Origin of the sequence: Micromonospora thermarum (genome assembly GCF_012034245.1) — a bacterium.
Lineage (GTDB): Bacteria > Actinomycetota > Actinomycetes > Mycobacteriales > Micromonosporaceae > Micromonospora > Micromonospora thermarum.
This window is the reverse complement of record NZ_JAATEO010000017.1, coordinates 1-55,969: the sequence shown is the minus strand read 5'-3', so window position 1 is coordinate 55,969 and position 55,969 is coordinate 1. Positions and strand designations below refer to the sequence as shown.

At 73.9% G+C, this 55,969-nt stretch carries 52 protein-coding genes and 5 pseudogenes (1 of these 57 cut by a window edge); 25 read left to right on the top strand and 32 right to left on the bottom strand.

What is annotated here, in order from left to right; all coding sequences use genetic code 11:
- Nucleotides 1-643 carry the 5' portion of a helix-turn-helix domain-containing protein gene (locus tag HCJ94_RS16775; protein ID WP_168001958.1) on the bottom strand. It extends 569 nt beyond the left edge of the window, so only the first 643 of its 1,212 coding nucleotides appear in the window; its start codon is at nucleotides 641-643; the stop codon falls past the left edge of the window.
- 192 nt (nucleotides 644-835) lie between these two features.
- Between HCJ94_RS16775 and HCJ94_RS16770 the strand changes: the two are divergent.
- Nucleotides 836-1,418: pseudogene (locus tag HCJ94_RS16770) on the top strand (HD domain-containing protein).
- Nucleotides 1,419-1,438: 20 nt separating this feature from the next.
- Here the strand turns inward: HCJ94_RS16770 and HCJ94_RS16765 are convergent.
- The 3 genes and pseudogenes from HCJ94_RS16765 to HCJ94_RS16755 form a co-directional block, all read right to left on the bottom strand.
- Nucleotides 1,439-2,200: a DUF6928 family protein gene (locus HCJ94_RS16765; RefSeq protein ID WP_168001957.1), complete on the bottom strand. Its 762-nt coding sequence runs from the start codon at nucleotides 2,198-2,200 to the stop codon at nucleotides 1,439-1,441.
- Nucleotides 2,201-2,302: 102 nt separating this feature from the next.
- Nucleotides 2,303-2,419 (bottom strand): annotated as a pseudogene (locus tag HCJ94_RS31485) (helix-turn-helix domain-containing protein); the annotation flags it as partial.
- A gap of 69 nt (nucleotides 2,420-2,488) precedes the next feature.
- Nucleotides 2,489-3,490 carry a metallophosphoesterase gene (locus HCJ94_RS16755; protein WP_168001956.1) on the bottom strand — a complete coding sequence of 334 codons (1,002 nt, stop codon included), beginning with the start codon at nucleotides 3,488-3,490 and terminating at the stop codon, nucleotides 2,489-2,491.
- A 317-nt stretch (nucleotides 3,491-3,807) separates the two neighbouring features.
- Between HCJ94_RS16755 and HCJ94_RS31480 the strand changes: the two are divergent.
- Nucleotides 3,808-3,948 (top strand): annotated as a pseudogene (locus HCJ94_RS31480) (MarR family transcriptional regulator); the annotation flags it as partial.
- 275 nt (nucleotides 3,949-4,223) lie between these two features.
- On the opposite strand, the gene HCJ94_RS16745 reads toward HCJ94_RS31480, so the two are convergent.
- The 12 genes from HCJ94_RS16745 to HCJ94_RS16690 all read right to left on the bottom strand — a co-directional run bounded on the left by HCJ94_RS16745 (nucleotide 4,224) and on the right by HCJ94_RS16690 (nucleotide 17,318).
- Nucleotides 4,224-6,056: an AMP-dependent synthetase/ligase gene (locus HCJ94_RS16745; protein WP_168001955.1), complete on the bottom strand. Its 1,833-nt coding sequence runs from the start codon at nucleotides 6,054-6,056 to the stop codon at nucleotides 4,224-4,226.
- 152 nt (nucleotides 6,057-6,208) lie between these two features.
- Nucleotides 6,209-6,718 carry a hypothetical protein gene (locus HCJ94_RS30270; protein WP_168001954.1) on the bottom strand — a complete coding sequence of 170 codons (510 nt, stop codon included), beginning with the start codon at nucleotides 6,716-6,718 and terminating at the stop codon, nucleotides 6,209-6,211.
- Between the two features lie 26 nt (nucleotides 6,719-6,744).
- Entirely contained in the window at nucleotides 6,745-7,557 is an 813-nt protein-coding gene (locus HCJ94_RS16735) for an Rv1363c family protein (protein WP_168001953.1), read from the bottom strand.
- 23 nt (nucleotides 7,558-7,580) lie between these two features.
- Complete coding sequence (locus HCJ94_RS16730; RefSeq protein WP_168001952.1) at nucleotides 7,581-8,828, bottom strand: MlaD family protein; 1,248 nt, start codon at nucleotides 8,826-8,828, stop codon at nucleotides 7,581-7,583.
- The gene (locus tag HCJ94_RS16725) at nucleotides 8,825-10,219 is read right to left on the bottom strand and encodes an MCE family protein (RefSeq protein WP_168001951.1); all 1,395 of its coding nucleotides are present in this window, start codon (nucleotides 10,217-10,219) and stop codon (nucleotides 8,825-8,827) included. Before HCJ94_RS16725 ends, HCJ94_RS16730 begins: the two co-directional genes overlap by 4 nt.
- Entirely contained in the window at nucleotides 10,216-11,454 is a 1,239-nt protein-coding gene (locus HCJ94_RS16720; protein ID WP_168001950.1) for an MCE family protein, read from the bottom strand. The genes HCJ94_RS16725 and HCJ94_RS16720 overlap by 4 nt, the downstream gene beginning before the upstream one ends.
- Nucleotides 11,454-12,437 (bottom strand): MCE family protein, encoded by a 984-nt coding sequence (locus tag HCJ94_RS16715; RefSeq protein ID WP_168001949.1) that lies wholly within the window; start codon nucleotides 12,435-12,437, stop codon nucleotides 11,454-11,456. The genes HCJ94_RS16720 and HCJ94_RS16715 overlap by 1 nt, the downstream gene beginning before the upstream one ends.
- Entirely contained in the window at nucleotides 12,434-13,465 is a 1,032-nt protein-coding gene (locus tag HCJ94_RS16710) for an MCE family protein (RefSeq protein ID WP_168001948.1), read from the bottom strand. Before HCJ94_RS16710 ends, HCJ94_RS16715 begins: the two co-directional genes overlap by 4 nt.
- Nucleotides 13,462-14,751 carry an MCE family protein gene (locus HCJ94_RS16705; protein ID WP_168002029.1) on the bottom strand — a complete coding sequence of 430 codons (1,290 nt, stop codon included), beginning with the start codon at nucleotides 14,749-14,751 and terminating at the stop codon, nucleotides 13,462-13,464. The genes HCJ94_RS16710 and HCJ94_RS16705 overlap by 4 nt, the downstream gene beginning before the upstream one ends.
- Before the next feature lie 2 nt (nucleotides 14,752-14,753).
- Complete coding sequence (locus HCJ94_RS16700) at nucleotides 14,754-15,557, bottom strand: MlaE family ABC transporter permease (protein WP_168001947.1); 804 nt, start codon at nucleotides 15,555-15,557, stop codon at nucleotides 14,754-14,756.
- Nucleotide 15,558: 1 nt separating this feature from the next.
- A complete protein-coding gene (locus tag HCJ94_RS16695; protein ID WP_168001946.1) occupies nucleotides 15,559-16,326 on the bottom strand; it encodes an MlaE family ABC transporter permease in 768 nt (255 codons plus the stop codon).
- A complete protein-coding gene (locus HCJ94_RS16690) occupies nucleotides 16,323-17,318 on the bottom strand; it encodes an ABC transporter ATP-binding protein (RefSeq protein WP_168001945.1) in 996 nt (331 codons plus the stop codon). The genes HCJ94_RS16695 and HCJ94_RS16690 overlap by 4 nt, the downstream gene beginning before the upstream one ends.
- A 161-nt stretch (nucleotides 17,319-17,479) precedes the next feature.
- Between HCJ94_RS16690 and shbA the strand changes: the two genes are divergently transcribed.
- From shbA to HCJ94_RS16670, 4 genes are all read left to right on the top strand, one after another.
- Complete coding sequence (gene shbA / locus HCJ94_RS16685) at nucleotides 17,480-18,064, top strand: RNA polymerase sigma factor ShbA (RefSeq protein WP_168001944.1); 585 nt, start codon at nucleotides 17,480-17,482, stop codon at nucleotides 18,062-18,064.
- Nucleotides 18,061-18,858, top strand: a complete 798-nt coding sequence (locus HCJ94_RS16680) for an anti-sigma-D factor RsdA (RefSeq protein WP_168001943.1) — start codon at nucleotides 18,061-18,063, stop codon at nucleotides 18,856-18,858. The genes shbA and HCJ94_RS16680 overlap by 4 nt, the downstream gene beginning before the upstream one ends.
- Before the next feature lie 272 nt (nucleotides 18,859-19,130).
- Nucleotides 19,131-19,577 carry a hypothetical protein gene (locus HCJ94_RS16675; RefSeq protein WP_168001942.1) on the top strand — a complete coding sequence of 149 codons (447 nt, stop codon included), beginning with the start codon at nucleotides 19,131-19,133 and terminating at the stop codon, nucleotides 19,575-19,577.
- Between the two features lie 44 nt (nucleotides 19,578-19,621).
- Nucleotides 19,622-19,969, top strand: a complete 348-nt coding sequence (locus HCJ94_RS16670; RefSeq protein ID WP_168002028.1) for a hypothetical protein — start codon at nucleotides 19,622-19,624, stop codon at nucleotides 19,967-19,969.
- Between the two features lie 48 nt (nucleotides 19,970-20,017).
- On the opposite strand, the gene rpmJ is transcribed toward HCJ94_RS16670, so the two are convergent.
- Nucleotides 20,018-20,140 carry a 50S ribosomal protein L36 gene (gene rpmJ / locus HCJ94_RS16665; protein WP_168001941.1) on the bottom strand — a complete coding sequence of 41 codons (123 nt, stop codon included), beginning with the start codon at nucleotides 20,138-20,140 and terminating at the stop codon, nucleotides 20,018-20,020.
- 269 nt (nucleotides 20,141-20,409) lie between these two features.
- Between rpmJ and HCJ94_RS16660 the strand changes: the two genes are divergently transcribed.
- The 3 genes from HCJ94_RS16660 (at nucleotide 20,410) to HCJ94_RS16650 (ending at nucleotide 22,598) form a co-directional block, all read left to right on the top strand.
- Nucleotides 20,410-21,657, top strand: coding sequence for a glycoside hydrolase family 16 protein (locus HCJ94_RS16660; protein ID WP_168001940.1), 1,248 nt, complete (start codon nucleotides 20,410-20,412; stop codon nucleotides 21,655-21,657).
- Nucleotides 21,658-21,837: 180 nt separating this feature from the next.
- Entirely contained in the window at nucleotides 21,838-22,173 is a 336-nt protein-coding gene (locus HCJ94_RS16655) for an STAS domain-containing protein (RefSeq protein WP_168001939.1), read from the top strand.
- On the top strand, nucleotides 22,170-22,598 hold the full coding sequence (locus tag HCJ94_RS16650) for an ATP-binding protein (protein WP_309227318.1): 429 nt from the start codon (nucleotides 22,170-22,172) through the stop codon (nucleotides 22,596-22,598). Before HCJ94_RS16655 ends, HCJ94_RS16650 begins: the two co-directional genes overlap by 4 nt.
- A 6-nt stretch (nucleotides 22,599-22,604) precedes the next feature.
- Here the strand turns inward: HCJ94_RS16650 and HCJ94_RS16645 are convergent, their stop codons facing one another.
- The 3 genes from HCJ94_RS16645 to HCJ94_RS16635 form a co-directional block, all read right to left on the bottom strand.
- A complete protein-coding gene (locus tag HCJ94_RS16645) occupies nucleotides 22,605-24,164 on the bottom strand; it encodes a PP2C family protein-serine/threonine phosphatase (RefSeq protein ID WP_168001938.1) in 1,560 nt (519 codons plus the stop codon).
- 66 nt (nucleotides 24,165-24,230) lie between these two features.
- Nucleotides 24,231-25,379, bottom strand: coding sequence for a PQQ-dependent sugar dehydrogenase (locus HCJ94_RS16640; RefSeq protein WP_168001937.1), 1,149 nt, complete (start codon nucleotides 25,377-25,379; stop codon nucleotides 24,231-24,233).
- Nucleotides 25,380-25,551: 172 nt separating this feature from the next.
- Nucleotides 25,552-26,430, bottom strand: a complete 879-nt coding sequence (locus HCJ94_RS16635; RefSeq protein WP_168001936.1) for an alpha/beta fold hydrolase — start codon at nucleotides 26,428-26,430, stop codon at nucleotides 25,552-25,554.
- 160 nt (nucleotides 26,431-26,590) lie between these two features.
- Between HCJ94_RS16635 and HCJ94_RS16630 the strand changes: the two genes are divergently transcribed.
- The gene (locus tag HCJ94_RS16630; protein ID WP_168001935.1) at nucleotides 26,591-29,932 is read left to right on the top strand and encodes an ATP-binding protein; all 3,342 of its coding nucleotides are present in this window, start codon (nucleotides 26,591-26,593) and stop codon (nucleotides 29,930-29,932) included.
- Nucleotides 29,933-30,094: 162 nt separating this feature from the next.
- On the top strand, nucleotides 30,095-30,817 hold the full coding sequence (locus tag HCJ94_RS16625) for a DUF2306 domain-containing protein (protein WP_309227317.1): 723 nt from the start codon (nucleotides 30,095-30,097) through the stop codon (nucleotides 30,815-30,817).
- A 3-nt stretch (nucleotides 30,818-30,820) separates the two neighbouring features.
- On the opposite strand, the gene HCJ94_RS16620 is transcribed toward HCJ94_RS16625, so the two are convergent.
- The 3 genes from HCJ94_RS16620 to HCJ94_RS16610 all read right to left on the bottom strand — a co-directional run bounded on the left by HCJ94_RS16620 (nucleotide 30,821) and on the right by HCJ94_RS16610 (nucleotide 34,137).
- Nucleotides 30,821-31,318, bottom strand: a complete 498-nt coding sequence (locus HCJ94_RS16620) for a pyridoxamine 5'-phosphate oxidase family protein (protein WP_168001934.1) — start codon at nucleotides 31,316-31,318, stop codon at nucleotides 30,821-30,823.
- A 148-nt stretch (nucleotides 31,319-31,466) separates the two neighbouring features.
- Nucleotides 31,467-31,883, bottom strand: coding sequence for a hypothetical protein (locus tag HCJ94_RS16615; RefSeq protein WP_168001933.1), 417 nt, complete (start codon nucleotides 31,881-31,883; stop codon nucleotides 31,467-31,469).
- Nucleotides 31,884-31,953: 70 nt separating this feature from the next.
- On the bottom strand, nucleotides 31,954-34,137 hold the full coding sequence (locus HCJ94_RS16610) for a peptidase S8 (RefSeq protein ID WP_168001932.1): 2,184 nt from the start codon (nucleotides 34,135-34,137) through the stop codon (nucleotides 31,954-31,956).
- A gap of 374 nt (nucleotides 34,138-34,511) precedes the next feature.
- Between HCJ94_RS16610 and HCJ94_RS16605 the strand changes: the two genes are divergently transcribed.
- Together HCJ94_RS16605 and HCJ94_RS16600 are read left to right on the top strand one after the other, a co-directional pair.
- Nucleotides 34,512-35,996, top strand: coding sequence for a S1 family peptidase (locus tag HCJ94_RS16605; protein WP_168001931.1), 1,485 nt, complete (start codon nucleotides 34,512-34,514; stop codon nucleotides 35,994-35,996).
- A 166-nt stretch (nucleotides 35,997-36,162) separates the two neighbouring features.
- The gene (locus HCJ94_RS16600) at nucleotides 36,163-36,561 is read left to right on the top strand and encodes a DUF2267 domain-containing protein (RefSeq protein ID WP_168001930.1); all 399 of its coding nucleotides are present in this window, start codon (nucleotides 36,163-36,165) and stop codon (nucleotides 36,559-36,561) included.
- 209 nt (nucleotides 36,562-36,770) lie between these two features.
- Here HCJ94_RS16600 and HCJ94_RS16595 read toward each other — a convergent pair whose 3' ends face one another.
- Nucleotides 36,771-37,844 carry an SRPBCC domain-containing protein gene (locus HCJ94_RS16595; protein ID WP_168001929.1) on the bottom strand — a complete coding sequence of 358 codons (1,074 nt, stop codon included), beginning with the start codon at nucleotides 37,842-37,844 and terminating at the stop codon, nucleotides 36,771-36,773.
- Between the two features lie 170 nt (nucleotides 37,845-38,014).
- Here HCJ94_RS16595 and HCJ94_RS16590 point away from each other — a divergent pair, with 170 nt between their 5' ends.
- The 5 genes and pseudogenes from HCJ94_RS16590 (at nucleotide 38,015) to HCJ94_RS16575 (ending at nucleotide 42,611) form a co-directional block, all read left to right on the top strand.
- Nucleotides 38,015-39,229: a hypothetical protein gene (locus HCJ94_RS16590; RefSeq protein ID WP_168001928.1), complete on the top strand. Its 1,215-nt coding sequence runs from the start codon at nucleotides 38,015-38,017 to the stop codon at nucleotides 39,227-39,229.
- 216 nt (nucleotides 39,230-39,445) lie between these two features.
- Nucleotides 39,446-39,844: a hypothetical protein gene (locus HCJ94_RS16585; protein WP_168001914.1), complete on the top strand. Its 399-nt coding sequence runs from the start codon at nucleotides 39,446-39,448 to the stop codon at nucleotides 39,842-39,844.
- A gap of 94 nt (nucleotides 39,845-39,938) precedes the next feature.
- Entirely contained in the window at nucleotides 39,939-40,250 is a 312-nt protein-coding gene (locus tag HCJ94_RS31200) for a DUF3626 domain-containing protein (protein ID WP_309227316.1), read from the top strand.
- Between the two features lie 22 nt (nucleotides 40,251-40,272).
- A pseudogene (locus HCJ94_RS30255) lies at nucleotides 40,273-40,895 on the top strand (DUF3626 domain-containing protein).
- 120 nt (nucleotides 40,896-41,015) lie between these two features.
- Complete coding sequence (locus tag HCJ94_RS16575) at nucleotides 41,016-42,611, top strand: beta-1,3-glucanase family protein (RefSeq protein ID WP_168001927.1); 1,596 nt, start codon at nucleotides 41,016-41,018, stop codon at nucleotides 42,609-42,611.
- A gap of 81 nt (nucleotides 42,612-42,692) precedes the next feature.
- On the opposite strand, the gene HCJ94_RS16570 is transcribed toward HCJ94_RS16575, so the two are convergent.
- On the bottom strand, nucleotides 42,693-43,148 hold the full coding sequence (locus tag HCJ94_RS16570; RefSeq protein WP_168001926.1) for a MarR family winged helix-turn-helix transcriptional regulator: 456 nt from the start codon (nucleotides 43,146-43,148) through the stop codon (nucleotides 42,693-42,695).
- 143 nt (nucleotides 43,149-43,291) lie between these two features.
- On the opposite strand from HCJ94_RS16570, the gene HCJ94_RS16565 reads away from it, so the two are divergent.
- Complete coding sequence (locus HCJ94_RS16565; RefSeq protein WP_168001925.1) at nucleotides 43,292-43,930, top strand: TetR family transcriptional regulator; 639 nt, start codon at nucleotides 43,292-43,294, stop codon at nucleotides 43,928-43,930.
- 19 nt (nucleotides 43,931-43,949) lie between these two features.
- Here the strand turns inward: HCJ94_RS16565 and HCJ94_RS16560 are convergent.
- Nucleotides 43,950-44,144: pseudogene (locus tag HCJ94_RS16560) on the bottom strand (NAD-dependent deacylase); the annotation flags it as partial.
- Nucleotides 44,145-44,161: 17 nt separating this feature from the next.
- On the opposite strand from HCJ94_RS16560, the gene HCJ94_RS16555 reads away from it, so the two are divergent.
- The 3 genes from HCJ94_RS16555 (at nucleotide 44,162) to HCJ94_RS16545 (ending at nucleotide 46,383) form a co-directional block, all read left to right on the top strand.
- Entirely contained in the window at nucleotides 44,162-44,824 is a 663-nt protein-coding gene (locus tag HCJ94_RS16555; protein WP_309227314.1) for a ricin-type beta-trefoil lectin domain protein, read from the top strand.
- Between the two features lie 185 nt (nucleotides 44,825-45,009).
- Nucleotides 45,010-45,396 carry a DUF2267 domain-containing protein gene (locus HCJ94_RS16550; protein ID WP_168001924.1) on the top strand — a complete coding sequence of 129 codons (387 nt, stop codon included), beginning with the start codon at nucleotides 45,010-45,012 and terminating at the stop codon, nucleotides 45,394-45,396.
- Nucleotides 45,397-45,570: 174 nt separating this feature from the next.
- Entirely contained in the window at nucleotides 45,571-46,383 is an 813-nt protein-coding gene (locus tag HCJ94_RS16545) for an endonuclease/exonuclease/phosphatase family protein (protein WP_240944276.1), read from the top strand.
- Nucleotides 46,384-46,386: 3 nt separating this feature from the next.
- Here the strand turns inward: HCJ94_RS16545 and HCJ94_RS16540 are convergent, their stop codons facing one another.
- Nucleotides 46,387-46,911, bottom strand: coding sequence for a peptidoglycan DD-metalloendopeptidase family protein (locus HCJ94_RS16540; RefSeq protein WP_444939641.1), 525 nt, complete (start codon nucleotides 46,909-46,911; stop codon nucleotides 46,387-46,389).
- A 28-nt stretch (nucleotides 46,912-46,939) separates the two neighbouring features.
- Nucleotides 46,940-48,466, bottom strand: coding sequence for a glycerol-3-phosphate dehydrogenase/oxidase (locus HCJ94_RS16535; protein ID WP_168001921.1), 1,527 nt, complete (start codon nucleotides 48,464-48,466; stop codon nucleotides 46,940-46,942).
- Between the two features lie 46 nt (nucleotides 48,467-48,512).
- Between HCJ94_RS16535 and HCJ94_RS16530 the strand changes: the two genes are divergently transcribed.
- Nucleotides 48,513-50,078, top strand: coding sequence for an FAD-binding oxidoreductase (locus HCJ94_RS16530; RefSeq protein WP_168001920.1), 1,566 nt, complete (start codon nucleotides 48,513-48,515; stop codon nucleotides 50,076-50,078).
- Between the two features lies 1 nt (nucleotide 50,079).
- The gene (locus HCJ94_RS16525; protein ID WP_168001919.1) at nucleotides 50,080-50,940 is read left to right on the top strand and encodes a diacylglycerol/lipid kinase family protein; all 861 of its coding nucleotides are present in this window, start codon (nucleotides 50,080-50,082) and stop codon (nucleotides 50,938-50,940) included.
- On the opposite strand, the gene HCJ94_RS16520 is transcribed toward HCJ94_RS16525, so the two are convergent.
- A complete protein-coding gene (locus HCJ94_RS16520) occupies nucleotides 50,937-51,530 on the bottom strand; it encodes a TetR/AcrR family transcriptional regulator (protein ID WP_168001918.1) in 594 nt (197 codons plus the stop codon). The genes HCJ94_RS16525 and HCJ94_RS16520 overlap by 4 nt on opposite strands.
- Nucleotides 51,531-51,711: 181 nt before the next feature.
- Between HCJ94_RS16520 and HCJ94_RS16515 the strand changes: the two genes are divergently transcribed.
- Complete coding sequence (locus HCJ94_RS16515; RefSeq protein ID WP_168001917.1) at nucleotides 51,712-53,022, top strand: aminotransferase class V-fold PLP-dependent enzyme; 1,311 nt, start codon at nucleotides 51,712-51,714, stop codon at nucleotides 53,020-53,022.
- 52 nt (nucleotides 53,023-53,074) lie between these two features.
- Here HCJ94_RS16515 and HCJ94_RS16510 read toward each other — a convergent pair whose 3' ends face one another.
- From HCJ94_RS16510 to HCJ94_RS16500, 3 genes are all read right to left on the bottom strand, one after another.
- Nucleotides 53,075-53,287: a hypothetical protein gene (locus HCJ94_RS16510; RefSeq protein ID WP_373684321.1), complete on the bottom strand. Its 213-nt coding sequence runs from the start codon at nucleotides 53,285-53,287 to the stop codon at nucleotides 53,075-53,077.
- A 131-nt stretch (nucleotides 53,288-53,418) separates the two neighbouring features.
- A complete protein-coding gene (locus tag HCJ94_RS16505) occupies nucleotides 53,419-55,401 on the bottom strand; it encodes a M48 family metalloprotease (RefSeq protein ID WP_168001916.1) in 1,983 nt (660 codons plus the stop codon).
- The gene (locus tag HCJ94_RS16500; RefSeq protein ID WP_168001915.1) at nucleotides 55,398-55,853 is read right to left on the bottom strand and encodes a hypothetical protein; all 456 of its coding nucleotides are present in this window, start codon (nucleotides 55,851-55,853) and stop codon (nucleotides 55,398-55,400) included. The genes HCJ94_RS16505 and HCJ94_RS16500 overlap by 4 nt, the downstream gene beginning before the upstream one ends.
- Nucleotides 55,854-55,969 lie beyond the last annotated feature (116 nt).

The following is a 55,969-nucleotide window of genomic DNA, read 5'->3' as shown; positions in this document are numbered from 1 at the left end:
CCCGGTGCACCTGACACAGGAACCAGCCCGCGCAGGCCAGCGCCTCGGGATCTCCGGACTCCTGGGCGGCCACCATCGCCCGGTCGGCGACCCGCCACAGCAACTCGGCGGCGGGCTGGTAGGCGAGGAACATCTGGGTGAGCCCCAGCACCTCGGCCAGCAGCGCCTGTGCCTGCCGACGCTCATCGCCCTCGTAGGCCAAGGCGGCACGCTGCGCGTCCCGTACCAGATCCGGAAGCAGCGCACCGAGCACCGTGCGGTGGTCTGACGCCTGATGACGTGCCCGCCAGGCGGCGGTGAGACGTTCCCTGATCTGCGTCAAGGGCTGGGGAGCGACGTCCTCGGACAGCGGGACGCGGTTCACGGCGTCGCGGACCGAGGCCAGCGCCGGATGTTCCGGCCCGTTGACGACCGCGGACCGGTCGCTCAACTCCCCGACCAGGGCTGACACGTCGACCTTGAGGGCGCGTGCGATCCGATCCAGCATGTGGATACGCGGTGGCAGGATCCGATCGGTCTCCACGGCCTTCACCCACTCGGCGCTACGACCCACGAGTCCGCCGAGCACAGCGCGAGTCTTTCCCGAGCGCTCGCGGTAGACCTTCAACCGCTGTCCGAAGGTCAGCTCTGGCATCGGTTCCATCCCGGACCTCCCTGAACCACGGGATGCGCCGTCGGCCTGCGGGCCGCCGTCGTGACCACGGTACTCACGGCCGCTCCGCCCGGTAACCCTCCGCGCCAAGTCAGCGACCGGATCTCCGCATGGTCCCAGCGGAACTACGTCTATCGTCTAAAACCTAGGCGCGGACAGACCCACCGGCACAGGGACGGGCAGATGACCGACGACCACGACGCCGCCGGAGCCATGAGCTTCATCTTCGAAGCTGGCGTCCTCAAAACGCGCCGCCCGCACCGGCTGGTGGTTCGCCGGCGTCAAGCACCCCGAGTCCATCGCCGAGCATTCCTTCCGCACGGCGCTCATCGGAGCGATGCTCGCCGCCATGGAGGGTGCCGACCCAGCCCGGGTGTCGATGCTCTGCGTCCTGCACGACACCCAGGAAACCCGGATCACCGACATCCCGCACATCGCCAAGCGCTACCTCACCGCCATACCCAACACCGCCGTCACCGCCGACCAGGTCGCCGCCTGCCCACCGGCCGTCGCCGACGTCATCACCGCCGCCGTCGCGGAGTACGAAGCCGGCGAGACGCTGGAAGCGGTCGTCGCCCGTGACGCCGACAAACTGGAATGCCTCGTCCAGGCCGTCGAGTACCGCCACCAGGGCATCGACAACGTCCAGCGCTGGATCGACAGCTCACGCGCGGCGCTGAAGACCCCGTCCGCCCACCGCCTCGCCGACGCCGCCCTCAACGGGCAACCCCTCGCCTGGCTCAACCCTCCCCAGGCACCCAGATAGGCCCCACCGTCCGGTGGCGGTCAGTTGTCGTTGGCGCCGATCTCGTGCAACGTCCCGTCCGGCCCCATTCGGAACCTCCGCGGTGCACCCATCGCCTGTAGCACCTGGGCGTACAGGGCTTCACGGGCGGCCTGTTCCTCGCCGGTCGGGTCCGTCACGCGGAAGCCGTACACATGGACGGCGTCCGCATCGACGTCGCCCGGCTCGGGACGCCCCTCCACGACGAAGCCGAACAGGGCCCGCAACGCTTCCTCACCCAGGTCGAGGGGATGGAACGGCAACGGATACGGATGCTGGTTGGGCCAGCCCGGTACGGGTTCCACGGGGTGCTCACCGGCCCAGTACGGAAGCTCAAATTCGTGCGGCTCGCCGATGTCCTCCATGATGCCGCCGTTGGGTGACAGGCTCAGCGACCTGATCAACTCGCCGTCCTCCCAGACCGCGAAGGCGAGCGCGTCCACCACTGAGTGCATACCGTGCATGACGATTCGGCGGCCCGCTCCGACTCGGCGCAGGTGCTCTGGCAGCTCAGACGGGCGGTCGAGCGCGAGCCGCCGATCACAGTACAGCTCGGCACCGGCCAGCGTGGTGGCGTACGTGAGGTCATCTGGCGGATAGACGACCTCGAACAACGTGCTGCTGTCGGCCGGCTCGACAAGGTAACCGGGGTGAACCCGGGACACCAGCGCCTCGGTCTCGGCTCGCTCGGATCGCGTGGCGCCAAGCAACGCCGGACGGATGTCTCCATCGGCGAACGCCAGCAGGGCTGTCTTCGCGCCCACGTCGCTCCTCCGGCTTCGGCAGCGGGTAAACATCCGCACGCTACCTGGCAGCGAGCCGCCGGATCGACCGCACAAGGCGTGGTCGGCCACCCGAAGCTGCCGCTAGCCGAGTACGCGGGCCAGTTCGGTGCGGGAACGGACACCGAGCCGGTGGAAGATGTTGCGCAGGTGATGGTCGACGGTGCGGGTGGACAGGAACAGCTGGGTGGCGATCTCCCGGTGTGCCGGGCCGGCCGGGACGCTCGGGGTGGCGGCGGCCGACGCCCCGAAGTGCTGGCCCGGATAACCTCAGTGGATCAGGCGGAGGCCGGTGAGCGTCCGGTCGTGGGCCGGGAACGCCTCCGCCGTGCGCGGTGCGTAGATCCACGTGCGCAGCGAGTCGGCGGCGGTGTCCACCTCTACCAGCCGGACCGGGTTGGTGCGTCGGGAGTGGAACGCCTGGAGGAACGAGTGGATCGGGTTGCCGTGCACGCCGGTGTCGACCCGGTGGGCGGCGGTGCCGGTGTGGCCGGAGAAGACGAGGCGGATGTTCGGGTAGCGCGAGATCAGGTTGTCAAACAGGTACCGCGGGCTGGTGGACCCGTGGTTGGCGCTGCTCCCGATCGTCCCGTCGGCCTCCAGGTAGTGGTGCGTCACGACGACGACGTTGTGCCGCGGGTGGGCGGCGACGACGTTCCGGGCCCAGGCGACCGCCGCCCGGCGGGGCCACGGCTCCAGGGTCAGCACCAGCCACTGCACGCCGGCGGCCTGGTAGGTCGCGTACACGTTGTCGACCTTGCCGGCCTCGAACCGGCCGCGGACGGCGCCGAAACCGTCCGCGGTGAAGTACCGGTTGAACACGGTGGTGTCGCGCAGCAACGGCCCGGCGGGGCTGCGCCGCTTGCCGTCCGGGCCGTAGACCTGGCCGTCGTGGTTGCCGACGGCCAGCGAGTACGGGAGCCGGGCCCGCTCCAGCGGTCGCAGCGCGTCCTGCGCGCGGGTGTACTGCACGTGGTCGGGGGTGTCGAAGTTGACCACGTCGCCGATGTGGGTGACGAACCGCAGGTCCAGCGAGGAACGGTTGGCGACCAGCCAGTCGGAGCGCTGCCGGAACCGGCGGTCGCCCGCTCTCAGGACCTCCTCCTGCGTGTCCGGCACGACCGCGAAGCTGAACCGGGCGTCGGCGGTGGCGGCCCGGAGGGTGCCGTCCGCCAGAGTGGACGGGGACGAGCCGACCGCGTTGGCGACGCCCGCGAGGCCGCCGGCCGACAGCACCACCACGACCGCCACGATGGTCCGCCTGATCCGCATCGGACACCTCCCGCCCAGGTCACCGGCGGTCGCCGGCTCCCGGGGATGCTACGGCAGGCCGCCCGACGCGCCGGGGAACCCCGCCATGACCATCCGTGGCGGGCGTGTCCACGAAGGGTGGTCAGCTTCGCGTCGGCCTCGGTAGTGCGTCCCGACCCAGGTGACGTACGTGGCGTCCTCGGTGAAGAGCCGCCCGTACGCCTCGGCGTCCTACCGGTTCCACGCGTCCACCAGCGCGCCGATGACGGAGGTGACGGCGGTACGGTCGTCAGGCATGACCCCTCCAAGGTGTCTGCACAGAAACAGTGTCTGCACGCATGGCCGGGGCCGAGGCAGCCGGGCTGCACCCCTCGGAGTGGCACGCGCTCAGTCTCATCACGCTGGAGGGACCGCTCACGTCCGGCGACCTGTCCGCCCGGATCGGGCTGACCACCGGTGCCACCACCCGCCTGATCGACCGGCTGGAGCGCGCCGGCTACGTCCGCCGCACGGCGGACCCCAGCTACCGGCGCAAGGTGGTGGTCGAGCCCGTCCCCGAAGCCCTCGGACGCATCGACGAGGTCGTGACCCCGACGCGAGCGGATCGCCGACGTGCTCGCCGCGTACACACCGGAGCAGCTCGACGTCCTGTTCGACTACTTCGAGCGGGCCGCACCCGCGTTCCGCGCGGCCACGCGGCAGATCCGTACCCGGCCCCGCCGCTGACCCCGGGCGGTCCCGTCCGGAGACCGGATCAGTGGCCGCCGTAGAGCGCGTCGACGTCCGCCCGGAAGCGCTCCGCGACGACGCCGCGCTTGATCTTCAGGGTGGGGGTCAGCTCGCCGTCGGCCTCGGTGAAGTCCCGGGGCAGGATGGTGAACGTCTTGACCTGCTCCGCCCTGGACACGGTCTGGTTGGCGTGGTCGACCGCGGTCTGGATCTCGCCGCGCAGCTCGGGGTCGTCCCGCAGGTCAGCGACGGAGGCGTCCGGCCGGCCGTGGGCGGAGCGCCAGCGCGGCCAGGCCTGCGGGTCGATGGTGACCAGCGCGGCCACGTACGGTCGGCCGTCGCCGACGAGCATGCACTGGCTGACCAGCGGGTGGGCGCGGACCGCCTCCTCGATCGGCGCGGGTGCGACGTTCTTGCCGGCCGCCGTCACGATGATCTCCTTCTTGCGGCCGGTGAGCCGGAGGAACCCGTCCGGGTCGAGGCTGCCGAGGTCACCGGTGCGCAGCCACCCGTCCGGCGTGAAGGTCTCCCGGGTGGCGTCCGGGTTGTGCCAGTACCCCGGGAACACCGCATCGCCGTGCGCCAGCACCTCGCCGTCGTCGGCGATGCGGATCTCCACGCCGGGCAGCGGTCGACCGACGGTGCCGATCCGCTGCGCCGACGGCAGGTTCGCCGTCAGGGCCGGTGACGTCTCGGTGAGGCCGTACCCCTCCAGGAGCACGATGCCCGCGCCTCGGAAGAAGTGCCCCACCCCCTCGCCGAGCGGTGCCCCGCCGACGATCGCGGTCCGGCACCGCCCGCCCAGCGCCGCCCGCAGCTTCCGGTACATCAGCAGGTCGAACACGGCGCGGGCCAACCGGAGCAGCGGGTTCGGCCCGCGCGGCCGGTCGAGGGCCCGGCTGTACCGCACCGCCACCCGCTCCGCGAAGCGGAACAGTCGGCCGCGCCGCGCGTCCTCGGCCTTCTGCCGGGCGCGGTTGTACATCTTCTCGAAGACACGCGGCACCGCCAGGATGAACGTCGGCCGGTGCCGGCGCAACTGCTCCAGCACCCCGGCGACGTCGGCGCTGTGGACCATCGTCGCCCGGGACTGCACCACCCCCACCTGGATCAGCCGGGCGAACATGTGCGCCAGCGGCAGGAACAGCACCGTCGACGCCCCGGGACGCAGCAGCTGCGACAGCGCCGCGACCGCGGCGGTCACGTCGCAGTGGATGTTGCGGTGCGTCAGCACGCAGCCCTTCGGGCGCCCCGTCGTGCCGCTGGTGTAGACGATCGTGGCCACGTCGCCGCCGGTCACCCGCTTGCGGCGGTCGTCGATCCGCGTGTCGTCGACGGCGCGGCCCCGGCCGGCGAGGGCGATCAGGTCACCGGCGTCGATCTGCCACACGTCGCGCAGCGCGGGAAGGTCATGCCGCAGACCGGCGACCAGTTCCGCATGGCTCGCCGACTCCACCACGGCGCCCACCGCGCCCGAGTCCGACAGGATCCACCCGACCTGGTCCGAGCTGGCCGTCTCGTAGACCGGCACCGGCACCGCCCCGATCGCCCAGAGGGCGTAGTCGACCAGGGTCCACTCGTACCGGGTGCGGCTCATCAGCACGATCCGGTCACCGTGGCCCACGCCGGCGGCGACGAAGCCGCGGGTCAGGGCGAGGACGTCGTCCCGGAACTGCTCGCACGTCACCGCCAGGTCGCCACCCTGCACCGACCGTGGCGCGGGCCACGCGCGCGACACCGGCGCGGGGCGTACGAACTGCACCGCCTGCGGATCCTCGCTGGCGTTGACCCAGACACGCTCCGCCAGCCCCGGCACCACCGCCCCGACGTCCAGCGGCGCGACAGCGACGTCCTGCACGTCGACACCCCCACCACCTGCGCTCCCGGCACACCGGACGCGGCAGCCGGCCGTACGGTCATGCTGACGCCACCACCGGCCCGGGCGGCGGCTATCGGCGAAACCCGCCCCCGGGCTCGGGGCCGCGTGGTAGGAGAGCGACCGGCCGGGCGTCAGATCGCGACCGCCGCCGTCACCTTCCACTCGCCGTCGACGGGGACCAGGGTGAGCACCACCCGGTTCTGGTCGACCTTCTCCCCCGCGGTGGTGACGTTGCGGCGGTACTGGTTCAGGTACACCAGCAGCTCGACCCGGTCCGCGTCGGCGGTGACCACACCGGCCGAGGACACCTCCGCCAGCACCACCGCCTGCTGCTTCACCGCCGTCTGCTTCAACGCGGCGGTGGTCCGCCCGTACTCGTCGGCGAACGGTCCGGTGACGAAGCTGCGGCCGTTCGCCACGCTCTCGTCGAACGTGCGGTGGTCGTACGAGAAGATCGCCTTCGCCGCGGCCGGGGCGACGGCCAGAGCCTGCCTCGCGGCGGTGTCGGTGCGCGCGGCGGCGCGGTCCTGCTGCCACCCCACGGCGGCGACGCCGGCGGCCAGCACGATCGCCACCGCCAGCGCCGGCACCAGGCGGAAGCGGCGCCCGCGGCGCCAGCGGCGGAGATCCCGGGTACGCATACATCCTCCTTCGGTCGGCACCGATGTCACCCGACGAACTGCAGACGGGACACGAGCCACTGACCCGAGTCCCGGTCGTGGACCAGGTCCAGCTGGATCCGGTAGTGCGCCGCCCGTCCGTCGGGCGCCTTCGCGTTCTTCACGGTGGCGTCCACGGCGACCAGGACGACCGCCCGGCTACGGTCACCGGAGACCAGTCCCGCCCGCAGCACCGAGCCCTGCGATTCGACCTTGTTCTCCACCACCGCCGCGCGGACCTGCGACTGGCCCCGGGTGAACTCCTCCTTGAAGTCACCGGTCGCCCCGTCGGAGATCCGCTTGAGGTCCCGGTCGACGCTGGCGGCGCTGACCGAGACGAAGTTGACGCTGGCCTGCTTGGCGGCGGCGAGCGCCCCCTGGCGGGCCTCGTCCAGCGCCCGTTCGGTGTACCAGCGATGGCCGTACACCCCGGCGGCAGCCAGGGTGGCGACGAGGAGGACCACGAGCAGGCCCACCAGTGCCCGTCGGCGGGCCCGCGGCCCGGCCGCCGCCGAGCGGTCGGTGGAACCCTCGTCGCCGGCCTCGTCGACCGGGTCGCTCGCGGTGTCCACCGCCGTCCCGCGGTCGTCGTCGACGGGCTGCAGGTCCTCGGCCTCGGCCGGGTCACCGATCACCGTCAGGTCCTCGGTCTGGGTCGGGTTCTCGACCGGTTCCTGGTCGAGCCGCTCCAGCACGTCCTCGATCGGTGCCGCCTGCGCCGGTACGGGACGGGTGACGAGCCGGCGCCGGGCGGGTCGCCCGGGCACCCCGGCCTTCGCGCCCTTGATCACTTTCAGCGTCTGGTCCCTGCGGGTCTGCACGGGCACCTCCTTCGGTTCGCCGCTCACGGGATCACCCCGGCGAGCAGCAACTGCTTCCACGACTGGTCCCCGGCGGTCCGGTACTGCCCGCCGGTGCCGCCGAACTGGAGCGGCCGACCGTCGGCGCCGAGCACCAGCCCGGTCACCGGGTCGTAGCCGGCTGCGTGGGCGGGGCCGGGTCGCGTGGCGCCGGGCGCCGGGGCCGGCTCGGCGCCGGAGGGCCGGGGGGCGTTCGCTTCTCCGCGTACGCTGGCGCCGGCCGCCCGGTCCTTGGCGCTGCACCGCCGGCCGCCGCCGTGGTAGACGCAGGACGGCGGGTCGTTGGCGTTGAGGACCAGGCCGAAGTGGGCGGTGCCGTCGCCCGGGGTGACCGTGAAGGCGCCCGAGACGGTTATCGGGTAGGCCACCAGGAGCTGCTCGATGCCGGGCAGCCGCCGGGCGGCGATGCCGTTGACGGTGATCAGGTTGCCGAGCAGGGTGCCGACGGTCGGTTCCAGCCCGCGCAGCAGCGCGACCAGTTCCTCGCCGGCGGGCGGGCCGGCGGCGAGCAGCTTCCGCAGGTCCGGGTCGGCGGCCCGGACGCTGGCGGCGAGCTTGGCCAGCCCTGCCGCCCAACGCCGGAGCGCCTCGGCCGACTCGGCCTGCGTCGTAAGGACGGTGCGGCCGTCGCGGATCAGGGTGAGCGTCTCGGGCAGGGCGGCGGTGGCGTCGGCGAGCAGCGCGTCGCCGGCGTCGAGAATCTGGCCCAGCGCCTGCTCGTTGCCCTCGAACGCGGTGCCGAGTTCGGTGATCAGCACGGCCAGGTCGTCGGGGCCGACCGACCGGACCAGCGCGTCCAGGTTGGTCAGCAGCACCTCCGGGGCGAGCGGGACGCCGCTGCGGTCGGCGGGGATGACCGAGCCGGCGCGCAGATACGGACCGTCGTCCCGCTCCGGGCGCAGGTCGACGTACTGCTCACCGACGGCGGAGCGGTGGGCGACCACGGCGCGCAGGTCCTGGGGTACCCGCACGTCCCGCTGGATGCGCAGGTCGGCGCGGACGCCGTCGCCGCGCAGGGTGACCGCGGTGACCCGGCCGACGGGCACGCCGCGGTAGGTGACCGGGGCGTTGGGGAAGATGCCGCCGGCGCGGGCGAGGTCGAGGTGAACGACGTAGCCGCCGCCGAGCAGCCGGTCGCCGAGGCCGACGTAGCGTACGCCGACGTAGGCGACGCCGAGCAGACTCACCACCACGAAGGCGACGACCTTGAGTTTCGTGCTACGTCCAATCACGGAAGCAGTCCCCCTCCCAGGAGGTCCGGCAGGTCGCCGATCTGGCCGGTGGTCTCCCCCGTCACCGGAAGTACGCACTCCGGCGACAGGATGGTGCCGGCGGGCAGTTCGGTGCCGGCGGGGAACGCGGTGCCGGGCGGGACGATCCCCTTGGGCGGGACCAGCCCGCCGGGCGGCACGGGCGAGCCGGGCTTGAGCAGGACACAGCCCTCCGGGAGCAGGCAGTCCTTCGGGGGCGTCCAGGTCGCCGGGAAGTTCTCCGGGTCGGGCAGGCACTCCGTCAGCGGCAGGTCGGGCACGGGGAGCGAACCGACATCGGGACGGGACCCGCCCGACGGTCGGGACGGCGTGCCGGGCGCGGCCGGCCGGGTGGCGCGGACGGGCGCGGGTGCCGCGGCGACGAGGTTGGCCAGGATGTTGGCCGCGTCCAGGTCGGCAGTGACGTGCAGGTTGACGAAGTCCCCGACGATCGCGCCGGTGACGTTGGGCGGGAACGGGTACGACAGCATGAAGTCCATGGACTTCGGTAGGTCGTCGCCGGCGCGGACGAGTTGCTCCAGGATCGGTTGCAGCGCCCGTACGCTGGCCACCGTGTCGTCGCGGCTGCGGTTGACGACGCGGGTGCCGACCCGCCCGAGCTCGCCGAGGGCGGTCAGCGCGCTGGTGAGCTGGGCGCGCTGCTCGGCCAGCACGGTCAGGCCGGGCGCGAGAGAGTCCACGGCGTCCCCGACCACCTGCCGCTGCCGGGACAGTCGCTCGGTCAGCCGGTCCAGCGCCTCGACGGCCCGGACGATGTCGGTCTTCTGCCGCTCCAGGCCGCCGATGAAGGCGTCGAGCTGGTGCAGCGCGTCGCGGACCTCGGTCTCCCGGCCGTCGAGCGCCTTGGCCAGTTCCTGGTTGATGGTGCGCAGCTGGGCCAGGCCGCCGCCGTTGAGCAGCAGCCCGAGGGCGGCGAGCACCTCCTCCACCTCGGCGCCACGGCTGGTGCGGGACAGTGGGATGAGGTCACCGTCGGCGAGCCGGCCGCGGGCCGGTTCGGTGGGTGGCGCGGTGACGGTGACGTATTTCTCGCCCAGCAGGCTGCTCTGCCGGACGGCGGCGGTGGCGTTGGCGGGCAACTCGACCTTCCGGTCGATGCGGAGGGTCACCCGGGCGGTCCAGCCGGCGAGGGAGATCTTCTCGACGCTGCCCACCGTCACGTCGTCGACCTTGACGGCGGCCTGCGGCACCAGGTCCAGCACGTCGGTGAACTCGGCGGTCACCCGGTATCCGGCGCCGCTCGGGGCACCGCCGGGCAGCGGCAGGTCGGTCACCTCGGGTAGGCCGCACCCGGCCGGCAGCAGCGCCGCCACGAGGGCCGCCGCCAGCGCGGGCCGTACCCGGGCGCTCATGCCGTCCCCCGCAGGATGCCGCCGAGGGTGAGGTCGTGGGTGATGTCGGGGCCGCCCGGTGCCGGGACGGGCACTCCGGGCACCCCCGGGGGCGGGGTGGACGGAGGGACCATGCCGGTCGCACCGGGCGGCAGCTTGAGCAGCTTGCGTAGCTGGTCGGTCATGGGCAGCTTTCGGGCGTGCAGGGTCTGCGCGAGCGCGAAGCACTTGGCGGGCACCTGCTTCGCGGGCAGTTGATCGGCCATCAGCGAGCAGACGAAGCTGGCGGGGTCGTACGGGCCGGTCGCGTTGTTGCGGGTGTCCAGCGTGCCGGAGCGGGGGTTGTAGGCCAGCACGAGGTTGTTCAGGGCCAGCGGCGCGACGTCGAGGATGTCGATGACCGCCTGCTGTTGGCGGACCAGCACCCCGGTGATGTCGGCCAGCGCGGCCACGTCGGCGGTGAGCACCTGGCGGTTCTGCTTCACGAACTCGGTGACGTCGGCCAGCGCGATGGCGAGGTTGCGCAGCGCGGCGGTGAGTTCCTCGCGCTCACCGGCTAGTTGCTCGGCCACGTCGGCCAGCTGCTGGTTGAAGGCCCGCACCTGCTGGTCGCTGCGGGCCAGGGTGGTGGTGAACTGTTGCAGGTTGCCCACGGTGCCGAACAGGTCCTGCCGCCCGTCGGCGAGCGTCGACAGCGCCTGGGACAGCCCGTGGAGGGTGTCGTGCAGGTTGTCGCCGTTGCCCTCGAGGTTGGCCCGGCCGGTGGCGACCAGGTCGGACAGGGCGCCGTCGGCGTTCGCGCCCTCCGGTCCGAGGGCGCGGTTGAACTCGTCGAGCGCCTGGTAGATGTCGTCGATCTCCATGGGGGCGGCGGTGCGTGCCACCGGTATCTCGGCGCCGTCGGCGAGTGCCGCGCCGCCGGTGTACGCGGGGGTGAGCTGCACGTAGCGGTCGCTGACCACGCTGGGCGGGACGATCACGGCCTGCGCGTCGGCCGGCACCTCCACCTCGGGGTCGTAGCGCATGGCGACTTCGACCGTGCGGCCTCGCGGGGTCACCGAGACCACCTCGCCGACGCGGACGCCCAGCACCCGCACGTCGTTTCCCGGGTTCACGCCGACGGCGCGGGTGAAGTGGGCCACCAACCGGCGTTGTGGCGTGTCGGGCCACGCCACCACCACGGCGGCGGCCGCGGCGGTCAGCAGGACGGTCGCGGCGGCGACATCACGTCGCCAGCGCCGAGCGGGACCGGACATCAGCGGCCTCCCGTCGTGGGTACGTACGGCTGCACCAAGCCGGACACGTACGAGTCGAACCAGCGGCCGTTGCCGACCACGTTCGCGAACGCGGTGACGAACGGCGCCATCCGTTCGATGGTCAGCTCCAGCTCGTCCCGGTTGCGTTGCAGGATGGCGATCACGTCGCGCAGCTGCTTCAGGGCCGGGTTGAGCGTGGTGCGGTTGTCGGCGACCAGCCCGGACAGCTGCGTGGCCAGGTCGTTGGTGCCCACGAGCAGCTTGTGGATGGCGTCGCGCCGGCGGGTGACCTCGGCCAGCAGGGCCTCGCCGTCGGTGACCAGCTTGCGGAACTCCTCGTCGCGGGTGGCGAGCACGTCGGTGACCTCCCGGGCGCGCGCCAACAGCGACCGGAGTTCGGCGTCGCGGTCGGCGACGGTGCGGGAGAGCCGGGACAGCCCGACCAGTGAGGCGTTGACGCTGGCGGGCGTGTCGGCGAACGTCTCGGAGAGCGTGGCGAAGGCGGCAGCGAGCTGGTCGGTGTCGATCTTGTCGAGGGTGTCGGCGAGTCCGGTGACGGCCTGCACGACGTCGAACGGCGCCGCGGTGCGGTCCAGGGGGATCTGCGCGCCCTCGGGCAGCCGTCCCGCGCCGGCGGGCGACAGGGCGAGGTACTTCTGCCCGAGCACGGTCTTGATCCGGATGCTCGCGCCGGTGCGGTCGCCGAGGCGTACGCCGTCGTCGTCGATCCGGAACCGGACCCGCACGTACGGACGGCTGTCGCGGGCCAGTTCCACGGCGGTCACCTTCCCCACCCGGACGCCGGCGACCCGCACCTCGTTGCCGACGGTGAGGCCGCTGGCGTCGGAGAACGCCGCCTGGTACGCCCGGCCGGTCAGCGCGGCGAGCCGGTCGAGCTGGAAGGCGCCGAGCAGCGCGGCGAGGATCAGGGCGAGCCCGACGGCGCCGGTGACCACCGGGTTGCGTTCACGGAAGGGTTTCATCGGCTGCCTCCGGTGGCGCACCGGGCGGCGGGTGCGCTGAACGTGGCGGGGTTGAGCGTCTGGCCGGCGGCGGACACCTGGCCGTCGAAGTCGCAGAGGTAGAAGTTGAACCAGGACCCGTACGAGGCGGTCCGGGTCAGCGCCTCGTAGCGCTGCGGCAGCCGACCGAGGGTGCTGTCGATGACGGCCGAGTTGCGGTTGAGGGTGCCCGCGAGCTCGTCGAGGGCGCGGACGTCGGCGGCGAGTGGTGGCCGTACCTCCTCCAGCAGCGACGAGGTCGCCCCGGTGAGGTCGCCGATGCTGACCAGCGCCTCGCCGATGGCCTTCCGGTCGCCGGCCAGCCCCGAAACGAACTGCTGCAACTGCTGGATCGTCTGGTCCAGCTCGCGGTCGCGGGTGGCGAGGGTGGTCAGGACGGTGTTGAGGTTGGTGACGACCCGGCCGATGACGGCATCCCGGTCGGCGAGGGTGTTGGTCAGCGATGCGGTGCGTTGCAGCAGGCTGGCGACCGTCCCACCCTCGCCCTGGAGCACCTGGATGATCTCGTAGGCGAGCTTGTTGACGTCCTCGGGGCTGAGCGCGGTGAACAGCGGCCGGAACCCGTTGAACAGCACGGTCAGGTCGAGCGCCGGGGTGGTCTGGTTGAGCGGGATGAGCCCGTCGGGCCGCAGGGGGCGCCCCTCCCCCGGCCCCTCGGTCAGCGCCAGGTAGCGCTGGCCGACCAGGTTGCGGTAGCTGATTTTGGCGCGGACGCTGGTGGCCAGGGGGATCTCGTCGCGCACGGTGAAGGCGACCTCGGCGACGGTGTCGTCGACCACCCGGATGTCGCTGACCCGGCCGACCCGGACCCCGGCGATCCGCACGTCGTCGCCGGGCAGCAGGCCGGTGACGTCGGTGAACCGGGCGCGGTAGGTGGTGCCGCCGGCGGGGAAGGCGCCGAGGGTCTGGGCGAGCAGTCCGGTCAGCAGGAGCGTCACGGCGGCGAAGATCACGAGCTTGACCAGCGATGCGGTCGTCCTGCCGGTCATCGGGCGTTCACCACCGTTCCACGCAGCAGCGGCCCCCAGAGCAGGACCGCGATGTCGGGTACCTCGGCGGGCGGGGTGCCGGTCACGGCGCCGAGCAGCGGCTTGAGCAGGGCGCTCTCCTCACCGGTGGCGGCCTGTCCCATGGCCGGCAAGGCGACGGAGGATGCGGCCGGTCCGGTCGGCACGCCGACCGGCAGCGGGGGATGGTGCCGATCGCCGGAGTAGTCGTACCCGTCGTTGATCGGCACCTGCGGCGCCGGCGTCCCCGGGTTGGGCAGGCCGTGGCAGTGCGGGCCGGCGTTGGAGCCGTAGACCGGCTCGTCGCGTCCCCGCTCGTACTTGCCGCCGTCGCGGGTGATTTCGAGGGTGATGTGCATCCGGCCGCCGGAGAAGACCTCCTCGACGTGGGGTTGCAGGGCGACCAGCCCGCTCATCAGGCACGGGTACTCGGGGGCGTAGGTGGCGAGCAGTTCGAGCACCGGCCGGCTCACCGTACCGAGCCGGATGAGCTGGTCGCCGCGCCGGTCGAGGAAGCCCCGGGTGACCTCGGCGGTGCCGGTGGTGTCGGCCAGGAACGCCGCGAGCTGGGTCCGCTGGTCGGTGACGGTGCGGGCGGTGACGGTCACGTCCCGCAGCAACGCCAGCAGGTCCGGCAGCGCGGCGTCGTAGCTGTCCAGCACCACGGCCAGGGTGCGGATGTCCTCGGCGATGACCGGCATCGCCGGGTTGAGCTGCTTGAGGTACGCGTCGAGTCGGGCGAGGTTGGCGCCGAGCTGGTCGCCCCGCCCTTCGAGGGCGGTCGCCACGGCGCCGAGCGTCGCCGCCAACTGGTCGGGGCGGATCGCCTGGAGCAGGGGCAGTGCTTCGTCGAGGACCCGTTCCAGCTCCACCGCGGTGCGGCTGCGGTCCTGGGTGATGACGGCGCCGTCGCGGATCGGCCCGGCGGTGCTGGCCTCGGGTGGGACGAGTTCGACGTAGCGTTCGCCGAAGAGGGTCTTCGGCAGCAGCCGCGCGGTCACGTCGGCGGGGATCTGCGCGATGGACGCCGGGTCGAGGGCCAGCCGCACGGTGGCGCCCCGGCCGTCGCTGCGTACCGATCGGACGTCGCCGACGAGCACCCCGCGTACCTTGACGTCGGCGCCGTCGCTGAGCTGCAACCCGGCGCGGTCGGCCTGCAGGGTGACCCAGGCGACGGGGGTGAAGGCCTTGTGGTACTGCAGCACGGAGGCGGTCAGCGCCGCGGTGAGCACGGCGATGAAGGCGATGCCGAGGATGCGATGTCTCATGCTCACCCCGCGATCCGGACGGTGGTCGTCGCGCCCCAGATGGCCAGCGACAGGAAGAAGTCCACGATGTTGACCGCCACGATGGCCAGGCGGACGGCGCGGCCGACGGCGATGCCCACACCCGCCGGCCCGCCGGTGGCGGTGTAGCCGTAGTAGCAGTGGACGAGGACGACGATCACGCTGAAGACCAGCACCTTGCCGAAGGACCACAGGACGTCCCCGGGCGGCAGGAACAGGTGGAAGTAGTAGTCGTACGTGCCGGCCGACTGCCCGAAGTAGGACACCGCGATGGTCCGGGTGGCGAGGTAGCTGGAGAGCAGCCCGATCACGTACAACGGGACGACCGCGATGAACCCCGCGATCATCCGGGTGGTGACCAGGAACGGCAGCGAGGGCACCGCCATCACCTCCAGCGCGTCGACCTCCTCGGAGATGCGCATCGCGCCGAGCTGGGCGGTGAACCCGCAACCCACCGTCGCCGACAGGGCCAGCGCCGCCACCAGCGGCGAGATCTCGCGGGTGTTGAAGTACGCGGAGATGAAGCCGGTGAAGGCGCTGCTGCCGATCTGGTTGAGCGCCTGGTAGCCCTGGAGCCCGACCTCGGTGCCGGTGAAGAAGGTGAGGAAGCAGATGACGCCCACCGTGCCGCCGAGCACCGCCAGGGCCCCGGTGCCGAAGCTGACCTCGGCGAGGAGGCGGACGACCTCCCGCTTGTACCGGCGTACGGTGCGCGGCGTCCACGCGAACGCCCGCACGTAGAAGGCGAGCTGCCCGCCGAGGTCGTCGAGGTATCGCAGCGCCGGCACGTCAGCTCCCCTTCTGCGGTACGACCTGGAAGTACACGGCGGTGACGACGAAGTTCAGGGCGAACAGGGCCATGAACGTGAGCACGACACTCTGGTTCACCGCGTCGCCGACACCCTTCGGGCCGCCCTTGGCGGTCATCCCCTTGTAGGAGGCGATCAACGCGGCCGCGGCGCCGAACAGCAGCGCCTTCACCTCCCCGACCAGCAGGTCGGGCAGTTGCCCGAGGGCCTGGAAGCTGGCCAGGTAGGCGCCCGGGGTGCCGCCCTGCATGACCACGTTGAACAGGTAGCCGCCGCTGACGCCGACGACGCTGACCAGACCGTTGAGCAGGACCGCGACCAGCATCGAGGCGAGCACCCTGGGGACCACGAGCCGCTGGATCGGGTCGATGCCCAGCACCTGCATCGCGTCCAGTTCCTCGCGGATCTTGCGGGAGCCGAGGTCGGCGCAGATGGCTGATCCGCCCGCGCCGGCGATGACCAGCGCGGTGACGATCGGCCCCGCCTCACGGACGACGGCGAGCACCGACGCGGCGCCGGTGAACGACTGCGCGCCGAGCTGGCGGACCAGGGAGCCGAGCTGGAGCGCGATCACCGCGCCGAACGGGATCGAGACGAGCGCGGCCGGCAGGATCGACACCGAGCTGATGAACCAGGCCTGCTGGACGAACTCGCGGACCTGCACGGGCCGCCGGCCCAGGCCCCGGAGGGTGTCCAGGCAGAAGGCGAAGAAGTGGCCGGACTCGCGGAGGACCGCCGGGCCGCTCATCCCGGCACCCCGTCGCGCGTGAGGAACGCCGGCAGCTCGACGGTCCGCTGCCCGTCCGGCCCGGCGAAGGAGCCGGGCGGCGGCTCGACACCGTGGTCGCGGCACCACTGGCCGGGTGGTCGTTCGGCCCGTCGGCGCCGCCCGTCGGAGGGCTGGAGCTGCACCGGGATGGGCGGCAGGGGCGGCAGCTCGGCGCCGGCCTGCGCCTCGGCCTGCAACTCCTCGGCGTCCTTCTCCTCCGCCATGCCGATCGGGCCGATCCGCTGGGCGTTGAGGAACTGCCGCACCACCGGCTCGGTGCTGGACAGCAGCATCTCCCGGGGCCCGAACATGGCCAGGTGACCGTGGTAGATCAGGCCGATGTTGTCCGGGACCGTCCGGGCGGTGTTGATGTCGTGGGTGACGATCAGGAACGTCGCCTCGGTCCGCTGGTTGAGGTCGATGATGAGCTGGTTCAGGTAGGCGGTGCGGACCGGGTCGAGCCCGGAGTCGGGTTCGTCGAAGAGCACGATCTGCGGATCGAGGACGAGCGCCCGGGCCAGGCCCGCCCGTTTGCGCATCCCGCCGGAGATCTCCCCCGGCAGCTTCTTCTCGGCCCCGACCAGGCCGACCATGTCGAGCTTCTCGGTGACCACCGCCCGGATCTCCGACTCCGACCGGCGGGTGTGCTCGCGCAGCGGGAAGGCCACGTTGTCGTAGATGTTCATCGAGCCGAACAGCGCGCCGTCCTGGAACAGGACGCCGAAGAGCTTCCGCACCTCGTACAGGTCCCGCTCGGACAGCCGGGGCAGGTTGCGGCCCTCGATCACGATGTCCCCCCGGTCGGGCCGGAGCAGCCCCACCAGGGTCTTGAGGAACACGGACTTCCCGGTGCCGGACGGGCCGAGCAGCACGGAGATCTCGCCGGCCGGCAGGGTCAGGCTGATGTCCGACCAGACCGGCTGACCACCGAAGGACTTCGTCAGTCCCCGTACGGCCACTTCGACGCCCACGTTGCCTCCCCACCTCGCTACTGGAGACATCGCGGCCGTTCGCCGGAACGCAACAACTACTTTTCGCAGTCCTGCGGCCACGGTTGGCGGGCTAGGCAAACCGGGCCGCGATCGATAGCGTGCCGGTTAACTCGCCGGTAACAGAGGTGTCTTTTAATCCGATGACGTTGACGATCGAGCCCGAGGCCGAGCTCGTCCGCCGGGCGGCCCGCCGTGACGGCGCCGCCGTCGCGGCGCTGCTCGCCGGCCTCCGCCCGGGTCTGGTGCGCTACTGCCGGGCCCGGCTGGGCCGTATCGGCGGGGCGTACACCACCGCGGACGACGTCGCCCAGGAGATCTGCCTCGCGGTGCTGCGTGCCCTGCCCGGCTACCAGGATCAGGGGCGGCCGTTCTCGGCGTTCGTCTACGCCATCGCCGCGCACAAGGTCGCCGACGCCCACCGCGCCGCCATGCGGGCCGCCACCGTCACGGCCGACGACGCGCCACCGGAGCACCCGGACGCGGATCCGGGCCCGGAGCAGCGGGCGGTGGCCACCGACCTGGCCCGCCGGCTGTCCGTGCTGCTCGACCGCCTGCCCGAGATGCAGCGCGAGATCGTCCTCCTCCGCGTCGCGGTGGGGCTCTCCGCCGACGAGGTGGGCACGATCGTCGGCATGACGGCGGCGGCGGTACGGATGGCCCAGTCCCGGGCGCTGGCCCGCCTCCGTACCCTGGCGGGGGACACGTTCGGCGAGGTGGCAGCATGAGCGGGCGGACGCCGGAGAGCGGCGGCGAGGTCGACCTGGCGGCGATCGCCCGGGACGACGAACTGCTCGACGCCCTCGGCCGCGGTGACCCGGCGCCGGAGGGGGACGACCTCGCCGCCATGCTGGCGGCCTGGCGTGACGACCTCGGCGAGGCGGTCGACGACGACCCGGTCCGCCCCGCGACCCCCGCGCTCCCGGCGGTCCGGCCCCGCAGGGTACGGCTCGGCCGCCCGCTCGTCCGCGTCGCGGCCGCCGTCGTCGTCCTCGCCGGCGTCGCCACCGGCCTCGGGATCGGGAGCCGCGACGCGGGGCCGAGCAGCCCCCTGTGGGCGCTGACGCAGGTGCTGCACCCGGAGCAGGCCGAGGTACGGCTCATCGAGGACACGATCCGCCAGGCCCGGTCCGCTCTCGCCGCCGGCCGCCCGGACGAGGCGCGCGACCTGCTCGACGAGGCACTGCGGCGGCTCACGTCGGTCGAGGACCCGTCCACCGTGCGCCGCCTCGCCGCGGAGATCGACGCCCTGCGCCGCGACCTGGTCGCCACGGTGCCGACGCCCGCGCCGGCGGCCCCGAACCCGTCGGCGACGCCCACCACGACGCCGCCGTCGCCCGGGGGCGGCACCGGACCGCAGGCCCCGGCGTCGTCCACGCCGCCGCCGTCGCCACGCCCGTCGTCGTCGCCGCTGGTCGTGGTGCCGGTGCCCGAGCTGCCCGACCTGCCGGGTCTGAGCCCGAGCTCGGCCGCGCCGTCGTTGCCCGGGCTCCCGCTGCCCACCCCGGACATCCTGGACTGAGGCCGTCACGGCCCGACATCCCGTCCATCATCGACGCTCAGTAGCGGCCTGCGACACGGCGCAGCCCGGACCGGCGGCGTCGACCACTGCCCCTCGAACACCACCAGAAGGCTCTTGACCTGCGGATTGTCGGGTCTCGACACTTGGTGGCCACGCGTGCGGGTGATATGACTTGAGTATCGGCCACCAACGACGCGAGCCGTCACATCCCGTTACCGCGCGAGCCGATCCGTCGCGGCCGAGCGGCGGCGGATCCGGCGGGAGGAGCTGCGGTGCCGAAGAAGCGGATCTGGCGTAACCGACAACCGTTCCAGAACGCGGTCGTCGCCACCGCTCCCGTGTGCGGCGCCCTGATGATCATCTTGGAGGTCCGCCCTCCCGCGGTGGAGGCGGCCATGCCGGGGCCGCTCCGCGTCGGCTGGCAGGTCGGCCTGGTCGTGGCCGGGCTGGTCGGTGTCGCGGGACTGCTGTGGCCGGGCCGGTGTTCCACCGCGCTGGGCATCGAACTGGCGTCGATGCTGATGCTCGGCACCCTGGCGGGCATGTACGCGGTGGCGGTGGCGGTGTTCTCCGGCCGGATGGCCGTCGCGGCGGCGTCGTTCATCACCGCCGTGGCGATCGGGTCGTGGTGGCGGGCGGCGGAGGTCGTCCGCGACCTCCGCGGGCTGGCCCGGCCTCGGCAACCCTATCCCAGCGACATCCTCGGCAGGCTCCCGTGACACCTTCGCCCGCCACCAACACCGCCCCCCACTGGGTGCAGATCGTGCTGTCGGTGCTCGGCGTCCTCGGCGGTGCCGGCGGCCTGGCCGCCATCGCCGCCGTGGTGGTGCAGCGCGGCAAGTTCCGGGCCGAGGCGGCGGACATGCTCACCGACACCGCCCTGACCCTGGTGCAGCCGATGCGCGCGCGGGTGACCGAACTGGAGGCGGAGGCACAGTCCGCGCGCGAGCTGCTGCGGGCGTCCGACGAACGGGCCCGACGGCTCCAGCTCACGGTCGCCGAACTCCGCGCGATGCTCGACCGCTGGTACGCGTTGATCTTCGCGCCGGACGCGACGATCCGTGCGATCCGGTACGCCGTTCGCGAGGACCGCCGCAAGCTCGACAGGTAGTGGCCACCGGGCGGACGGCACCCGGCCGGCGCGGGTGCCGGGCGGGACTCAACCCTGTCGGGCCTTCTGCCGCGGATCGGCCTTGTTGATGACGTAGACCCGGCCGCGGCGGCGCACCACGATCGAGTTCATCTTCCTCGTCAACGCGCGCAGCGAGCTGCGGACCTTCATCGTGGTCCACCCCTTCCGTGACGGGTGCCGACCTTCCGGCCAGGTGGCGCGGTCCGGCCGCTCGACGCGTACCCCCGGCGGCACCGGCCATGCCTCCGGCATTTCCCGGCGTCGGCCGGGAGCGCATTGGTAACAGTCTTGACAGATGTTTCGTGCATCGACACACTTCGTTCGAGAGAGCGCTCTCGTGGCACCTCTCCACGGTGACGGCGCGCCGCGGCGGAGGCCCGTGCACACACCGACGTCCACCACCGACCACGGAGATCCCCATGCGCAGAGCCCGTCCCCTCCGGCGCCGACTGCTCGTCGCCGCCGTCGCTGCCGTCACACTCGCCGCGTCCCTCGTCCTGCCCGCCCCCGCCGGCCCGGCCCAGGCCGCCATCGGCGGGATCACCTGGCAGGACGAGTTCAACGCCCCCGCCGGCACGCCGGTCGACCAGAGCCGATGGAGGTTCGACATCGGCGGTCACGGCTGGGGCAACAACGAGCGGCAGTACTACACCAACAGCACCAGCAACGCGGTGCACGACGGCCAGGGCAACCTCGTCATCACGGCACGCCGCGAGAACCCGGCCAACTACCAGTGCCACTACGGCCGGTGCGAGTACACCTCGGCCCGGCTGCTCACCGCCGCGACGTTCACCCAGGCGTACGGCCGCTTCGAGGCACGCATCAAGATCCCACGCGGGCAGGGCATCTGGCCCGCGTTCTGGATGCTCGGCAACGACATGGGCAGCGTCGGCTGGCCGGCCGCCGGCGAGATCGACATCATGGAGAACATCGGCCGGGAGCCGAACACGGTCTACGGCACCATCCACGGCCCCGGCTACTCCGGCGGAGGCGGCATCACCGGCAGCCGCACCCTCGGCCAGCCGCTCGCCGACGCGTTCCACACCTACCGCGTGGACTGGGAGCCGAACTCCATCATCTGGTACCTGGACGGCGTCGAGTACCACCGCGTCGACCCGGGCCGGCTCGGTGGGAACCGGTGGGTGTTCGACCACCCGTTCTTCATGATCCTGAACGTGGCGGTCGGCGGGAACTGGCCCGGCTACCCGGACGCCTCGACCCTGTTCCCGCAGCAGATGCTCGTCGACTACGTGCGCGTCTCGGGCTACACCTCGGGCGGCGGCACCACGACGCGGATCCGCGGCCAGCACAGCGGTCGCTGCATCGACATCCCCGGCGCCAACCCGGTCGAGGGTGCCAAGCTGCAGATCTGGGACTGCAACACCACCGCCGCGCAGGCGTGGACGTTCGCCTCCGACGGCACGGTGCGGGCCATGGGCAAGTGCATGGACCCGGCGTGGGCCGGCACGGCGAACGGCACCGAGGTCAACCTGGTCAGCTGCAACGGCAATCCGGCGCAGCGGTTCACCCTCAACGCCGCGGGCGACCTCGTCAATCTCAACGCCAACCGATGCGTGGACGTCCGGGACTGGGTGAGCACCAACGGCGGCAGGCTCCAGCTGTGGGACTGCACCGGCGGCGCGAACCAGAAGTGGTCCCGCGCCTGACCCGCCCGTGATCGGGCCTTCCGCCCGGAAGGCCCGATCCGTCGCACCACCCGCGGTCGCGGGGAGTCGCGAAGCGGACAGTTGACGACGAGCGACCGCGCGGGCCGGAGCGGCACGCCGACGAGTGACATCATGTCCCCGAACGGCCATGGTTCCGTTCAGGGGAGGGCGAGCTGCCGCATGGCGCGTTTCGAGGCGACGACGTCCAGCGACGCCGGGCGTGTCACGGTGTGGTTGTCCGGCGAGTGCGACCTCGCCGTCCGCGAGCGGCTGACGTCCGTGCTGCTGACGGCGGTGGCCGGCGGCACCGTCGTGGTGGTCGACGTGGGCGGCGTGAACTTCCTCGACTCCAGCGGAGTGCACGGCCTGGTCACCGCACACCACGCGGCTCTCGCCGCCGGCGGCCGGCTGTACGTGGTCAACGCCGTCGGCGGCGTCGCGCGCGTCCTGGACGTGACCGGCGTGGGCGAGCTGCTGCGCCAACCGGCGGACGACCACGGTTCGGAGCAGCGGTGACCGACGGTCGAGCGGCGCCGGACGCCTCGTGCCACCACCTCGCCGCGCCCTCGGCCCCGGTCGAGTCGATGTCGTACGCCCGGGCGGAGGACCTGGCGGCCGTACGCGCGTTCGTCTGCGCCCGGGCGCTCGCCGGCGGCCTCTCCCCCGCCCGGGTCGACCTGCTCGGCCTGGCGGTCAGCGAACTGGCGACGAACACGTTGCAGCACACCGAGGGTGGCGGCCTGGTACGGGTGTGGACGGCGGCGGACGACGTGATCTGCGACATCGTGGACCAGGGCGGCCTGCGGAGCGTCGCCGGGGAGATGCCGGCGGCCGACGCCATCCGCGGGCGGGGCCTGGCGATCGTCGCCCGCATCTGCGACGAGGTGACCGTCTCGGCCAGTCCGCAGGGGACGGTGGTACGCGTCCGGTTCCACCGGTGACGACCGTCAGGACAGCACGCGGACGGCCAGCGTGCAGGTGTCGTCGTCGGGGCTGGGCCGGTGCAGCACCTCGCGCAGCCGGGGCAGGGTCTGCGGACCCGGCTCCCGGGACACGGCCGACAGCTCCCGCAGCACCGGGGCCAGCAGATCCGGATTGTCGCCCACCCGGCGCTCGACGAGCCCGTCGGTGTAGAACAGCAGCAGGTCGTCACCGCGCAACCGGACGGTCGCCGCCGGGTAGGCGGCATCCGCGTCCGCCCCGAGCAGCAGCCCGGCCGGCCGGTCCAGTTCGCTCGCGGCTCCGGCCCGGGACAGCAGCGGAGCCATGTGGCCCGCCCGCGCCCAGGACAGCGTCCGGCTCGCCGGGGCGTACAGGGCGACCACGGCGGTGCCGGTGACGGCCAGCTGACCGCAGAGCCGGTTCATGTGACCGAGCAGCACCCCGGGATCGCGGATGCCGATCGACAACCAGGCCACCAGCGCGTACCGCAGGTGGGCCATGCCGCTGGCCGCCTCCAGGCCGTGACCGGCGACGTCGCCCACCGCCAGCGCCACCAGCCCGTCGGGCAGGGTCTGCGCGTGGTACCAGTCGCCACCCACCCGCACGGCGCTCTCTGCCGGCAGGTAACCGACGAGCACCTCGAGCCCGGCGAGCGGGAACGGCTCGCGCGGCACCGGTTGGATGAGATTCTGCAGCTGCCCGGCGAGGCGATGCTCCGCCAACGCGGTCATCTCCCGGCTGCGCAACTGGTCGCTGAGCCGCTCGATGGCGGTCTGCGAGTCCACCCGGGCCGTCACGTCCTGCACGACGGCGTAGATCTTCACCGGGGCGCCGTCGGCGTCGCGCGCCACGTCGGCCAGGATCCGCAGGTGCTTCACCGTGCTGCCGGCGTGGAAGCGGACGGTGACGTCCGAGGCCGCGCCGCTGTCCAGCGTCTGCCAGGCCGCCTCGGGCAGCCCCACGTCCTCGACGACGACGGCTGCCGACTGCTCGGCCCGGGACATCGGCCCCAGAGCCGGGTCCCGGTCGAAGATCCGGTACATGCCCGGTGACCACTCGCTGAGGCCCGTCACCAGGTCGTACTCGGCCCAGCCCAGACTGCCCAGGAGCTCCGTACGCTCCAGCCGGCGCTGGGACTCGTCCAGCCGCTGCCACCACACGAGCAGCCCACCCAGGACCCGGTGCACACTCACGTCGAACACCGAGTCGGCGACCACGCCGGCTTGCCGGCCCTCGTACTGGAAGCCGGGCAGGCGGTCCGGCGCACCGGTGGCCAGCACCTGGAGGTACGCCTTCCACAGCGGCCCGCCGACCATCGTGGGATACAGCTCGCTGAGCAGCGACCCCACCCGGCCGGTCCCCCGGCCGTAGACGTCGCGCACCTTGTCACTGGTCGCCGCTATCCGGAAGTCGACGACCTGGCCGTCGGAGCCCGTCAACGGCAGCAGCCACGTGCACCCGGTGGGGATCGCCGCCAGCACCTGCCGGACGGCCGCCACGATCGGCTCGTCCAGCGATGGCGACGCCACCCCGGCGTGTCCGACCCGCGGGCCATCGTCTGCCATGCGCGCAGCCTAACCATTTCCCGCCCCGCCCAGCGGACGCGCCGTTCCATGGGCGACCGCTACGGGTCAGTCGGCGCGCGGGAACCACCATCCCCACGCCGGCGGGAACCGCACGATCCGATCGTCGTCCGCGGCCGGGGTGCCCCGGCCGTCCCGGTTGCTGGTGGTGACCCAGAGCGAGCCGTCCGGCGCCCGCACGACCGTGCGGAGCCGGCCGTAGACGCCGACGAGATGCGCGGTGGGGGTGCCGGCACCGCCGGTCCAGTCCAGCGGTACGACCCACAGCCGGGCGCCGCGCAGGGCCGCGACGTAGAGCACGTTTCCGCCCACGATCGCCGCGCCGCTGGGCGACGCCTCGGCGGGCCGCCACGTCACGACCGGGTCGCGGAAGCGCGGGTCGCCGGCCACCCCTTCGACCACCGGCCAGCCGTAGTTACCGCCCGGCACGATGCGGTTGACCTCGTCCCAGGTGCTCGCCCCGAACTCGGTCGCGTAGAGCCGGCCCCGCCAGTCCCAGGCCAGGCCCTGCACGTTGCGATGCCCGAGGCTGTACACCAGGGACCCGGCGATCGGGTTGGAGCCCGGCACACCGCCGTCCGGACGCAACCGGAGGATCTTCCCGTTCCGGCTGCGCGGATCCTGGGCGGAGGCCGCCACGCCGGCGTCGCCCACACCCGCGTAGAGCAGCCCGTCGGGACCGAAGGCGATCCGCCCACCGTTGTGGACGCTCGCCCGCGCCAGCCCGGTGAGGATCGGCTGCTGCACCTGCGGCGCGGTGAGCCGGAAGCGGACGATCCGGTTGTCGACCGCCGAGGTGAAGAAGGCGTACACGTAGCCGTCGCTGCGGTAGCGCGGCGAGACGGCCAGGCCGAGCAGCCCCGACTCGCCGACGGCGGAGACCCCGGCGATCCGCGCGACCTGCTGCGGAGCGGATCCTCGGCGGACCCGCAGGACCCGCCCGCTGTTCCGCTCGGCGACCAGTGCGCTGCCGTCGGGCAGGAAGGCCAGCCCCCACGGCACCTCGAGCCCGGTGGCGACGACCTCCGGGCGGGTGAGGTCGACCCCGCGCCACCCGGTGGCGGCTGTCGGCGCGCCGGCGGTCGCCCCGGCTGGACCGGCGGCGCCCGCCATCGCCGCGGCGGGCGCGGTAGGCGCGCCGGCGACGCCGACGCAGACGGTGAGGACGACCCCGGCGACAACGTTTCGTCTTCTCATGCCGCACCTCCGAGTCTCGCGGCACGCCGGCCGGAGCCGGCGCCGACCGCCGCCCGGACAGCGGCGGGCCCGTCCCAGCGTCGACCGCCGACCGTCACCGGATCGTCACGGCGACGGCCGGCGCCGAGACGCCGGACCCCGGGCGGCGGTGCTCCCCGCCCGGGGTCACCCGCTACCGGTCCAACAGCTCACGGAGCGCCTTGACGACCTCGGCGGGCGCCTCCTCCGTCATGAAGTGACCGCAGGAGACGGTCGTGTGCCGCAGGTCGGGCGCCCACGCGCGCCAGAGGGCGGCGGCGTCGAAGCCGAGGGCGGCCCCCCAGTCCTGCTGGAGGACCGTCACCGGCATCCGCAGGCGGGTGCCGGCGGCGCGGTCGGCGGCGTCGTGTTCGACGTCGATGCCGGCGGACGCGCGGTAGTCGGCGACGATGGACGGTACCGCCTCCCGGGAGGCCGCCAGGTACGCGTCCCGCACGTCGGCGGGGATGGCGTCCGGGTCACGCGTCCAGATGTCGAGGAAGTGGCCGAAGAAGGCGTCGGGGCTGGCCCCGATCAGCCGCTCGGGCAGGCCGGGCGGCTGCGCCATCAGGTAGAGGTGGAAGCCGACGGCGGCGGAGGTGCCGCGCATGACCTCCCACATGTCGAGCGTGGGGAGGACGTCCAGCGCGGCGAGGTGGGTGACCACGTCGGGATGGTCGAGACCGGCGCGGACGGCGACCAGGGCTCCCCGGTCGTGGCCGGCCAGGGCGAACCGCTCGTGGCCCAGCGCGCGGGCGAGGGCGACGACGTCCGCGGCCATCGTGCGCTTCGAGTAGACCGACTGGTCGGTCGCCGCGGGCTTGTCGCTGGCGCCGTACCCCCGCAGGTCGGGGCAGATCACGGTGTGGTCGGCGGCGAGGTCGGCGGCCACGTGCCGCCACATGAGGTGGGTCTGGGGAAAGCCGTGCAGCAGGACGACGGGGCTGCCGGAGCCGCCGACCGCCGCGTGGAGCGTCACGCCGTCGCCGACCGGGACGCGCTGGTGGTCGAAACCTTCGATCCTCGGGTTCACCGGGGACACCTCTCTGCTGGGTCGTGTGGGAGGACCGGCGCGGTGCCGGCCGGGATCGACACTCCCTCGGGGCGATGAGCAGCCGATGAGCGTCGGATGAGTGCCGTGACCAGCGGAGGCGCACCCGATCGACGCCGGGACACCTTCTAGGGTGGGTGCCATGACCGGGCTGGCAGGGGCACCGGCGGTGACGTTCCGGGTGCTGGGGCCGCTGGAGGTGGTCGACCGGCGGGGACGCGTACCCCTCAAGGGCCCGCGGCAGCGGGCGGTGCTGGCTCGCCTGCTGGTGGCCCGGGGCGGGGTCGTGCCGGTCGACCGGCTCGTCGGCGACCTGTGGGAGACACCCGGGGACGGCGCCGTCGCCGCGATCCGCACCTTCGTCGCGGACCTGCGCCGGGCGCTCGAGCCCGGGCGCCCGGCACGGCAGCCGGCGCGGCTCCTGGTGACCGCGCCGCCGGGGTACCTGCTCCGCGTGCCGGCCGACGCGGTGGACGCGTGGCGGTTCGAGGCGGCCGTCACCGGGTCCGGCCGGTCGCTGGCCGAGGGCGACCCGGCGTCGGCGGCCGACCTCCTGGCCGAGGCCCTGGCCTGGTGGCGGGGGCCGGCGTACGCGGAGTTCGCCGACGCCCCCTGGGCGCGCGGCGAGATCAACCGGCTGGACGAGCTGCGGATGCTGGCGACGGAACGGCGCGGCGAGGCCCTGCTGGCGCTGGGGCGGTCCGCCGAGGCGGCCGTCGAGCTGGAACAGCACGTCAGCGCCCGTCCGTTGCGCGAGGACGCGTGGCGGTTGTGGGCCACCGCGCTGTACCGGTCGGGTCGGCAGGCGGACGCGCTGGCCGCGCTGCGCCGGGCCCGCGAGACCCTGGCGGCGGAGCTGGGCCTGGATCCGAGCCCCCGGCTGCGCCGGTTGGAGACCGACATCCTGACCCAGGCGCCCGGTCTGGACCGCCCCGTGCCGGGGGCGGAAGCGACGGGTCGGGACACCCCGGCCGTCCCCGGCAATGGCATCCCGACGGGCGGGCCGACCGGTGCCGGCCGGGCAAGCGCCTTCGTGGGCCGGGACGCGGAGCAGGCCCGGCTCGCGCAGGCGGCCGAGGACGTCGTCCGCCGGCGCCGGCCGGCGATCGCGCTGCTCTCCGGCGGCGCCGGGGCGGGAAAGACGACACTGGCCGAGGCACTCACCCGGCGGCTGGAAGACGCCAGGTGGGCGACCGCCTGGGGCCGGAACCCGGAGTACGAGGGCGCGCCGGCGGCCTGGCCCTGGACCCAGGTCACCGAGGCGCTGGCGGCCGGGGTGACCGACGTCCCCACGGTCGTGTCGCACGCCGACGATCCGGCGCTGGCCCGGTTCCGGCGACATCGTGCCGCCGTGGCGCTCGTGACGGCGGCGGCCGCGCGGAGACCGGTCCTCCTGGTCCTCGACGACCTGCACCGGGCCGACGAGGACACCCTCGACCTGCTGGCCGCGCTGCTGACCGAGCCGGAGCCGGTCACCGGTCCCGTGCTCGTCCTCGGGGTCTTCCGCGCCACCGGGATCGGGCCGGGGCTGACCGCCGCGCTGGCCCGGCTCGCCCGGACCGAACCCGTCCGGGTGTACCTCGACGGCCTCGACGAGCCGGCCACCGGGGACCTCGCCCGGGCCGTGACCCGGACCGACCTCGACCCGTCGACCGTTCGGCTGCTGCACCGGCGCACCGGCGGCAACCCCTTCTACGTCCGCGAACTGGCGCGGTTGCTCGCCGCCGAGGGACCGGCGGCGCTGGACACCGTCCCGGCCGGCGTCCGCGACGTCGTCCGGCACCGGCTGGCCCAACTGCCCGAGGCCGCGCGAACGGTGCTGACGCAGGCCTCCGTCCTCGGCCGGGACGTGGATCCGGAGATCCTCACGGCGCTGGCCGGGGACGAGGCCGTGGTGCTGGACGCGGTCGACGCCGCGGTCGCCGCCGGCTTCCTGACCGAACACGGCACCGAGGGACGGTTGCGGTTCACGCACGTGCTGGTGCGCGACACCCTGTACGGCGATCTGTCCGCGCCGCGGCGCGCCCGCTGGCACACCGCCGCCGGGGAGGCCGTCGAACGCCTGCACCCGGCCGACGTCACCACGCTCGCCCACCACTTCGTCCGGGCCGGCACCCGCGCCACCGCCGCACGCGCCGCCCGGTACGCCACCGCCGCCGCCGAACGCGCCGAACGGCTGTCACGCCCGCACCAGGCGGCGCGGTGGTGGCAGGAGGCGCTCGCCGCCCAGCAGCGGATCGGCGGCGACGACCCGGGCGGACGGCTGCCGTCGTTGATGGGACTGGGTCGCGCGCTCGCCGTCACCGGACATCTGGCCGAGGCGCGCCGGCACCGCGCCGCCGCCCTCACCGCCGCCGAGCAGACGGGCGACCCGGAGCTGACCGCGCAGGTGCTCACCGCCTTCGTGGTCCCGGCGGTCTGGACCCGCAACGACGACGAGCACCTGTCCCGGCGCATCGTCGAGGCCGCCGGGCGTACCCTGGCCGCCCTGCCCGCCGACCGGGCCGAGCAGCGCAGCCGCCTCCTGAGCACGCTCGCCCTGGAGGTGCGGGGCACCACCGCTGACCGGGGGCGCCGCGCCGCCGACGACGCCGAGGCCGTCGCCCGACGCCTGGGGGACCCGTCGCTGCTGGCGTACGCCCTCAACGCCCGCTTCATGCACACGTTCACCCGGACCGGCCTGGCCCCGCAGCGGGCCGCCGTCGGGGCGGAACTGGTCGACCTGTCCCGCCGGCACGAGCTGGTGACGTTCGAGGTCCTGGGCCACCTCATCCTGCTTCAGGCGCGGTGCGCGCTGGCCGACCTCGACGCCGCCGACGCCCACGCCGCCGACGCCGACCGGCTCGCCGACCGTTACGACCTGCCGCTGGTCGGCGTGTTCACCCGCTGGTACGCCGCGCTGCGGCTCGCCGTCACCGGGGACGTGGCGGCGGCGGAGACCGCGTACCGGGCCGCGGAACCGGGCCCGCGGTCGGCCGGCATGTCCGGTATGGACGAGGGCCTGCTGCCCCTGGCGCTGCTGTCGCTGCGCCTGGCCGGCCCGGTCACCGCCGCGCTGGACGCGCTGCGGGAGCACGCGGACGAGTGGCAGGGGTACGCGTGGGGACCGCACGAGCCGTGGGTCCGCCCGGTGACGCTGCTCGCGGCCGGGCGTCCCGCCGACGCGGCCGACGCGCTGCGCGCGCTGCCGGAGTCGCCGCACGACCTGCTCCGCGAGGCGCGTCTCTGCCTCGCCGCCCGGGCCGCGCTCATCCTCGACGACCATGCCGTGATGCGGCGGACGTACGCCGACCTGCGCCCCGCCGCCGGCGAACTGGCCGGCGCCGGCAGCGGCCTCCTCACCCTCGGCACGGTCGCCGACCACCTCGCGGCCCTGGCCGCCGCGCTGGGCCGCCCGGACGAGGCCGCCGACCACCGCCGGTCCGCCGACGCGGTGGCGGCCCGGGTGGCGGGTGCCGCTCCCCGCGCGGCGGGACCCCTCTGAGTCGGTGCGCCGGGGCGCCTCGCCAGGCACCGAGACCGCTCGCTGAAGCGAGCACTGTGGAAGAAGCACGACCGGTCGACGGACACCTACGGTGGGGACGGCACGTGAGGTCGAGACGCGACCGGCAGCGGGTGCCGGTCCGGAACCCGGGAGGAGCTCACCGTGACCCGGTACGTCGAGGAGGTCGGTGGCCCGGCGACGCAGGCGGACCAGCCACCGCGGACGGCGGGACGGCCCGGTGCCCGACGACCCGCCACCCGATGGTGGCGACGGCCGTGGGTGGTGCCGCTGGTCGCGCTGAACGCGGCCTTCCTGCTGTTCGTCCTGCCGCCGTACCTGGGCCTCGACCCGAGCCGGTCACGGGTCGTGCTGAACGAGGACTTCCCGGCGCACTACGCCGTCCTCGTGGCGCACATCCTCTTCGGCACGATCGCGCTGGTGACGGTGTGCCTTCAGGTCTGGCCGTGGCTGCGGCAGCGGTACCCGGCGGTGCACCGGATCAGCGGGCGGCTGTACGTGATCGCCGGGGCGGTCCCGTCCGCGCTGCTCGGGCTCGCCCTCATGCCGTTCGCCGCGGTGCCGGTCGGGCTGCTCGGCAGTGCGCTGGCGGCCGTGGGGTGGATCGTCACGAGCCTGGTCGGCCTGCACATGGCCCGCCGGCGGCGCGTCGCCGAGCACCGCAGGTGGATGGCGTACAGCATCGCCTTTGCCCTGCAGACCCTGTGGGGACGGGTCTTCGTGCTGACGTCGGTGCTGACCGGGGTCACCGTGAACCCGATCGTCCTGGGCGAGGCGGCCGGTTGGCTCAGCTGGCTGGTGAACCTGGCCATCGCGCACTGGTGGGTGCGCCGCACCGCCCGGCCGCCCCGCCCCGCGTTCGGCTGAGCCTCAGTCGAACCGCCAGCGGGTCACGCTGAAGCCGGACTCCTTGTCCATGCCGATCACCTTCGACGGGGTCACCTCGTAGACGAGGTACGGTGCCGGGCCGATGCCGTCACCGTCGAGTCCACCGTCGACGACGGTCACCGGCCAGCCGTGCTTCGTCCCGTAGCCCTCGGCCACCCGTTGCAGCGTCTCCTTGTCGGTGACGCGGGACGCGCTGCCCTCGACCGAGAGGTCGAGGTCGGGCCCGGCGGCGGTGAGGACGCACCGCGGGTTGGCGGCCAGGTTCCGGACCTTCTGAGCGGACTCGCTGGAGCAGAAGTACATGGCGCCGTCCAGCCACATCCCGAGCAGCGGCACGGCGTGCGGCCGGCCGTCCGGCCGGACGGTGGACAGGTAGAACTCGCCCGCCTCCGCCAGCCGCTCGTGCGCCCGGGACCAGGGCGTCGGCGTGGAGCCCTCGCTGGCGAAGGACGGTTCCGCGACCGGGTCACGGTCGACCATGGGTACCCCTTTCGATGACGATGACAGGTGATGGGATCAGCACGCAGAGTAACCCGCCAGGCCGGCCGCCGCGCGGTGGCGGCGCCGGCAGCGGCGTGCCCCGGCGGACCGCGCGGGGCACGCCGGGGCGTCGGTGCGGGGGTCGAGGTCAGCAGGCGATCACCACGTCCGGGGACGTCAGGTACCCCATCATGTTCGGGTCCCACATGACGGACCGGTAGGTGTACGGGCCCGTTCCCCGGCAGTCGAAGTCGAGCCGTGCCGTCGTGTGCGGCTCCATCCACCGCTCCAGCACCGTCCGCCACCCGCCGGGCTCGTAGCGCAGCAGCCAGAAGACCGCGTACGAGCTGCACGTGTTGTGCGCGGTGCTGCGCACGAACCCGCCGAGCGGAGTCTTCGCCGGCGTGCTCGGCGCGGTCGCGCAGGTCGCGGGCCCGCTCGCCCCGGCTTCCGCCGCGTACGCCGTGCCCACGGCCGGCCCGGCGTACGCCGCGGCGGGCGTGCCGGCGAGGGCGAGCCCGGCGGTCAGCGACGCCGTCGTCACGAGTCTCCGGATGTCCGTCATGACTGCTCCTTCGTCCAGCCGGTGCACCACGGCGGGCGGGCGCGGTGTCGGCGCGCCCGCCCACGGGGCGTCACCGGACCAATGGGTAGGCGTTGATGATGGTCTGCGTCAGGCGGTTGCCGTGGGAGTCGACGAGCGTCGCGCGCAGCGACACGGTCGTGGCGCCCGACGGGGTGCGGAAGACCGCCCGGTACGCCCGGTCACCCGCCGGCACCACCAGGGCCGACCGCCAGGTGCGTCCCTGGTCCCCGGAGACCTGGACGGTCAGCCGCCGCACGGTGCCCACCCGCGCCTCGGGCTGGGCGATCAGCGTGACCGGCAGGACCGTCACCGGCGTGGCCCGGGACTGGTTGCGGTCGTCGACCGTGGGGGCGTACCGGACCACCCAGATCGGCAGCCACTCGGTGCCCGCGCCCGACCCCTCCGACCGGAAGGTCCAGGTCGCGTCGATCCTGGTGGACAGCCCGGAGATGGACGGCCGGGTGGTCCGCTTCTCCACCCGGAAGGCCGCCGGCCCCGGCGCCACGGTCGCCGTCACGTCCACCGCGGCCGACTCGCCGACGAGCTGGTCGCCGCGGTAGAGGCGGGTGGACGCCGAGTCGGTGAGCGACCCGCCGCGGTGGCCGTCCTGGTCGGAGAACATCGGGACGCCGAACCACATCCGGTCGCCCTGCCGGCCGGCGTGGCCGGCGAAGTCCAGGAGCGGGCCGAAGGCGGCCGCGTTCCAGCGGTCGGAGTACGCCCGGCCGGCCTGGTAGGTCTGGTAGCCCTGGCCGAGCGCGGTCACCTCCGCCGGCAGCCCGCTCCCGTCGGGGCGGTTCTCCCCGAACGCGGCGCTCCACTCCACCGGGCTCGCGTCGAGGTGGTGCGTCACCCGCGCCGGCAGGTCGTACGGCAGCAGCGACCCGACCGTGCCGGTGACGCCCGGTGCGATCGAGAACAGCGACTTGGTCGCCTGCCGTCCGGGCACCTGCTGGTTGAGCCGCGAGTTGACGGTTGCCAGGCCCGCGTCGGACACCCTCCGCTGGAAGCCGGTGAAGAAGCTGCCCCGCCGGGTGTCCAGCAGGCCGTAGGTGAACGGACTGTTCCGGAAGTCGCCGCGGGCGCCGGGCACGGCCCAGGTCGAGGAGAGGTAGGAGGTCAGCTCCTCGGCGGCGACCTCGGGCCCGAGGTGCCCGGCGTGCAGCCCGACGAAGTCGTCGGCGATCAGCGACAGCCGGAACCCGGCACCGTCGGCCGCCGGGCGGTCGAATCCGAGTTCGACCAGGACCGGGCGGGCCTCGGCGCGCGGCACCGTGGTGGTCACCGGCGCCGCCCGGCGGGCGTCCACGGTCACGGCGGCGTCCCGGTCCAGGGTGAGCCGGGGTTGCACCAGGCGGTACCAGGGGGCGTCCGGCCGTCCGAAGTCGACCACGTCGCCCACGAGGACGTAGTCGCCCTTCGGCAGCCGTACGGTGGCGGTGTCCCCGGTCCCGTGCAGCACCGCCCGGATCTCCCCGGCCCGGTCGAACACGGTCGTCTCGGCCCGGGTCGTCGGCGCGCCGGCGGCGTCGAGGTGCGCGACGGTGAGCTGGTGGGTCTCCGTCTCCTGCGTCGTGGACGCGGGCGCCCGGCCGGTGCGGCCGGCGGGAGACGTGGCGGGATCGACCCGCGGGGCGTCCAGCGAGATGCGCCCGATGCCGGCCGCGCCCGAGCTGATCGCGCGCCACGCCCGTCCCGCATCCGACTTCGGCAGCACCGCGGCCGTGGCTCCGGCCGCATCCGGGCGGCGGACCGCCCGCACGCCGGGCAGGTCGGCGCCGCCGGCCACGACCAGCGGCAGGTCGGCGCGGCGGGCGTCGTGGTAGCCCGCCCGGACCAGGCCCGTCACGTCGAACAGCCGGCGGTCGAGCAGCCCGTCGGTCACCAGTGGGCGGGCGTCCTCCGGTACGACGTACCGGTGCGCGGCCGTGCCGTAGCTGCTGAACCGGATGCCGTCCCGCCCCGGTGCCCGGGTGACGGTGACCCGGGTTCCGTCGGCGGAGGTGCGGACCCGGTCCCCGGTGATCAGGGTGACCTCGTAGGTCGGCTCCGCCGCGTGCTCGGGCGGGGTGATCGATGCCGCCGGGGCGGGCGGTGGGGCGGCGGGGCGTGCACCGCCGTGTGCCGGCTGGCCGCCGAGCATCAGGGCGACGGCCGACCCGACGGCGACCAGCCGTCCCGCCAGCGTGGTTCCCGTTCGCCGAACCCGGGCCGATTGCGGTCTGCCAGGCACCTGTCTGCCCTCCGATGTGGGTCGCGCGTACTGCGGATGTGGCGGTGTCCGGTGGTCTCGCCCGGACACTGAGGATCCTGGTGGCTCCGCGGGGCGGCCCGCATCTCCCGACGTGCGCTCTCCGATCTGGCGGTATGAGCCAATCGATATAGATTAAATTCTATTGAACTTCGTTACGTTGACGCTGGCCTGCCGCACCGACCGGCGACGGGGCCGCGGCAACCCGGCGGCCCACGACACCGGCCCGGCCGGCAGGCACCGGGGCCCGCCGCGGCGTCCCCCTGACCTCGAGGGCACGACGCGGCCGGGCACGGCCGCACCGTCCCGCCCGCGGCGTCACCCCCACGCCGCGGCCGCACCCGAGGAGGCCACACATGAGACGAAGCCTCGCCGCCGTGGCAGCAGCCCTGCTGCTGCCCGTCGGCGCCCTCACCGTCGCGGTGCCACCCGCCGCCGCGGCGTCACCCACCACTCCGGCCGCCACCGCCCGGGCCGAGGCGGCGTCGCCGGAGATGCTCGCCGCGATGCAGCGCGACCTCGGCCTGACCGCCGACGCGGCCCGCACCCGCATCGCCCGCGACGAGAAGGGCAGCCGTACGGACGCCAGCCTGCGCCGGTCGCTCGGCGCCGCGTACGCCGGTGGCTGGCTGACCGCCGACGGCCTCGTCGTCGCCGTCACCGGCACGGCGGCGGCCGAGCGGGTCCGGGCCGCCGGGGCGCGGGCGACGATCGTCGGCCGCAGCGGCGCCCAACTCGACCACATCAAGTCGACGCTGGACCGCCACGCGGCGAAGGCGCCCGCCGAGTCGGTCCCCGGCTGGTACGTCGACGTCACCACCAACACCGTCGTGGTGCTCGCCCACGGCGACACCCGGGCCGCCACGGCGTTCGTGCGGGCGAGCCGCGTCGACGCCGCCGCGATCCGGGTCGTCAGCACCACCGAGGCCCCCCGGACGCTCTACGACGTCCGCGGCGGCGACGCGTACTACATGGGCGGCGGACGCTGCTCGGTCGGCTTCTCGGTGACCGGCGGGTTCGTCACCGCCGGCCACTGCGGCACCACCGGCACCGCCACCCAGGGCTACAACCAGGTGTCCCAGGGCACCTTCCGCGGGTCGTCGTTCCCCGGCAACGACTACGCGTGGGTGCAGACCAACTCGAACTGGACCCCGCAGCCCTGGGTGAACAACTACTCCGGCGGCAACGTCACGGTGGCCGGCTCCACGGAGGCCGCCGTCGGCGCGGCGATCTGCCGCTCCGGTTCGACCACCGGCTGGCGCTGCGGCTCGGTCCAGGCCAAGAACCAGACCGTCAACTACCCGCAGGGTACGGTCACCGGCCTGACCCGTACCAACGCCTGCGCCGAGCCGGGCGACTCCGGCGGGTCGTGGCTGTCCGGCCAGCAGGCGCAGGGCGTCACCTCCGGCGGATCCGGCAACTGCACCTCCGGCGGGACCACCTACTTCCAGCCGGTCAACGAGATCCTCTCGGTGTACGGCCTGACGCTGCGCACCAGCGGTGGCGGCGGTGAGCCGCCGCCACCGACCGGCTGCTCCGGCTACGAGGCCACCTACACCGGCAGCATCTCCGCCGGGCAGAGCCTCTACCAGCCGAACGGCAGCTACTACTACTCGTCCGTCTCCGGCACCCACCGCGGCTGCCTCGACGGGCCGACCGGGGTCGACTTCGACCTCTACCTGCAGAAGTGGAACGGGTCCACGTGGGTCGACGTGGCCGGGTCGTACAGCCCCGGACCGGACGAGACGATCAGCTACAACGGCACCGCGGGCTACTACCGCTTCGAGGTGCACGCGTACAGCGGCTCCGGCAGCTACACGCTGGGCATCACCAACCCCTGACCGGCGCTCCGCCTCCGGATCCGTCCGGAGGCGGAGGCGATGACGGCGGGGCGTGGACCGTCCGGTCCACGCCCCGCCGGCGCGCGTCGCCGTGTCCCGGACGCCGTCTGTTTGCGGACCCGCACCCCGGGAACTCACCGGGCCCGTCCGAGAGGAAGGCCGCACGGTGAACGACAACGAGTTCCTCGCCCTGGTGGCGACCCGGTCCGGAATGTCGTCGGAGCAGGCCACCGCCGTCACACAGGCCACGCTGACCACGCTGGCCGAACGCATCGACGGCGGCGAGGCACGCGACCTGGCCAGCCAACTCCCCGCCGGGCTGCGGCCGTACGCCTTCGGGGGCAGTGAGACCGGCGAGCGGTTCGGGCTCGACGTGTTCGTCGAACGGGTCAGTGGCCGCGCGGACGTCGATGTCGACCGCGCCCGGGACGGCGTGACGGCCGTCTTCGACGTCCTCCGCGACGCCCTCGGCCCGAGCGGGTACGAGCAGGTGGTCACCCAGTTGCCCACGGAGTACGGCGACGTCGCCGACCAGACCGCGCCGTACGTCCGGCGGCAGGCCTGACCGGGCGAGGGGGGTCGGGATGACGACGGATCGTGGGGGCGTCGACCCGGTGCCCGGGGCGTCGGAGGCGGACGCGCAGGAGCAGAACCTGGAGATCCCGACGCCCGACGAGGACCGCCGGGACTGACCGTCGAGGTGCGCCGTCCCCGCCCCCGCCGGTCGCCGTCCCGCTCGCGCCGGGTCGCCGTCCTCGGGGGCGGCCCGGACGCTCAGAGTCCGGTGCAGGCGGCCTCGCCCACCCGGCACGCTTCCGGGCCGTCCGTCCGGGTGCTGCGGACGTCGAAGCTGAAGGTCACCGACCCTCCCGCCGGTACCGGGGCACCCGTGAAGGTGACCTCTTCGCCCTCCTGTCGCCAGGTGGCGCCACTGGCATCGACGACGGCGCCGTCACCGGCCAGCGTCACCACCACGGTCCAGGCGGCGGGAGCGGCCCCGTGGTTGCTGACCTCCACCTCGCCCGTCCACCCCAGGATCCGCTTGGCGGAGGTCTCGTAGCGGGCGGTCAGCCGGACGGTCGGGGACGTGCTGACCGACGGGCTGGGTGTGGATATCTTCGTGGGCGTGGCGCGGGGCCGGGCGGCGCGACTGGTCGCGCCGGTGGTGGGGCGCGACGGCGCGGACACCGCCGACGGACTCCCGTCCGACGGACCGGCGGTCAGCGCGGGTGCGGGATCAGCCAGGGCGCCCGCCGGTCGCGGGTCGGCCGGTGCGAGCACCCACAGCGCCACCCCGACGGTGAGCGTGCCGGCCGCCGCGACCGCGACCGTCGCCCATCGGCGGCGTGACCGCGCCGGCACCGCCGGGTCGGCGGGATCGGCCCCCGACACCTCCGGGCCACCGGCCGCGTCGCCGGCCCGCAGGTCCACCTGCCGGAAGGCCAGCCAGTCCAGGATGGCGGGCAGGCGGACGCCGACGGCCTGCTGGTAGCAGCGCTCGCGCTCGGTGCGCAGGTCGGCCGGCCAGGAGCCGTACTCGAGGACCTCGCGCACGGTCAGCCGGCAGCCGGCGCTGGTCGGGGTGACGGTGCAGGTGACCTCGCTCCGCCGGCCGGCCTCGTGCCACCGCATCGCCAGGCGCCGCGGCGGCTGGCGGTCCAGCACGGTCACGTCGACGGCGGCCTCGAAGCCCGGCAGGTCGCCGGTGCCGAGCCGGGGGTCCTCCAGCGCTCGGGACGGGACGTGGAGGTCGGCGAACCAACGGCCCACCACCTCCGGGTTCGTCAGTGCCCGCCAGACCCGCGTGGGCGGGTGAAACAGCTCGCCGTCGACCTCGATCTCGATCACCGTCGGAATGTACGCCCCGGCCTCGACCGGCGGTGCCGAGGGCGCACCGCGGGCAGCGCCGGTCCGCCCGTCCACACCGGACGTGGGCATCCGGACCAATCGGAATTTACGTCGCGTGACGTGTCCTACCTGCTGCGTGACGGGTTGTACCACGTGTGACGGCGACATCAATGGTCATCGACGACCGGCCCCCGGTGGAAGCCGCCCGATGGCGGACCGCCTGGGCACGTCTCGAGGACGACCGGCGGCGGCAGGCGTACGGCGAGGCGACCGCGGCCTGGCAACGACATCATGATCACCTGGTGCGACTGCGGGTCGAGGCGGCCGGCTTCCGCGGATGCCGGCCCCCGGCCGCCGGCCTTCCGGTGGAGTTCGAGGACGACGAGGTCATCTACCGGATCGTGCCCGCGGCACAGTTGGTCGAGGTCTCGGCACGGCACTCCCCCGGCCTCCCGGTGCCCGGCGTGACGACCGGTGTGCGCCCCGGCCCGTTCAGGCGGAGGACTCCCCGGGGCCTGCGGGCTCTCGACGCGGGCACGGTCGTGGTGACGGATCGGCGGGTGACGTTCTCGGGACGGCACGCCGACCGCGAGTGGCGGTACGCGGACGTCTCGGGGCTCGCGCACCATCCCGACGCCCCGCTGTCACTGCTGCACACCGTCGACGGTCGTCGTCTCGCCGGGCTGCTGACCCCGCCCGCGTCCGTGCTGAACGCCCGCTTCTATCTCACCCTGGCGTTCGCCGACGCCACCGGGGAGCGTGCCGCGGTCGCCGCCGAGATCGACGACCTCCTCGCCGCCCACGAGGCGGCCCCGCCGACGCCACCACCGCCCGCGCGACCGGCGGACGCACCACTGACCGCCCTGCGGCCGGACCGCCGCGCGGGCACCGCGCTCGCCCTGGCGGCGACCGTCGTCGCGTTGGGCACCGGCGTCTTCGGCTCCGCCCCGACCGACGAGCCGTACCGGGCGGAGGCCGGCGCGTCGGGCCCCGGCGCCGCCGACCCGCCACCCGCCGCCGACCCGTCCCGCGCCGCCGACCCGCCGACGACCGGCCCGTCGCCGAGCACCGCTCCCGACACGACGCCGCTCGGCACGACGGGACGGGCGCCCGCACCGGCCGGGCCGGCGGTCGCGCCGAGGGCTCCGGGCACCGCCGCGCACGCGGCGACGAGGGACCACGGGCCCGGGCCGGCTCCCACCGCCCGCCCGACCACCGGCCCGGCCCCCACCACGGCCGCACCGAGCACGGCCCCGCCGCCGAGCGCAGCGCCGTCGCCGTCGCCGTCCACCGCACCCGGCGCACCCCAGCTGGTCACCGTGTGCCTGGACCCGATCTCGCTACCGCTGGTGGACCCGCTCCGCTGCCCGAAGGCGCCGTCCTGACCAGGGCCGTCGCTCCTTCCCTCGTGCGGCGAGGCGGGCACCGGAGGCGGTTCCGCCGGCCGGCCGGTCGGATCACCGACACTTCACCGTCCACAGCGGCCAGAGCACCGTCGGATAGCCGCTGAGCTGGCCTTTCGCCCTGCCCACGTGCCTATAGTCGAGGTGTCGCCCAGCGTCGGTCGGCGGGACAGGTTCGACGCCCAGTGGAGGTGCGGCGTGGAAACGTTCTTCGGCAGATACGGCAAGGCCCTCGCCGCGACGACGTTCGCGGCGCTCACCGCCCTGTACGCGACATCCTCCGGCGACGGCGTCGTCGACCCGGACGAGTGGGTCGCGATCGCGATAGCCGCCGTGAGCGCGGTCGGCGTCTACGTCGTACCGCTGGCTCCGCGGTACCGGTGGACGAAGACGGCCGTCGCCGCGCTGCTGGCTGGCCTCCAGGTCCTGGCCACGGTGATCCTGGGCGGTGTGGACGCCAACGAGTGGCTGCTGATCGCCATCGCGATCGGGCAGGCGCTGGGCGTGGCCGCCGCCCCGGCGACGTCGGACAACGGCGTCACGAACCGCGCCCGGCCGGCCCCACCGGCGGCGCCCGGCCCGGTGACGGGCACCTGATCATCAGCCGCACCCCGTCGGCCGGCCCAGCTCGGGCGGCCGACGGGACGGGCGGGGTTGCGCGGCCGGCGACCGGCTTGCCGTGGTCAGCGCCGTGCACACCATCGACCTGGGACCGGTCCACCGCGCCGCGCTCGACCACGTGCGCGCCGGAGCCCTGCGGGACCGTCCCGCGGCCCGCGCCATCATCGCCCGCGTCCTGACCGGGTGCGGTGTGGACCACGAGCCGGAACGCCTCGTCGCCGCGATCGGTCAGCAGGGCCGGCTCACGCTGAACTTCCACCCCGACCGGCTCCTCGCCGACGGACGGGCGGTCGCGACCGCCCTCCTCGACGAGGGCGTCTACCGCAGCCAGTTCGAGACGGGCATCTCCAACGGCGGGCTGACCGCGTACCCCCGGAGGTGACCGGGACCGGTGGGAGGAGCGGCTGTTCGGCGGCGCCTACCAGGCGGCCGGCGTCCGCCCGGCCGACCGACCGAAGTACGGCGGCCTCAACCTGCTCGACCACCCCGACGGCGCGTGCCCCCGGTTCGGCTCGTGCCACCTGCGGCTGCGCCCGGAGGCGCTGGCCCGGTCGACGTTCACCTTCGGCGACAGCCACCTCGACCCCGCTATCTCGGCACCGTCGACGTGTTCGAGCCGGTGCTGGCGGCGCTGCTGACCGCGACCACCGCCACCGGGATCTGCCTGGGTGTACCCGCCGACGTGCCCACCCTGGCCCGGACACTGCTGGGCCGCGCCGAGGCGGGCGCCGACCCGGCCGCGGCCGGACGGGCGCTGGACGACTACGTGGAAGCCCAGGTCCACGGGGAGTTGAGCCTCGCCCGCGACGTCGAGGCCGTCGTGGTCGACCCGTCCTTCCGGGGTACGGAGACCGGCGCGACGTTCGCCGCCGCCGCCGGGCGGTACGGATTCGACCTGCGGTGGCACGCCGGGTTCGAACTCCCCGTGGAGCGGATCGACCGCGGTCCGAGCGCCGTCACGCTCCAGCACCTCAAGCAGCTCTGGCACGTCCTCGTGCGCTTCGGAGAGCCGTCCCGGGGCGCCTGAGCCCAGCGGGGACGACCACGCCCCGATACACCGCTGTCTATCTATTGACACAAGTTGTTAACGGTTGGGACGCTGAGAGAGCGCTCTCTCAGCCCGTCCCGCCATCCCCGAGGAGTTGCCGTGGGCATCCGAAGAAGACTCCTGGCCGCACTCTCCGCTCTGGTCGCCGCCGCCCCGGTGACCGTCGCCGCGTCCCCCGCCCAGGCGGTCGGCCCCGCGCTGCTGCCGGTCACCGTCACCAACAGCACCGGCCGCGGGGAGGCCGTCCACCTCTACGTGATCGGCACCCAGCTCGCCACCGGCCGCCTCGGCTACGTCAACCAGGCCGGCTCCTTCATCCCCTGGTCCGGCGGGCAGGTGCCCCCGGTGCCCGCGCCGGACGCGTCGATCCCCGGACCCGGCACCGGCGGCACCACCACCATCCGCTTCCCGCGCGGCTTCTCCGGCCGCGTCTACTTCTCCTTCGGCGAGAAGCTCCGGTTCTTCCTGACCCCCGACGGTCTCGTGCAGCCCGCGCCGTGGGCGGCCGGCGACGCCAACCGTGACATCCTCTTCGACTGGAGCGAGTTCACCTACAACGACGCCGGGCTGTGGCTCAACAGCTCGCAGGTGGACATGTTCGCGGTGCCCCACGCGGTCACCGTCACCGGCGCCAACGGCGTCACGAAGCGCACCGGCGACGTGGTCACCAACGGCCGCAACGCCATCATCGACGGCATCCGGTCACAGCCGGGCTGGGCGAACACCGTCCACACCCGCTCCGACGGAACGGTGCTGCGCGTACTGGCTCCCGGCAAGGCGGCCGGCGCGGGCCTGCTCAGCGCCACCTACCTGGACTCGTACATCGCGTCGGCGTGGAACGCGTACACCACCAGGACGTTGACCGTCGTGCCGTTCGCGGACCAGCCGCACATCCGCTACTTCGGTCGGACCTCCGGCTCCGTCATGACCTTCACCAACGGCGCCGGCCAGGTCGTCGCCTCCTTCAACCGGCCCTCGTCGGCCAGCGTGTGGGGCTGCGACGGGGACCTGCCGGCGCCGAACGACCAGGTGGTCGGCCCGATCTCCCGTACGCTGTGCGCCGCGCTGAACCGGGGCGCCCTCGGCACCATCGACACCCAGCCGAGCACCAACCCGGCCGAGTTCTACCGCAGCAACCCGACCAACCACTACGCCCGCGTCATCCACGCCAACATGGTCGACGGCAAGGCGTACGCCTTCGCCTTCGACGACGTCGGCGCCTTCGAGTCGCTGGTCCACAACGGCGACCCCCGCGCCGCCGGCCTGATCCTCAGCCCGTTCGGCGCCGGCGGCGGACCGGGTGTCCCGGGCAGCGGGGTCCCGCTGGTGAGCAACTGGAACAACAAGTGCATCGACGTGCCCAACTCCAACTTCAGCGACCGGGTGCCGCTGCAGATGTGGGGCTGCAACGGCACCGACGCGCAGAAGTGGACGTTCACCGGCAGCGCGGTGCAGAGCCGGAACAACAAGTGCATGGACGTCGACGGCGGCGCGACCGGCAACGGCGCGGTCGTCCAGCTCTACACCTGCAACGGCACGGGCGCGCAGCAGTTCACGCTCACCGCTGGCGGCGACCTGGTCAACCTGCGGGCCAACCGGTGCGTCGACATCAAGGACTGGAACGGCGCCGACGGCGCCCGGCTCCAACTCTGGGACTGCGCCGGCACCGCCAACCAGAGGTGGCGGAAGGGCTGAGCATCGACCAGCACGGCGGGCCGGCGCGACAGGCCGGCCCGCCGTGGGCCCGCCCGAGCGGACGATCGCCGCTGACCGGGATCAACCCGCGGCGAGCAGGGCGTTGGCGCGGGTGAGGACGGTGGTCAGCACCCGGCCGGCGGTGGTCAGGTCCGCGTCGGGCAGGTCACCCCAGAGCCGCTGGGTGATCCGGTCGATGCCGGAACGGACCCGGCCCCAGAGGGCCCGCCCGTCCTCGGTGGGTTCGACGACACCGTCCGGCGTGGTGCGCACCAGATCGGCGGCGGCCAGCTCGGCGACGCGCTGGCGCGCCACCGCCGGGTCGACCTTCAGCACATCGGAGATCCGCTGCACGAGCAGGTCGCCGGTCAGGGTGCCGCCGCTCACGACGGTCAGGGTCAGCGCGACCCACTGGGGTTCGGTGATCGCCGTACCGGCCAACTGCCGCTCCAGGATGGCGTTGAGTGCCTTCTCGGTCTGGCCGATGACCGCCGTGCCGAAGGGAGGACGGGAGGTGGTGCTGCTGGTCGAGGACATGGGGAACTCCTTCACTGTCGGCACCGGCCCGGCTCCCGCCGGACGACGCCTCCAATCTGACACTCAGTCCCACATAACCGCAAGTCCCTTTGGCGACTCGGTTCTTTGTGTGCGTGGATCTCGGCAGCCGGTAGGGTGGCCGTATGACCGCTCCCACCGCCGACGACCGGTCGCTCCCGCTGCGGGAGCGCAAGCGTCTGCGTACGCGACGCGCCCTCACCGAGACCGCGCTGCGCCTGTTCACCGAGCGCGGGTTCGACGCGACGACCCTGGACGACCTCGTGGACGAGGCCGAGGTCTCGCGCAGCACCTTCTTCCGGAACTTCCCGGCGAAGGAGGCGGTGGCGATCGAGGCGGAGGTCGAGCTGTGGACGGCCTACCTGCACCGTCTGCGCGACCGGAAGCTCTCCGGACCCGTGCTGGCCGAGCTGCACCGGTGCCTCGCCGACGCGGTCACCGCGTTGGACCCGGGGTGGGACGGTCGCTACCTCGCCACCCGCCGGCTCATCCTGACCGCGCCGGCCCTGCTGGCCTACGTCGACCACTACCGCACCGGCGTGGAGGACGAGGCGATCTCGTGCCTCGCCACCGCGCTCCGCGTGGATCCGGACGACCTGCGCCTCCACGTCCTGGCCCGGTTGACCACCACGTGCTGGAGCGTGTCCGGTCGCGACTGGGTCCGTCGGGACGGCCGCGGAGGTCGCCAGGCCCTGGTGACGGGTCTGGCCCGCGCGTACCGGTCGGTCCCCGAGAGCCTCGCGCTCAGCGCCACCCCTCGCTGACGGCCGTCCCGGCCAACTGTCACATCTGGCCGGCACCGTCCCAGGTGGCCGCCACGAAGGCGGGGAGCACCACCGCCGCCGGCCCGCGCAGGTTCACGCCGGCCACCGCGTCCAGCGGCGTCTCGTCGGGGTTGACCTGGATGACCGTGGCGCCGCAGCGGGCGGCGACGTGGGGTATCTCGGCGGCCGGGTACACCAGGCCGGAGGTACCGACCGCCCGCCGCCAAGGCCGTGCTCGGCGTCCCCTTCTACAGCCGGCCCGGCTACTACACGTACTCGGCCCTGGTCGGCATGGACCCGGCCAACGCCAACCGGGACTGCACCACGGTCGGCGGAGTCCAGCAGTGCTACAACGGCATCCCGACGGTCAAGCGCAAGACGCAGTGGGCGATGGCCAACGCCGGTGGGATGATGAACTGGGAACTCTCCCAGGACACCACCGGCTCGACCTCGCTGGTCAGCGCGATCTACGACACCGCGACAGGCGGCACCACGCCGCCGCCGAGCGGTCGGACCGGCCCGATCACCGGCATCGGCGGCAAGCGCGTCGACGTCGCCGCGGCCGGCACCGCCAACGGCACGGCGATCCAGCTCTACACCTGCAACGGCACCGCCGCGCAGAACTGGACCGTGGCCACCGACGGCACCCTCCGCGCGCTGGGCAAGTGTGCCGACGTGACCAGCGGCTCCACCGCCAACGGGGCGAAGGTCCAGCTCTGGGACTGCAACGGCACGGGTGCCCAGGTCTGGCAGGCCCAGTCCAACGGCACGCTGCGCAACCCCCAGTCGAACAAGTGCCTGGACGCCACCGACAACAGTTCCGCCAACGGCACCCGACTCCAGATCTGGGACTGCTTCGGCGGCGCCAACCAGGTGTGGCGCCTGCCAGCCTGACGCCCACGGCGGCCCCCGTCCGCGTCGCGGACGGGGGCCGGCGACGGACGTCGGCAACTATCCGGCCCGCCCGGGCTTTCCCGCTCCAGGACCGGGTAATCGGTGCCACCCCGCCGCTGCGGTCAGGGCGCTGACGTCGGCGCGGGCGCAGGGGTCCCACCCGGGACCGCGGGAAGGAGCGGGTCATGGAGTACGAGCAGTTGATCGCCACCGTACGACGTCGCGCCGGTCTCAACGACGAGGAGGCCGAGCGGTCCGTGCGGGCCGTCCTGTCGACGCTCGGCGAGCGGCTCGCCGGACGGGAGGCCGACCACCTCGCGGCCCAGCTACCCGACCGGCTGGACCAGTTCGTCACCCGCAATCCGCAGGGACGGCGGTGGGACGTGGGCGACTTCCTGCGGATTGTCGGCCAACGGGAGCAGTGCGCGGACGCCGACCTGGTGCGCCAGCACGCCCAGGCGGTACTGGCCACCATCGCCGAGGCGCTCGACGACGACGAACGCGCCGACCTGCTCGCCCAGCTTCCCGGGGGCATCATCGACCTCTTCGGTGTCCCCGCCCCACGCGGCTGACCACGGCCCACGGTCGCCGCCGGCGCGGTCCGGCCGCCCGTAGCACCGATCACCGCGCCCGCCGCCGGTGCCGGGTGACCGGGCCGGCGCGGCGGCACCGGCCGATACACTTGCGCCAGCCGGATTCGGGGCGGGTGCATGGCTGGTCGTTCGTACCGTTTTCTCCGGCGCCTCATGGCCGTCGTGTGCCTGCTGTCCGTGGCGGCGCTGCCCGCCGGATCGTCCGGGGCCGGTCCGGCCGGCTCCACCCGGATCCGGGTGCTCCAGATGAACCTGTGCAACAGCGGCATGGCGGGCTGCTACACGGGCCGGTCGGTGACCGAGGCCAGCACCGTGATCCGCACCGAGAAGCCCGGACTGGTCGCCCTCAACGAGGTCTGTGAGGGCGACGTGGACGCGCTGGAGCGGACGATGGCGGACGTCCACACCGGCGGCACCGTCGTCGCGGCCTTCAAGGCCGCCCGCAACCGCCGGACCGGCGGCCCCTACCGGTGTCTCAACGGCCAGGCGTACGGCGTGGGGCTGCTGGCGCACATCCCGGCGCCGTACGGTGGGCACACGGTGCACAGCGGGATCTACCCGATGCAGGACGCGACGGATCCCGAGGAACGGGCGTGGCTCTGCGTCGACGCCACCGGCGCGCTCTACGCCTGCACCACCCACCTGGCGTACACCAGCCCGGTCCTGGCGCTCGCCCAGTGCGCCTATCTGCTCGGCACGGCCATCCCGCTCGTGCGCCTCCGCGACCCGCACCAGCCCGCGGTCCTGTCCGGCGACCTCAACCTCCGGCACGGCGGCTCACCCGACGTGCGGTCCTGCGTCCCGTCGGACTACCTGCACATCCACGACGGCGCCGTGCAGCAGCTCATGGCGACGGGCGGCTTCACCGTCCACTCCAGTCGGTCGGTCGGCATGGGCGGGACGACCGACCATGCGAGCTTCCTGGTCACCCTCACGGCCGACCGCCGGCGGAGCCGGTCCCACTGAACCTCAGCCGAGCGGCGGCTCCGGTGCGGCGCTGCGCGTCGCGTAGTAGCACCCGGTCGTGGGCAGGCTGGTCGCGGCCGGCGGGGTGAGGCCGTCGTAGATCGCGAGAAGGAAGGCCTGCGGGCACCGCCGGGTGCCGCCGGTGCGGATGCCGAAGTGCAGGTGCGGTCCGGTGGAGTTGCCCGTGTTGCCGGTCAGGCCGATCTGTCCGGGTGCGACGGGCGCGCCGTTGCCGACCGACCACGACGAGAAGTGGCAGTAGGTGTAGATCGCGCCGTCGGCGCCGGTGAGGTTGACGCCCCGGCCGCAGGAGCTGTCGTCGATGATGTCACGGTTCCGGCGCGTACGGCGTAGGCCGCTGCTCGTCGCCACGACGAACGGGGTGGCGTTGTTGTATCCGGGGTCCGCCGGGTACCACACCTCGACCAGGTGCGGGCCGATCGCGGCGATGGCCGCCCGGAACCAGGCGACATCGCTGCCTCCGGTGTACGGGGTGGCGAACCGGTAGTCCGCGCCGTACTTCTGGATCGACCAGTTTTCGCCGCGCGGGTGCCGCTCAGCCCTCGGCGGCGAGGGCGAGGACGTCCCGCGCCACCGGCAGGGCGGCCTCCCGGTGCGCCGGGACGAGGCCGATGCGGGTACGCCGGTCGAGCAGGTCGTCGACGGTGAGGGCGAGCTCGTGCCGGGCCGCCCAGAGCAGCTCGGCGCCGGTGACCGGGATGTCGGGGCCGATCGGCCGGCGGAGGTGGGCCGGCGCCTCGGCCAGCACGGCGACCGCTTCGGTGCCGTACCGCTGGACGAGGCGGCGCGGCGCGGGGACCCGCGCCAGCTGCGCTCGGCTCGCGGCGCCGGGCAGCGGGAGGCGGCGGGTACGGCACGGGCCGGCGGTGAGGCCCCGGCGCCGGACGGCGGTGTCGACCGCGTCCTGCGCCATCCGGCGGTAGGTGGTGAGCTTCCCGCCGACGACGCTGATGATCCCGTCCGGGTCGTCGATGACGGCGTGCCGCCGGGACAGGTCGGCGGTCCGGGCGTCGGCGTCGGCGAGCAGCGGCCGGAGCCCGGCGTACGCGCCGAGGACGTCGTCGGGTCGCAGGGGCTGGTCGAGGACGCTGTTGAGCACGTCGAGCAGGAAGGCGATGTCGGCGTCGGTGGGTTGCGGCACGTCGGGGACGGGACCGTCCACCGGTTCGTCCGTCAGCCCGGCGTAGACCAGACCGTCGGTCTGGGGCAGGACGAGGACGTAGCGGCTGAACTCGCCGGGCACCGGGATGGTCAGCCCGGCCCAGAGCCCGCCCAGGCGGGCGGCGGACAGGACGATGTGGGTGCCCCGGGACGGGCGTAGGCGGACGTGCGGGGTCAGGTCGCTCGCCCACACACCGGTCGCGTTGATCACGGCGCGCGCGGCCACGTGCAGGCGGGTCCCGGTGCGGGTGTCCTCGATCGTGGCGCCGTCGCGGTGCAGTTCGACGGCCCGGCAGCGGGGCAGGACGCGGGCGGATCGCGCGGCGGCCGCGCGGGCCAGGCCGACCACGAGCCGGGCGTCGTCGCAGAGCTGACCGTCCCAGGACAGGTGCGCCCCGCGGAGGCCGGCCGGGCGCAGCGCGGGCGCCATCGCGGTCGCCTCGGCCGGACCGAGCCGGCGGGTCCCGGGCAGGGTCCGGCGGGAGGTGCCGGCACAGGCGCGCAGCAGGTCGCCGGCGCGGAGGCCGGCCGCCGCCGCGCGATCCTGCCACCCGGTGGTGTACCTGGTCGCCGGCAGCAGCATCGGCAGGGGACGCGTCAGGTGCGGGGCGGTACGGGTCAGCAGGACGTGCCGTTCGGTGGCGCTCTCGTACGCGATGCCGACCTGTCCGTGGGCGAGGTAGCGCAGGCCACCGTGGACGAGCTTGGAGCTCCAGCGGGAGGTGCCGTGGGCGAGGTCGTGGGCGTCGACGGCCACCACGGACAGGCCGCGGCTGGCCGCGTCGAGCGCCACCCCGGCGCCGGTCACGCCCAGCCCGACGACGAGGACGTCCACGGGGGCGGCGTCGGCCAGCTCGGCCAGGTCCCGCTCACGGCGTACGCCGGTCAGCGATGCCTCCACGAACCCTCCTTGCGATGGAGTGACGTTTGATGTCACTCTGTCACACATGGATGTGCGAGGGGAAGCGTCGCCCGCCGGCTGGGCCCGGTGGGGCACGGCGACGAACGCGAAGGTGCTGCCGGACTCCGCCGCGAAGCTGCTGGCGCAGGTGCTCGACCTGACGCCCCCACCACCGGTGGTCCCGCTGGCGGAGGTGGCGGTGCCGGAGTGCGAGCTGGACGGCGCGGTCCTCGCCGCACTGCGGCAGGTGGTCGGCGACGGGCACGTGGTCACCGCCGCCGAGGCGCGGGCACGCCACGCGTCCGGCATGTCGACGCCGGACCTGCTGCGGGACCGGCGCGGCCACGTGCGCCCCGCCCCGCAGGCCGTGGTCCGCCCGGCCGACCACACCGAGGTGGTGTCCGTCCTCGACGTCTGCTCCCGGCACGGGGTGGCGGTGGTCCCCTTCGGCGGCGGCACCTCGGTCGTGGGCGGGCTGACGCCCACCGCGACCCGGCACGTGACCGTCGACCTGAGCCGGCTGGACACGCTGGTCGCCGTCGACCCGGTGTCGCGGACCGCGGTCCTGCAGGCGGGACTGCGCGCCCCGCGCGCCGCGGAACTGCTCGCCGAGCACGGGTTCACCCTCGGCCACGTCCCCCAGTCCTACGAGTACGCCACCATCGGCGGCTTCGCCGCCACGCGGTCGTCCGGGCAGGCGTCCGCCGGGTACGGCCGCTTCGACGACATGGTGACGGCGCTGACGGTCGCCACTCCCCGCGGCACCGTCCGGGTGGGCCGCGCGCCCGCCTCGGCCGCCGGTCCCGACCTGCGGCAACTGTTCCTGGGCAGCGAGGGGACGCTCGGCGTCATCACCGACGTGACGCTGCGGGTGCGCCCCCTGCCGGCGCGGTCGCACTACGAGGGCTGGCGGTTCGAATCGTTCGCCGCCGGCCTGCACGCCGTACGACGGCTGGCGCAGGACGGGCCACGACCCACGGTGCTGCGGCTGTCCGACGAGGTCGAGACCATGATCGGGGCCGCCGGGTCCGGCCGCTCCGACGGGGGCTGCCTGCTGGTCGCCGGGTACGAGGGCGCGGACGTCCAGCCCACCGTCGAGGCGGCCGCGGGCGTGCTGGCCGCACACGGCGGCACGCCGGTGGGTGCGGAGGCCGGACGGCACTGGGAACGGCACCGCTTCGACGCCCCGTACCTGCGGGACGCGCTGCTGGACGCGGGAGCGTTCGCGGAGACCCTGGAGACGGCGGCGTACTGGTCGGCCCTGCCGGAGGTGCACGCCCGGGTCCGGCAGGCCATCCTCGACGCGCTGCCGGACGGGGCCCTGGTCCTGGCCCACGTCTCCCACGTCTACGAGACCGGCGCCTCGCTGTACTTCACCGTCATCTGCTCCCCCGGCCCGGATCCGATCGGCCGCTGGCACACCGCGAAGGCGGCGGCGAGCGACGCGATCGCCGCCGCCGGCGCCACGATCACCCACCACCACGGCGTCGGCGCGGACCACCGGGCCTGGTACGCCGCCGAGATCGGCGACGTCGCGGTGGACCTGCTCCGGGCGGTCAAGCGGCACCTGGACCCGGCCGGCATCCTCAACCCCGGCATCCTGGTGCCGTGAGGTGCGTGCCTTCGCCGTGATCCTCGGGCCGGCCGCGCGCCGAGGACTGTCCCGCCTGATGCCGGTGGCCCACCGGCTCCGTGCCGCCGGCGCCCGGATCCGGGTGGAGTACACGCAGACCGCCGCAGAGGCCCGGCACCGTGCCGCCACGGCGGTGGACGGTGGTGAGGTCGTCGTCGCCGCCGGGGGTGACGGCACGATCCGGCTGCTCGCCGGGGCGGTCGCCGACGCCGGCGGCCTGCTCGGCGTCATCCCCGCCGGGCGCGGCAACGACCTCGCCCGCCAGTTGGCGTTGCCGCACTCCCCCGACGCGGTCGCCGAGCTGCTGCTGCACGGCCTGGCCCGGCACCTCGACGTGCTCCGCGTCGCCGGGCAGACGATCGTCGGCAGCGTCTACGCCGGCCTCGACGCGGCCGCCAACGAACTGGCCAACCGGTCCCGCCTGCCCGCGTCGCTGGTGTATCCCACCACCGGGCTGCGCGCGCTGCTGCGCTGGCCGCGCACCCGGTACACGATCACCGTCGACGGCCGCACCGAGCAGGTGTACGCGTACACGGTGGTCGCCGCCAACTGCGGCTACTACGGTGGCGGATTGCACGTGGCACCGGCCGCCCGGCCCGACGACGGAGCGCTGGACGTTGTCGTGATCGGACACGCCACCAAGCTGCTGTTCCCGGTGGCGATCCGGCAGATGCGCACCGGCCGGCACGTAGGGCTCCCGCAGGTGACGTCCTACCGCGGCAGCTCGGTCACCGTACGCGCCGACCGCCCGGTGGCCGTGTACGGCGACGGCGACCCAGTCGGCCGGGTGGACCAGGTGCACGTCGAGGTCCGCCCGCGGGCACTGCGGATCATCGCCTAGTCCGGGCGCAGGTAGCCGTCGACCAGCCGGGCCAGCTCCTGGTCGAGCGCGGTGGCCGGCACGCTGTCGGCGACCGTGCGGACGGAGAGCACGAAGGACTGGGTGGTCAGGTAGACCGCGCGGGCCATGACCTCGGCGTCGCCGGACCGGATCGAGCCGTCCTCGCCGCCGTCGGCCAGGGCCGCCGCCAGGAACCGCAGCATCTCGTCCTGGCCGTTGCCGCGCCGGTCGAGGAGGTACGGGAGCAGCACCTCGGGATCGACGTCCCGGATCTTGCACAGCAGCGGGTGCTCCCGCAGCAGCCGCACACCCGCCACCACCCGCGCCACCACCCGCGCCCGGGCCGGCCCCTCGCCCTCGTCGGCCGCGGTGGCCAGCAGCACCTGGTGCCACTCCCGGCTCATCAGGTCGCCGATGAGCGACTGCACGTCCGGCCAGCGCCGGTAGACGGTCATCCGCGAGACCCCGGCACGTCGCGCCACGTCCGTCAGCGTCGTGCGACGGACGCCGTAGGCGAGGACGCAGTCCCGGGCGGCGTCCAGGACCACGTCGTCGATTCCGCGCTCCCCGGACTGGCTCACCTCCACCACGCGGAATGTCTACCACGCTCCCCACCCGGCCCGGGCGCCGGCGGGCCGGCCCCGACGGACCGCGCCGGCGGGGGCGGGCACCGACGGCCGGCTCCCGGCCGCGCCGTGGCCGCCGGATCAGCGCTCCGCTCGCGACGCCTCGGTGATGTGTCCGTGACGTCGACAGCGGACGATAGATCGTATGCAGTTCACCCGACGGGGCCTGCTCGGCGTGACCGCGGCGGCCGGAGTGACCGGCCTGGCGACCGGCTGCGAGCCGGCCGGGCGGGAGCCCGCGGCCGCACCGGCCGCCACCCCACCGGCACTGCATCCGGCGAGCTGGGACAGCGTCCAGGCGCAGTTCGCGATCGACCGGGCCAGGGCACACCTGGCCACCTTCGTCTTCGCGCCCCATCCCGCGCCGGTCCGGGCCGCCGTCGCCGCGCACCGGGACGGGCTGGACCGGGACGCGGTGGGCTACCTGGCCGCCAACGAGGAACGACTCGACGCCGCCGCCCTCCGGGCGGCCGCCGGGCACCTCGGGACACGCCCCGACCAGATCGCCCTGACCGACTCCACCACCATGGGCCTCGGCCTGCTCTACACCGCCGTACGGCTGCGGCCCGGCGACGAGGTCCTGACCACCGAGCACGACTTCTACGCCACGCACGAGTCGCTGCGGCCGCGGGCCCAACGGGACGGGGTCACCGTCCGCCGGGTGCGCCTCTACCGGGATCCGGCGGTGGCCAGCGTGGACGAGGTGGTCGGCAACCTCGCGGCGGCGGTCACCCCGCGCACCCGGGTCGTCGCGCTGACCTGGGTGCATTCCAGCACCGGCGTGAAGCTGCCGATCCAGCAGCTCGCGGAGGCCGTACGGGCCCGCAGTCCGGAGGCGCTGGTCTGTGTCGACGGGGTACACGGCTTCGGCGCCGAGTCCGCCACCCCCGATCAGCTCGGCTGCGACGTGCTCGTCTCCGGCTGCCACAAGTGGCTGCTCGGGCCGCGTGGCACCGGCCTGGTCTGGGGCAGCGACCGGGCGTGGGCCCGGATGACAGCCGTGATCCCTCCCTTCGACGGGCGCAGCATCGGCCACTGGCTGTCCGGCGGCGCGGGTGCGCCGGTGATACCCGGCGGCCCGGCGCACACGCCCGGGGGCTACCACACCTTCGAGCACCGGTGGGCGCTGGCCGAGGCGTTCGACCTCCACCGCCGGATCGGTCGGGATCGGGTCGCCGCGCGGACCCGCGAACTGGCCGACCGGCTCAAGGGCGGCCTGGCCGGCGTCCGTGGCGTGCGGCTGGTCACGCCGCGCTCGGCCGAGCTGTCCGCCGGCATCGTCTGCTGCGCCGTTGCCGACCTGCCGGTGGGCGAGGCGGTCGGTCGGCTGTACGCGGCCGGCGTGATCGCGAGCAGCACGCCGTACAACCCCTCGTACCTGCGGTTCGGCGCGACGATCGCCAACAGCGAGGCGGACGTCGACGCGGCGCTGGCGGCGGTCCGCGGGCTGATGTGAGCGGCGCCGGAGCGCCCGGTGGGGCGGCGGGTGCGCCCCACCGGGCGGACCGTCAGCGGCCCCGCTTGGCGCGGCAGATCTCCACCGGCAGGGCGGGCGCGCCGTCGACCGGCGCCGGGTTCTCTGGGGTGGCGGCGATCCCGCCGGCCGCGATGCGGTCCAGGGTGGCCAGCCCGGCCTCGTCGGGTACGCGGTGAGCCGGTGACAGGTCGTGCGGTCGTAGAACTTGTGCCGCACCAGGTGCAGAAAGCTCTGCACGGTGCACGGCGCCTGCTCCCGGTGCCGTGCTGCGGCCACGACGGCATCAACCGGGCGCCGGCCCGGCTGGTCGACCCGCTCGCCGCCTTCCTGACCGCCCCGGCGTGACAGCCGGTCCCCCTCCCGGGCCGGCAGTTCTCACGCGTCGAACACCTGGCGCACGAAGCACGGGGGATCGATCACCACCTCGGTGACGCCGGGCAGTGCCGCTATCTCGGCACGAGCGCGTTCGGCATCGCGACGCGCTGCGACGACTTCGTACGACTCCGCCAGGTCCTCCGGCCGTACCGTGCCGGCCCAGACGCCCCAGTCCTGCACGTGCATCGCCCGGAACCGCTGGTAACCCCGGTCCGTGTCGATGAACTCGACGCGGCCGCCGGACAGGCGGGCCAGTGCCGCCCGGACCGACTCCTTCTGCTCGTCGGTGGGAGGCCCCGCGGCGCACTCGTCCGGCCCGGTACCGGTGCGCAGACAGAGGTACGCCGACACCGTCACCTTCGTAGCGGGCCGCAGGCAGTACGGCGACACGATCGTGAACCCGGGTGGATACGTCCAGAGCAGCGCGGCGACGGCCAGCAGGACCGGCACCCCGACGAGGGTGCCGGCGTCGGCGAGTGCCGAGGCGAGGGTGCGCCCGGCGGACGCCGCAGCGGTCGTGGCGGCCGCGGTCACCGCGGCGGCGGACAGGACGATCAACGCCGTGGTCGACCACGTGCCTCGGAAGATCACCGCGACGAAGCCGCCGACGGCCAGCACCGCGAACGGCAGCATCGTGACGGCCAGCCACCGCGGCAGACCGGCGTCCGGCCGGAACCGGCGCCAGGTGCGGGTGATCGCCGCCAACCAGTGGCAGACGAGAAGAAGGCCCGCCGCCAGGAACAGCGCCGACAGGGCGTCGAGCGGGTAGCGCCGGTCGACGACGCCGGGCAGATGGTACGGCGCCAGATAGGTCCCGGCGATCGTGCCGACGGTGAGCGCCGCCGCCTGCGTGACGAGCGTCGCGGGCCACCCCGCCCGCGACATGGCCCAGACGTGCCGCCACAGCGTGAAAGCGAGGAAGGGACCGAGCGGAAGGCCGACGACCAGGCCGACAACGGCCGCGCTCCGCAGGTCGGCCACGCCGACGGTGTGCCAGACCGTCGACATCAGCGTCTGTGCCGTGGTGAGGGAGACGCCGGCGAGGAGACCACCGGCCAGTGCGTACCCGATCGGAAACCGCAACAGTTCACCCGGCTCCGACAGCCGGTCGGCCCGGACGTCGGCGGCGGGATGGCGGCGGAACAGTCGCCGGAGCCAGCCGACCCGATCGGCCACCGCGCCGGTGCAGCGCAGGGCGTGGTGCAGTTCGCCGCTGTCGTGCTCCGCCGCACGCAGGTCGGCGTAGTGCTCCCGGGCACGGAGGAAGGCGCGGAGCGTGACCTCGATCAGCAGGCCGATGGCCGCGAGACGGACGACCACCCAGCCGTCCACCGCCGGCGACCGGTTGCCGCTCGAGGCCTCCAGCAGGAGCAGCAGCAGGAACCAGCACCCGCCGAGCACGTACGAGGTCCGCAGGATCCGGGCGAGTTGGTACTGCTTGATGTCGCGATTGCGCACGTGGCTCAACTCGTGCCGCAGCACCGCTGCCAGGATGCCCCTGGATCGCCCGTCCGCTCTGGTCGCCAGTGCGGACAGCTCCGGCCCCAGCGCCACATAGGGTCGTCCGCGCGGCAGCCCACGGTCACTCACGTAGGCACGACCGCCGAGGTGCTCGGCCTGGAGATACTCCACCCGACGGGTGATGCCCAGCTCGTCGCGGATCTCCTCGGCGAGCGCCAGGACCGCCTCGTCGTCCACCGGTCGCAGGCCCCTCGCCCGCAACCAGTTCCAGCCGTAGTAGCCGAAGAGGGCAAGACCCATCGGCAGGTACGCCCGGTACGACCCGACCACGACGATCTCCGTGGGAGGCGTCCACGGCGTGGCCGCGGAGAGCGTGAACGACAGGCCGAGGAACAGGTTGCCGAGCAGCACCGCGCCCGCGAGCAGGGACAGCAGGACCGTGGTGTCGGACGGAAATCGGAAGACGTCGACCGGCGCGGCCCGCTCCTGCGTGGTCCCGGCCACCACGTCCGTGGGAGTCACCGGTCACGCTCGCTGACCAGCACACCGACGACGGCGTCGGCGATCAGTTCCGCTTCCACCTGCTGGAGGCCGAACGCCCGCGCCTTCGCCAGCGCCACGGACCGGATCCGGGCGAGATCCTCGGTGGTCCAGTCGCGGTTGATCCGCACGGTCGGCTCGGCTCTCCGACGGCGAATGCGGGCCAGGAGCCGTTCGACGCCGCTGGTGACCCGTTCGCGTAGCGGGTCGGTGGCTCCCTGGACCAGGGTCGCCGCGACGCCGCTGCAGACGAACGTGACCGCCGGTACCAGGAGCTGGGCGGCGTTCACGTCGATTCCCGCGCCGAGCGCACCGTCGTCGGCCGGGCGGCGTCGATCAGCGACGTGCGCCTCGGACAATTCCGAAGGGGCCACCCGGGCGGCGACGCGCTCGACGAGCACGTCGACCGGTAGGACTCTGCCCTCGACACCCATGGCCACTCCGGATCCGAGCCGACGATTCCCTGCCGCTCAATCTTCGGGTGCGTGGCACGACGCCGGGTGGCTGTGTCGATCCCCCGACAGCGATCGGTGGGCGTGCACGCTCTCAG

Excerpts from the sequence above, each read along its gene's own strand:
- HCJ94_RS16755 (WP_168001956.1), bottom strand. The coding sequence starts at position 3,490 with ATGCGGATCAGGCGGACCATCGTGGCGGTCGTGGTGGTGCTGTCGGCC.
- HCJ94_RS30270 (WP_168001954.1), bottom strand. The coding sequence starts at position 6,718 with ATGCGTACCCGGGATCTCCGCCGCTGGCGCCGCGGGCGCCGCTTCCGC.
- HCJ94_RS16725 (WP_168001951.1), bottom strand. The coding sequence starts at position 10,219 with ATGAGCGCCCGGGTACGGCCCGCGCTGGCGGCGGCCCTCGTGGCGGCG.
- HCJ94_RS16720 (WP_168001950.1), bottom strand. The coding sequence starts at position 11,454 with ATGTCCGGTCCCGCTCGGCGCTGGCGACGTGATGTCGCCGCCGCGACC.
- HCJ94_RS16715 (WP_168001949.1), bottom strand. The coding sequence starts at position 12,437 with ATGAAACCCTTCCGTGAACGCAACCCGGTGGTCACCGGCGCCGTCGGG.
- HCJ94_RS16710 (WP_168001948.1), bottom strand. The coding sequence starts at position 13,465 with ATGACCGGCAGGACGACCGCATCGCTGGTCAAGCTCGTGATCTTCGCC.
- HCJ94_RS16705 (WP_168002029.1), bottom strand. The coding sequence starts at position 14,751 with ATGAGACATCGCATCCTCGGCATCGCCTTCATCGCCGTGCTCACCGCG.
- HCJ94_RS16695 (WP_168001946.1), bottom strand. The coding sequence starts at position 16,326 with ATGAGCGGCCCGGCGGTCCTCCGCGAGTCCGGCCACTTCTTCGCCTTC.
- shbA (WP_168001944.1), top strand. The coding sequence starts at position 17,480 with ATGACGTTGACGATCGAGCCCGAGGCCGAGCTCGTCCGCCGGGCGGCC.
- HCJ94_RS16680 (WP_168001943.1), top strand. The coding sequence starts at position 18,061 with ATGAGCGGGCGGACGCCGGAGAGCGGCGGCGAGGTCGACCTGGCGGCG.
- rpmJ (WP_168001941.1), bottom strand. The coding sequence starts at position 20,140 with ATGAAGGTCCGCAGCTCGCTGCGCGCGTTGACGAGGAAGATGAACTCG.
- HCJ94_RS16660 (WP_168001940.1), top strand. The coding sequence starts at position 20,410 with ATGCGCAGAGCCCGTCCCCTCCGGCGCCGACTGCTCGTCGCCGCCGTC.
- HCJ94_RS16655 (WP_168001939.1), top strand. The coding sequence starts at position 21,838 with ATGGCGCGTTTCGAGGCGACGACGTCCAGCGACGCCGGGCGTGTCACG.
- HCJ94_RS16645 (WP_168001938.1), bottom strand. The coding sequence starts at position 24,164 with ATGGCAGACGATGGCCCGCGGGTCGGACACGCCGGGGTGGCGTCGCCA.
- HCJ94_RS16640 (WP_168001937.1), bottom strand. The coding sequence starts at position 25,379 with ATGAGAAGACGAAACGTTGTCGCCGGGGTCGTCCTCACCGTCTGCGTC.
- HCJ94_RS16630 (WP_168001935.1), top strand. The coding sequence starts at position 26,591 with ATGACCGGGCTGGCAGGGGCACCGGCGGTGACGTTCCGGGTGCTGGGG.
- HCJ94_RS16620 (WP_168001934.1), bottom strand. The coding sequence starts at position 31,318 with ATGGTCGACCGTGACCCGGTCGCGGAACCGTCCTTCGCCAGCGAGGGC.
- HCJ94_RS16615 (WP_168001933.1), bottom strand. The coding sequence starts at position 31,883 with ATGACGGACATCCGGAGACTCGTGACGACGGCGTCGCTGACCGCCGGG.
- HCJ94_RS16605 (WP_168001931.1), top strand. The coding sequence starts at position 34,512 with ATGAGACGAAGCCTCGCCGCCGTGGCAGCAGCCCTGCTGCTGCCCGTC.
- HCJ94_RS16590 (WP_168001928.1), top strand. The coding sequence starts at position 38,015 with ATGGTCATCGACGACCGGCCCCCGGTGGAAGCCGCCCGATGGCGGACC.
- HCJ94_RS16570 (WP_168001926.1), bottom strand. The coding sequence starts at position 43,148 with ATGTCCTCGACCAGCAGCACCACCTCCCGTCCTCCCTTCGGCACGGCG.
- HCJ94_RS16565 (WP_168001925.1), top strand. The coding sequence starts at position 43,292 with ATGACCGCTCCCACCGCCGACGACCGGTCGCTCCCGCTGCGGGAGCGC.
- HCJ94_RS16550 (WP_168001924.1), top strand. The coding sequence starts at position 45,010 with ATGGAGTACGAGCAGTTGATCGCCACCGTACGACGTCGCGCCGGTCTC.
- HCJ94_RS16545 (WP_240944276.1), top strand. The coding sequence starts at position 45,571 with ATGGCCGTCGTGTGCCTGCTGTCCGTGGCGGCGCTGCCCGCCGGATCG.
- HCJ94_RS16530 (WP_168001920.1), top strand. The coding sequence starts at position 48,513 with ATGGATGTGCGAGGGGAAGCGTCGCCCGCCGGCTGGGCCCGGTGGGGC.
- HCJ94_RS16515 (WP_168001917.1), top strand. The coding sequence starts at position 51,712 with ATGCAGTTCACCCGACGGGGCCTGCTCGGCGTGACCGCGGCGGCCGGA.
- HCJ94_RS16500 (WP_168001915.1), bottom strand. The coding sequence starts at position 55,853 with ATGGGTGTCGAGGGCAGAGTCCTACCGGTCGACGTGCTCGTCGAGCGC.